Genomic DNA, 57,671 nt, shown 5'->3' with positions numbered 1-57,671 from the left:
AGAAATTTAGATCATCTTCCAAAACTTTCAGGTCATAATAATCAATCTCTGCATCGGTGGAGTAGAGGTCGATCACATCGATATTTCCGGCATCCAGCCCGCGGTAGGCAAGGTCGTGATCGAGTCCTCTGACCCGCTGTGGAGTGAGTTGATACACCTGCTGAACGCCAATCCAGCCATCTTCGCGATCCATGAATTCATTGCTAAAGCCAAAGATCAATTCGGGATGATCCCGCAGATCAGAAATGGTTTCAATACCTAATTCTTCAGCCCGTTCACGGTTCATACCAAGAGCATAGGTGTTGTTGAATCCGAGCGGTTCGGTCATCTCAATTCCAAACTGATCCAAAACGTCAATGAGTTGGTCCCGGTTTTCAATTTCCCGTCCGGATAATATCTCTTCGATGATGGTTCCTGTATAATCCGGATAGAGATCGATTTCGGCATCTACAAGTGCATTCCATAAGATCCGGGTGCCGCCCAGTTGTTTGTAGAGAGCGGTTTGATGTCCGTCAGATTCAATTGACTGTTTTAAAATCTCTCCAAGGATGACGGATTCAGTAAACGTTTTAGTGCCGATAGTTACAGCTTCATCTGATTGACTTTGTGCTGAAACTGAATCGGTCATCAGAAAAAAGGAAAAGAGAAAAAGCATCAAGAATCTCATCTTACAACTCCTCCAGCGGACTGCGTTGTGCCTGCACAAACTCCTTTACGAAGTTATTCGCGGGCTGATCGATAATCTCTTTGATAGTTCCTTTTTGAATGATTTTCCCGGAGTGCATCAAGGCAATTTCATCACCCAAAAACGCGGCTTCGCCCAAATCGTGCGTAACCAGCAAGACGGATTTTTTAAGCTCACGAAAGATTGAACGAAGATCATTTTGCAATTCATACCTCACAAGCGGGTCGATGGAACCCAACGGCTCGTCCATTAGTAAAATCGGAGGATCAAGCATGAGCGCGCGCATCAGGCTGATTCGTTGTGCCTGTCCGCCGGAAAGATTTTCAGGTTTACGATCCAGCATCGATGAATCGATATTTGTAAGTGCTGAAAGTTCATCAATTCGCTCCTCTTCTTTTTCAGTATTCCAACCGAGATAATTTGTGACCAGCGTTAGATTTTCTCTGGCCGTGAGATGAGGAAACAGTCCGCCGCTTTGAATCACATAGCCCATTTTTCTTCGAAGGGAGAGAGCGTTTTTCCCGGTCATCGGTTCATCCTCAATCAGAATTTCACCGGAATCGGCCTCAATCAGTCCCATAATAATCCGAAGAAAGGTAGATTTTCCACATCCGCTTGGCCCAATCAGCGATACCGTTTTTCCCTTATCAATCGAAAGCGAAACATCGTCCAATACTTTTTGATCGTATGTTTTGGTTATGTGGCGTGCCTGTATCATGGAGGCAATGTACAAGATCCGCGAAGTTTTGGAAACTTCGCGGATCTAAATAAGGCTATAAACTTTACCAAAACTGTAAGGATTGATTAAAAAGATGGAATCAATTTTAAATCCGAACTATTGTATACCATTTGAATAATAATTAAAGTGAAGGAAACCAAACCTTAACGAATCTGCTATTTTATGAGTTTAATTCAGGATTTTAAAAAGTTTGCCATTCGCGGGAATGTGCTGGACCTGGCTGTTGCCGTAGTCATTGGAGCTGCATTTGGACGGATTGTTACCTCTTTTGTGAATGATGTGTTAATGCCGCCGATTGGCATATTACTTGGAGGGGTCGATTTTAGTGATTTTGTTCTCACGCTTAAAGAAGCTTCCGGTGAGGTTGCCGCGGTAACGATAAACTACGGGGTTTTTCTACAGCACCTGGTTGATTTTACAATTATCGCTTTTGCAATATTCATGGTGATACGGTCTTTTGAAAAGATGAAAAAGAAAGAGGAGACCATACCTTCACCTCCGCCGGAGCCAAATGCGGAAGAGAAATTGCTGACAGAAATAAGAGATCTTCTGAAAGAGCAGGGAGCCTGATGGGTGAGATCCGCGAAGTTTCCAAAACTTCGCGGATCTCTTCAGGGCTATAAACTTTACCAATGCTGTAAGGGTTTTCTTGATTCGGGTTCATACAAGTAAAGCAGTTAAAACTGTATCAAGAAATAAATATAAAATGGCACAGAAAGTCATTCCTTTCGAACCCGGTCATATCTATCATGTGTATCATCATGCTAATGGAGATGATCTGATTTTCAGGGAAACTGAAAACTATTTTTTCTTTCTAAGTAAGATTGAAAAATATATTCATCCAATATCAAAAATATACGCCTATTGTTTGATGCCGAATCATTTTCATTTTTTGTTAAGGGTAAAAAAAGAGAGTGTATTAGAGAATTTTTTTGACTTAGATGATAAAAATCCGCGAAGTACAGGAAGATTTCGCGGATTAGAAGGACAAATCGATTTTAGTTTGAATATTTCAAAGCAGTTCAAGAATTGTCTGATTTCTTATGCGAAGGCATACAATAAAGTTTATGAACGTAAAGGCAGCCTGTTTTCGGAGAATTTGAAACGAATAAAAATATCTCAAGATGATTATTTCGCCAATATGATTCGATATATCCATTTTAATCCAGTAATCCATGGTTTTACAAAAAATGCGAGGAACTGGAGTTTTTCATCATATCGCGCATATCTTTCCAACAAGAATAGTTTATTAGAGAGAGATGAAGTTTTTGAGTGGTTTGGGGGAGAAGATGAATTAAAAAGGTTTCACCTTTCAGTACAGAAGGACGAATTTGAAGAGATAAGTCATTTAATATTTGAGTAGGAAGCCTTATTAGATCCGCGAAGTTTCCAAAACTTCGCGGATCTCCTTACTTCGCGAATCTTCCTACTAATAGTCAAAAGCAGACCGAAAAGTCAGAAATTCGTTGATGTTATTCATATCCATCACACCGATAATCTCTCCATTTTCCAGCACAGGAAAGAAATTGCGGTTTTTCCGGTTCAGTTTTTGATAGGCGCTTGACAGTTCATTATTGGCTTCGAGTGTAACTACGGAGGTGTCCATTACTTCACGCACGGGAGTTTCTTCACCTGAACTTTGAAGGGCTTTGGAGAGATCATTCATATACAGAATACCGGCAATCTCACCGTTTTCAACAACAACGAAATCCTGTTGTGTACTTGCCAGGATTTTATCAACTGCGGTTTTAAGTATATCATCAGGATTCAGAGTTGAGTATTCGGTAATCATGGCATCACGAATTTTATAGCCTCTCATCAATTCAATTTGCTGAATCATGATGTTTTCTGAATGGGCACCAAACCAGATAAATACGGCAATCACCGATAGCAAAATCCCATAAAAAAGTCCGTAAAGGAAAAACAAAAGAGCCAGGAATTTTCCAACCGAAGCGGCTATTTGAGTAGCTTTAATTCGTCCCATTTTCATGGTGAGGATGGCACGAAATATTCGTCCGCCATCCATGGGGAAAGCGGGAATGAGATTAAAGAGAACCAGTGCGATGTTGGCAGTGAGAAGATAGAAAAGAAAATTGTCGGGAGTAATCATCGAGAGTTCTTCCTGCAACGTTTCCGGATCCATCGAAGTATAGGTCTCAGTGGGTACAAAAATTACCAGAATAATTGCTATAACAACATTTACAGCAGGCCCGGCTATTGCAACAAGAAACTCCTCTTTTGGATTGTCCGGAATTTTTTTGAGGCTTGCCAGCCCGCCGATAGGAAGAAGGGTTATGCTTCGAGTTGGAATACCATAATTTTTAGCAGTCAGTGCATGACCAAATTCATGGAGAACAACACAAATGAACAATCCCATGATAAATAGAGAATGCCAGATTAGATCTGCAAATGTACCATCTTTTGTAAAGACCAGGAATCCGATAAACAGGAAAAGAAGCCAGAACGTCCAGTGAATTTGAACTTTAATCCCCGCAAACCGGCCAATTTTTAGTGAAGAGCTCATAGGTGTTTAACTAATGTTGAAATAATAGAACCTTCTTAAGTATAAAAATTTATAGTGAACTTCTTTTTACGAATCACCTGGAATAAAAAATTTGAATTCGTTTATGATTTGGTTTCACCTGAACACCTAATTTCATATCTTTATTTAGATTGAGTTAAAATAGTATAACTGATATAGATATGTTACCACTGACCATTGTAAAACCCGGTGAAAACGTTGATATCTCCACGCTTTCGTGCAGTTCAGATGAGGCGAAGCGTCTTAGGGAGTTGGGTTGTGTTGAGGGAAATCATGCAGTAATCATCTCAAACCAAAAAAATGTCGTATTACAAGTGGGAGGGACCAAGCTTGCAATTAATGGCAAACTGGCTCGATCCATTTTGGTTACACCAAGATAGAGAATGAAAAAACTTTCCGATCTAAAAGAATCAGGCGTCAGAACCATAAAAAATGTCAAAGGGCCTGAAATGTTGAGACTGCTTGAAATGGGATTGACTCCCGGCTCAAAAGTAGAAGTGGTTCGTGCGGCACCTCTTGGTTATCCCATCGAAGTAAAAATACGGGGATATTTATTGTCGCTTCGGGAATCAGAGGCGAAATGTATTGAAATTGAATAGGGTGAATAGAAGTGCAGAGAGAAACAACAATTGCGTTAGTCGGAAATCCTAACACGGGAAAATCTACACTTTTCAACGCTTTAACAGGGTTAAAGCAAAAGATTGCCAATTACCCCGGAGTTACGGTTGAAAAGAAGGTTGGTTATGCAACCATTGGTGGTAAACAGTTTAGAATTGTTGATCTGCCCGGAACATACAGCCTGAATCCAAAACAGATCGACGAAAGAATTACCTACCAGGTTTTGGCGGGAAAATATGAGCATGAACCAGAGCCCGATCTTGTGATTGTAATGGCAGATGCCAGCAACCTCGACAGGAATCTTTACCTGGTTTCGCAAATAATGGATCTGGGAATTCCGGTAATTGTTGTGTTGAGTATGGTTGATGTAGCCGAGGAACGGGGGATTGAGATCAATGCAGATAAAATATCCAAAGGTTTTGGAGTTCCCGTTCTCCCCATGGTAACGAAAAACGAGAAAGAGGTTCAGAAACTTCGTGATTATCTCTCCTCTCATACGTTAAATGCCTCAAAGCCCCTGCAGTGGAACCCTGGAGAATCGTTACGAAAGGCGATCAATATAATTATTGAAGAGTGGATTAAACCGCATACCGGGCTGCCTGAACGAACGTGGACTGTTGAGGCTCTTCGGTTTATTGGAGATGACCAGGCGATTAATCTCATTCCGGAGATCGAGAAACAGCATCAATTAAGGCAGATCGTACAAAAAGCCCGAAAAATTCTCGATGATGCCGGGAAGAATTATGCAGCTGAAGAAGTACTGAAGAGGTATGATTACATTGAAAAATGTACAGCCGGATCGGTCGTGAAATCCGGTGAAGATAAAGCCACGCTTTCAGATAAAATTGATGAATATGTAACCCATAAAGTATTTGGGCCTGTTATTTTCGGGTTGGTATTGCTCTTAATGTTTCAATCTATTTTTTCGTGGGCTGAACCATTTATGGATCTGATAGATCTGCTTTTTATTGAGATGGGAAGTTGGGTTGCAGCCAATTTACCACCCGGTATATTAAACGACTTGTTGGTTGAAGGGGTGATTGCAGGTTTGGGGGGTGTGGTGATTTTCCTGCCGCAAATTACATTTCTTTTCTTCTTTATATCGGTTCTTGAAGGAACCGGGTATATGGCCCGCGCAGCGTTTGTAATGGATGGATTTATGACCCGAATCGGTTTACATGGGCGATCTGTGGTTCCGTTAATGTCTGGCTTTGCCTGTGCAATTCCCGGAATTATGGCTGCACGGACAATTGAGAACTGGAGTGATCGAATTATCACAATCATGGTGCTGCCATTTATGGCATGCTCGGCAAGATTACCGGTTTACGCACTGATGATTGCAGCTTTTATACCCAGTACAACTTTCCTGGGAATTTTTACACTCCAGGGTATTACCTTCTTTGGACTCTATATTTTTGGAATTGTGATGGCAATTCTCGCTGCATTTGTGATGAAACAGTTTATAAAAACGGACCAGCCATCCCCGTTTATTATGGAATTGCCAAGTTATAAAATGCCAAAATGGTCGGGCGTGTTCCAAAATGTATTCGACCGCGGTAAAGTATTTGTAACAGAGGCAGGAAAGATTATCCTGGGCATTTCAATTGTGCTGTGGTTCCTGGCTTCCTTCCCGAAAACGGATCAGCCTGAAACGCTTGCCACAGATAATATTACAACCGAGAATGTTGAGACAAGATCCAGTGAAGATGAACAAGTTGCTGCATCATTAAAACTGCAGCAGAGTTATGCGGGTCAATTTGGCCAGTTCATTGAACCGGTAATTGAACCCCTCGGTTTTGACTGGAAAATTGGTATCGGTTTGATTACATCCTTTGCAGCCCGGGAAGTGATGGTGGGCACGCTCAATACAATTTATAGTGTACAAGACCAGGATGATGCAGTTTCCCTGCAAAAGAAACTTCAGCGCGATGTTGATAGTAATGGCGAGCCTATTTACAGTGTTTGGACTGCTTTATCACTAATGGTTTTCTTTGCACTTGCAATGCAATGTATGAGTACGATAGCCATCGTAAAAAGAGAAACCAATTCCTGGAAGTGGCCCGCCGTTATGTTTATTTATATGACCTCACTGGCATATATTTGCTCGTTTCTTGTATACCAGGTTGGAACAAACTTTAGTTGAATTTGCTCCGGACTTTAGAAAATGTTTCTTTCAATTCACCGGTAGCTTTTTCGAGACCTGCTTTGATATCATCCCAGGCTTCTTCTCCTGAATCTTCAAGTTGCTCCAGCTTAGCTCTTGCGGTCTTCTGTTTCTCCTTCAGTTCATCAAGATATTTTTGAGAATCAATTTTTCCGTCAGCCTGCTTCTGTTTGATCTTAGCTTTCAGCTTGTCGGCATCTGCTCTCCATTCATCCAGTTGAGCTCTGATTTTCTCTTTATACGCTTCTTTGTTATCCATATCTGGTCATTTTTTTAATTCCTAATTCTATTATAAAAACAGGGATTACCTGGAATGCGTTCATCTGCCTGTCACGTATAGCTTTACAAAAGATCATCAGTCAGCAGTTTCATCGTAGTGCAATCATAAAAAAAGAGAGTATGAAAATGAATTCATACCCTCCCTAAAAAAGCGGAAAAGATTCTATTCCGGGATAGTAATGTTGGTTTGAACATCCTCAATGATTGTAGTCATTGTCATGGCTCCTTCTGCTAACATTTTTTGCAGTCGTTCCATCTGCGGCTTAACGGCGCGTTCAAGAATTCGCTTTTGTAAGCCTGATGCGTTTTCCATCTGCTCTTCGAGATCTTTCATACTTTGCTGCGCTTCGGCCATATCTTCAGCAGACATAGAACCTGAAATACCCTCGATCCTCATCTCCATCATGAAAGGTATCAGCATACCGTCAATATTTCGAATATCTGACATTACCATATCAGCTGACCCCGTATACTCTCCATCGTAATTGATGTCAAAGTTCATACGGATCGGAATATAATCTTCGGCATCAATATACATCCGGCCGCTTTGCGGTTCGGCCTGTTGTTGTTGCTGTTGTGCCTCGGGGGTGGTTACCATATCATCATATAGAGCTGTTACATCTTCAATGAAAAGAACATGAGCCCGACGCCCATTAACTGTTTCCGTTCCCTCGTAAGTAGAATTAGCAACCAGTGCATCATAGTTCTCCTGGAAATTGTAGTAGTTTGTTGCCGGTGTATTTGATCCTGAATTCACAACCTGCATCGTTGGAAAGCCATCGGTTTCAACTTTTCTGTAGTAGGTTGTATCCGGATCTGTTTCCACGAAACCCTCCATGCGTGTAATCATCATCATGGTTTCAACATCTTCGATAGAATTGGTGTACTGCTCAATCATTTGATCAAGAATCTCCTGGGATGATTGTGCAAAAAGTGAGGTTGAACAGATGACAAGTAGTGTCGCTAAAATGAATGAAAACTTAATCTTTTTCATATTCCTGAATGTTTAATTAGTTGTATATGGATAAAATGTTATTTCTTTTGATTGGAAACAACAAGGGCCTCATTAATTAGGCGTAAATTAGGGTATAATTCTTTCAATATTTGATTTTGTGAAAGAATACACCGGTTCAAGTGAAGTCATACTTTCTTAAAAATCACAATTCCGTTATGCCCTCCAAAACCAAAATTATTACTCATTGCAGTATTTACTTCCTGTTTTTGGGCCGAACCAAGTACAATCTCAATATCTTTTGGAATTTCATCGTCAATTGACTCCGTATTAATGGTTGGCGGAATAATATTTTCCTGAACAGATTTCACAGAAAATACTGCTTCTATAGCACCTGCGGCACCCAAAAGATGGCCGGTCATGGATTTGGTTGCACTGACTGTTGGTTTCTTATTACTGTTCTCAAAGAGTTTAGACACAGCAAGCATCTCGCTGATGTCTCCCACCGGTGTAGATGTGGAATGTGTGTTGATATAATCTATATCATCCGGATTGCAGTTTGCTTCTTTCATAGCCAGTTTCATGCCCCGGAGTGCTCCAAGACCTTCCGGATGTGTAGCTGTCAAGTGGTAGGCATCGGCCGTCATTGCAGCACCGGTTACTTCTGCATATATCGTTGCTCCCCGGTTTTTGGCATGTTCATACTCCTCAAGAATCAGGGCACAGGATCCTTCACCCATTACAAAACCGTCTCGTTCGGGATCGAATGGCCGGGAAGCTGTTTCAGGTGAATCATTTCGGGTGCTCATGGCACGCATGGCTGTAAATCCACCGATTGTTGCTTCGGTAACGGGCGCTTCAGAACCACCGGTAATAAACGCTTTTGCTTTACCCATTTTTATGTAATTATAGGCATCCATGATAGCTGTGTTAGAACTGGCACAGGCAGATATTGTGGTATAGTTAATGCCCATCAACCCAAACTTCATGGAGATCATACCCGAAGCCATATTGGGGATGAGTTTGGGTACAAAAAACGGGCTGAATCTGGGAGTCATATCATTAGCGATATAGCCTTTCAATTCCTCTTCAAATGTACCCATACCACCCTGTCCGGTTCCCCAGATCACTCCAACATCAAACGGAGATACTTTTTCAAGGTCCAGGCCTGAATCGTTCATCGCTTCGGCAGCTGCATAAAGGCCATATTGGGTAAAGAGATCAGACCGCTTAATCTCATTGCGGTCGAGATACTTCTTTGGGTTGAAATTTTTAACTTCGCATGCAAACTGAGCTTTAAATTTCTCTGGATTGAAGCGTGTAATATCTGCTGCTCCGCTTACTCCTTCCACAGCATTTTTCCAGGTTTCAGGCATATTTTCGCCGAGGGGGGTGATGGCACCCATTCCGGTAACCACAACTCTTGTATCATTCATATTTATAATTGGCAGACATCAATTCTAATTTTTGTGAATAGTATAGATATGGGTAAACAGACTCTTTATCAATGGTAAAGCGAAAGAGAAGTTACCCCGAAATTTTTACTTAATAATCCATAAGCTAAATAATATTAGCATAATGTAGAATTTTATAAGTGGAAACCGGAAAAAAGAGAACGAATTTGCTTTGATACAACATTAACAGTCCTATAGCATTTTTTCCTATTACTTTTGTACCGCCAAAAGTAAGCAAAACCTCCCGGCTGTGATGGCTTCCGGGTATGGGTTGCCCGCACGTGTACACTCTGCGAATGCTCACAGGGTGAGCGCGCAGAGCGATTTCTCCCGTGCTGTGCTGCACCCCATGCCAATCCTCCACCCATCAAGGCCGAATATATTGGCGACCTATCATCGATCAATCAGGGTATGCGGGAATAGCGGGAAAACCGATGGAAACGGCAAGAAAGAACTGAAAGTAAATCATAGTTTAATATTATAGAATGTGAACATCTCTATTCCCGATGCGTTTTTCGTCACCTGGCCTTCAAAGCTTTAGCGTAGTAGTCCTTTTTTCGCATTAAAAAAGGGACTACCACAAAACGTAATTTATAGATCAATGTCATCCTGAAGAATTCCGTCAGCGCTTTTCTAACGGGATGAAGTCCCTATGGGATCCGACTACCGGCTGAAGGGATCTCTTTTTTCAGTTCCTAAACTTGTGTCCACACAATGGAGCTCTCTGGAGTGTATCAAATCAAATGAATATAGAGCATCAAACAAATAGTTCACACAAAAAATGGGGTAAGTCCTCTAAAGAGAAATAGGAGTTGCCCCATTTTTTTAATTTTAAACTTATAAATAGTTCTTTATTCTCGTCTCGGTGCTCTGCTCCGAGATGGTAGTCAGGGCTGCTCTGCTGCCCGTATGTAGCCAATATACGGCGGGGCAGAGCATCGCCTGTATTCTGTTTCACGGGAGAGCGGTGAAACAAGGGAATTAGATTTTCCACTTCATAAAACTGTTATCAATAATATTTTTAATTACTTATGGTACAAAAAAATATCTTCGGGTTAACTTCTCTAAAGCGAAAGATGCTGTATAGATGTTAATTCTGAGAAGAAAGGGTTGTTTTATTGTTCTTCAGAGCGACTAATTTTGCTCAAAAACGGGGCAACACAATTTTTAAAGTGAATTGGTATGAATCTGAATCAGTAAATTTTTAACGCTGCAGAAACTTCTTATAAAGTTCAAGTAATTCACTCATCATCATAGCTGTAGCCCCCCATAGTGGAACTTCGTGTATAGTCCAGTAAGGTACGTGAAAACTGGTAGGGGTCAGATCCCACTTTTCTTCTTTATAGTTTTCATTTTCGATTAAATTTTCCAGGGGAATTGAAAAAGCTTCTTTCACTTCTGCCGGGTTTGGCTGTAGTTTTGGCTCCTGTTCTAAAAAACCCACAAAAGGGGTGATTTGATTATCCGTTCTGTGCAGGTAGAGAGGAGTAATACAGCAAGCAATCTCTATCTGATTTCGGGTAACACCAATCTCCTCTTCTGTTTCCCTTAGAGCTGTTTCTTCTGGTAATTCGCTACCCTCACGGCGTCCGCCCGGGAAGCTTATCTGACCGGCGTGGCGAATACCTTCCGTTCGGAGAGTTAGAATAACATTCAGTTGGTGGTTTTTATCAGGGAAGAGAGGAATTAAAACACTGCTGGGGTAGGCAGTGTCGGATTCTTTCTGCGGCAGCACAAAATTTGGATCAAGCGGTTCGGGCGACATTTTCATCTGAGCCTCTCGTCCCGGTAAATCTTTTTCAGACTGCTCTATTAGAAATTTATAAAAAGGATGGAGCGCCATTTAGTAGTCAATTTTATCTTCTTTTTTCTTCCACTTTTCAAAAACCTGAACTGCCCTTTTTCGTTCAGTGGCGATCATTGGAATGGTTCGTTGTTCCGGTGATATGTCCAACTCTTTATAGATAAATTCATCATCAAAACCGGCACCGGCTGCATCTTCGCGTGTTGCGGCATAATAGATTCGTTTTGGCCGGGCCCAGTAAATTGCACCGAGACACATCGGACAGGGTTCGCAGGAGGTGTAAATCACACAATCGGTGAGCTGAAAATCGTTTAGTTCTTCGCAGGCATTTCGAATGGCAATAATTTCGGCATGGGCTGTGGGATCGTTGTCTGTTGTTACACGATTGTGTCCCTCGGCAATAATGGTGTTGTCTTTCACAATCACACAACCGAAAGGCCCGCCGTGGTTTTGATCCATGCCCTTTTGGGCCAATTCAATGGCTCGCTCCATAAACTTCGTTTCCATAACTCACTTTTATTTGCAATCTGATTGACCTGTTTTCAACCTAAACAAAATAAGATTAATTGAGCAGGAACTGAACCAGAAAAGATAGTGAGATATGGAACATTATAACTTTGGATGGTGAATCAGGTTCTTGTAGGCGGAAACCATAGTTTGCTGGCGGGCTCCGAAAAAATACATCATAAAAACCACGAAGTTTGCAAAATTGACTTTCAGGTACGGGTTCATATCATATTTTCTTGCCGATACGGTCACGTCTTTTGGAATGATTTTAAAAGAGGTTTTTCGTTGAATTTTTTGAATTAGATCATAATCCTCCATAATCATGAAGTCATCCCGAAATCCACCCAGTTTTTCAAATAGTTTACGTCTGATGAAAAGTGTTTGATCTCCACCCCGGCACATAATCCGGTCAAATCGGGTAAAGTAGGAGTTCACTTTTAAAAGCAAGCGGTCCGAATCAAACTGAAACCGATAGCATCCGGCAGGACAGCCGTTTTTTAAAGCAGTCTGAAGATCATCGAGATAGGTTTCAGGAGGGAACGAATCAGCGTGAACAAAATAGAGAAGATCACCGGATGAGTGTCGATATCCCATATTCATTTGTGCGGCCCGGCCTTTTTTCTTGCATACCAGGCAGCGAGCATCGCTTTTCCGGGCTATTTCAACGGTGCGGTCGTCACTTCCTCCATCTATTACGATGAGTTCATGGAGCCGTTCGTCGCCATATTTTTTTAAATGATTGAGAAGTTTCCCAATCGATTCTTCTTCATTATATGTGGGTATTATTACACTAACTTGCATAGGCATAAATGTTTCACCAAGTAACGAATAACTAAATCGAGTTAAAAACGGAGATCCTTATTGTTATCAATTTGTTAGGTTTTTAGATACGCAGGTTCTTATCTATTGGATTGAATTTACGTTTAATAAAATGTTTAAATATGAAAAGAAAGTTCGGTAGTCTTTCAATAATTTTATTGTGTTTTGCTATGATTTCGTGTTCAGGAGAGTATAATCAGGTGGAAACAGTAGGTTGTGATTTAAGTCAGTTTGAAGGTGAGATGAATCAACAGCCGACCCTGGCACAATTGTCAATGCTGTTGGTACAACGAATTCGCGATGAGGTGCCTGCAGATGATATTACGAAATGTCTCGCAAATATCAGTCCCGGTAAACTACAGTCAGAACTTGATACGGAAGCAAAGAAAAAAGCTTTTTGGTTAAATGTGTATAACGCCTATGTGCAGATCATTCTGCAGGACTCGCCGGAACTTTTTAAAGATCGAAACTCGTGGTTTGGTTACAATTTTTTCTCATCACCACAGGTAACGATTGCAGGGTATCGGATGAGTTTTGATGATATGGAACATGGAATTATGAGACGCTCAACCATCAAGTTGTCACTCGGATATATGCGCAATTGGTTTATTGATGAGGTCGAAAAAGAGTTAATGTGGGAAGAGATCGATCCAAGAATTCATTTCGCGCTGAACTGCGGAGCGGCAAGCTGTCCCTATGTGGCCGTGTATGATCCACAGCATGTTGATGAACAGTTAGATCGTACAACCAGCAACTATTTATCGAGAACAACAGACTACAACGAATCGGAAAATACAGCAAGAGTAACCCGGTTAATGAGCTGGTTCAGGGGAGATTTTGGCGGGCTTGACGGGGCTAAACAATTTTTAAAGAAGTACAATGCTATTCCACAAAATGCCGATCCGTCGCTGGAGTTCAGAGAGTACGACTGGACACTGGATCTGGGTAATTTCCAGGATTTGTAGGTGTTATTAGCTACGAAAGCACACAATCACAAAAATATAGTTAGTGTTAAGTCAAATATGAAATGTCGGAAGCAACCTGTCAGCACCCACTGGATCTGACAGCGTTGATTTTTGACGCTGACAGAAACCCGGAAAAACACCGGGAATGCTGTCAGGTCTATATCCGACAAATGATAATTGACATGACATTAGTGTTTTCGTAGCAAAAAAAGAGAGCCGATCTGTCAAAATTGAATGCTACAAAACAGTTTTAAAAGCTGTATTTTTTGCTCTTTAACAGAATTAAATAAATTGATTTACTGTATATGTCATTATTAGTTGTTGGGTCTGTCGCGTATGATGGAATTGAAACGCCGTTTGGTAAAGTTGATAAGATACTGGGCGGTTCTGCTACCTATATTTCACTCACCTCTTCCTACTTTCAAAAAAATGTGAACCTTGTTGGTGTTGTAGGTAAAGATTTCAGCCAGGATGATATCGACTTGTTCAAAAGCAAAGATATCGATCTGCAGGGTTTGCAGATAGATGACAGCGGCAACACGTTTTTCTGGAAAGGTAAATATCATTACGATCTGAACAACCGGGATACACTCGATACGCAGCTGAATGTGTTTGAACATTTTGATCCTGTGATTCCCGAATCCTACCGCGATTCTACATTTGTTGCACTCGGAAATATAGAACCGAGTTTGCAGGGCAAGGTCTTAGATCAGATAGACAATCCCGATTTGGTAGTGATGGATACCATGAATTTCTGGATTGAGGGAAACCCGGATGCTTTGAAAGAGACTTTAAAGGAAGTGGATCTATTGGTGATCAATGATTCGGAAGCCCGGGAACTGGCTGATGAACCAAACCTGATTAAGGCGGCTGATATAATTCGTGATATGGGACCTGATTTTCTGATCATAAAAAAAGGAGAACATGGCGCGCTTCTTTTTACGGATGATGAAATTTTTTCAGCTCCTGCATATCCTGTGATCGATATATTTGATCCGACGGGGGCGGGTGATTCATTTATGGGCGGTCTGCTGGGCTGGCTCTCCTACACGAACGAACTCTCTCCTCAGAACTTTCGCCGGGCAGTAATTTTTGGTTCCGTTATGGCGAGTTTTTGTGTAGAAGAATTTGGTCCCGAACGGCTTAAAAATTTGACTGAAAAAGAGATTTACGACCGGTACAGAGAGTTTCGCGCACTCAGTGAGATTCCGGAAGTAAATTAATAGAGATGTCAAAACCCAATATACTTTTTCTTGCCTCTGGTAATCCTCATAAAATTGAGGAGCTTCAGCAGATTTTAAAACCGCTGGGCATTCAATTGAAGTCAACACTGGATTATCCAAATGCTCCCGAAGTAGAGGAGGATCAACCCGATCTGAAAGGAAATGCGCTGAAAAAAGCCAGATTCTGGTATCAAAAAACAGGATTACCTTCCATTGCAGACGATACCGGCTTAGAGGTGGAAGCACTTGACGGTGCTCCGGGAGTGTACTCAGCCAGATATGCAGGCGAAGATGTAACTTATCAGGATAACGTTGATAAACTGTTGAAAGAGATGGACAATGAGAAAAATCGGGCGGCCCAATTTCGAACGGTGATTGCGTATATCACAGATGAGGCGGAGCATTTTTTCGAGGGAGTTTGTAAAGGAAACATCTTAGCCGAAGAAAAAGGAGCAAAAGGTTTTGGGTACGATCCGGTTTTTCAGCCCGATGGTTATAGACAAACATTCGCCGAACTTGATGCCAAAGAAAAAAATAAAATCAGCCACAGGGGAAAGGCTTTAGAGAAGTTTTTAAACTTTCTTAAGTAAAGTGGCAAAATTTTGATTCCGGGGATTTGTAGAGACTCTGATTGAGAAGCTTCACCCAATATCTAAACCGTAAAATCGTAATCTTTTAAAAAATCATATTTTTGGCTCCTTTCCGCTACCTGGTCGATCATCTCTTTTGGCCATTCAATTTTATTACGGCTGTTTGACGGAGAACTGAACACCTTATCTGCTGCCGCTTTGATGTAATCTTCATACGGTTCAACTTCAAGAAACTCTATCAGTGTTGTGAGAGACTTCTCGGGGTCCTCAATAAACTGTTCATGGGTTAGTTCGCACCATTCCTCATCGGCTACTTCAGTTTTCAATTTAGCATTTGCTTCAACTCTCTTAAAGTAATCATCAATTGCCTCCTGAAGGGTGGGTTTGATGGAATACTTGCGTTTATGAGTGGCGATGTTATCAAGGGGATGCCGAACGATGTGAATCAGTTTGATGGGTACCTGCATTTTTTTTCGCAGTTTTTCAATAATGTCTGGTTTTGCCTGGAGGTGACGGGAAGAGCCTCCGCCTTTCTTATCGCCAATAACTCTCAATCGCCGATAACGCCCCTGCCACAATCCTTCTACTGCGTAATCGTAACCGGTCCATTCGCGTCCCTTTCCCGTAAAAACTTTGTCTTTATGTAGAATCATCGCGAAGATCTGCTCGCGGCTAAATCCGGCCCTGAGGTATCGAAGGGCATCCAGTTCGTGTGAGATAACGACCTCGGGATGTGCATCCAGCAGCGACCCTACCAGCGTGTGTCCGCTTCGGGGATACCCGATAAACATGCAGTATCGCTCAATTTCATTATAATCCCATTTAAAATGAGAATTCAAAATTTTGCTTTTTACAAAATGCCAGGGAACTCCAAAATCAGCCTGGAGATCTCTGCGTTCAAAACCCATAGCATCGGATAATGCTGTTATTTGGTCACCAATTTTTTTTAGTACACCCACGTTTTCTGCTTTGTTCTACTGTTTCTTTAGTTTCTGTTCAATGTAAATTTATTAGGATCACTATACCCTTCACCTCTTGATCCGCTGAGAGTTGCCAGCACGGATCTGCTAAAATCGATGGCCTGCCAATACATTTTTTTTGGGAAAGAAAAAGAGGCTTCCGACCATTTTTGATAGTTCATATATTTTAAATATTTGCCGGTATGCTTTTCAATCAATACAATTTGCCAGTCTGTTAAGGCCGATTTCCACTCCTTATTTTTGTTCTTTTGAATTGGTTTGAGAGTCTGTTTTTTCCAGGAGTTTTCTCCGTCTGCAAATCCTTTTTCGTCACGGTTGTAATAGTTTAGCATCTGTTCCTGAAAAGATACGCCTAAAAAGGCACAAATTTTTTGGAGGACTCCTTCTACATCCGAAATTAAATCGGTATATCTGAGCATCATGTATTGTTCATCAGAAAGCTCCTTCTCAAACCGTTGATGAACCTGTACATATTTACGCCATCGTTTGGCAGAAACAAAGACGGAGGGGGAACCGAACTTCGTTTTTATTTCGGAATAGGCCTTGGCCCGGGGATCTCTAAATAGAGATATAATTTTTGCATCGGGAAAAGCTGCTAAAATTTCCGGAATATGCAGCATATGCCGAGGCGTTTTTTCACCAAGAATTGGCTTATCCCGCTGTATTCTGTACATGGTAAGTTGAAGTATAAACAGATCAAGGGGAGCTGTGAGATTTAAATTATTTGCCAGTTGTAAAACATCTTCTTTTTGAAGATCCAGATCCCGTATTCTTGTTTTATGGTCATACCAGAAATCAACCAGGCCGTCTCTGAATGAGCTCTTTTCAGTTGTACGATTGTATTCGTCTCTCAGATGTTGATATGAATGAAAGAAATGGGTTTCGGGAGGTACAATCAGTTCACTATGGCTGCTGAGCATACTTTGCAGCAGCGTAGAACCAGACCGGCTTGTACCCATAATAAAGAATATCCGGTTTTTGGTATCGTCTAAATCTTTCGATGTTATTGTCTGGCTCAAACTAAAAGCTATAATTCAAATTTTTACTGAAGATTATCAGTTTTCTACAAGTTCTTTAACAGTGTTCCAGATACGTTCACAACTTTTTCCATCAGCAGATAGCATATGTTTGTCAAGATATTTACGAGCTGCTTCCTCACAGCAATCGGGTTGTTCCAGCCCGGTAATAATTTGATCCATCATTGTATCGAAATTTCGGGCCAGTAAACCGCCGTTGTCTTCGGGGGGATATTTCCAGATAAATTTCACTGAATCTACTTTTTTCTTGCGGATGCCTAAGATTGTTTTATTGAGCCACATAAACGATTCGTCTTTACTTTTTACCGGGTAAATATGTACGGTTGGGCGTTTTGTAGCATAAAACAGGTTGGCAATACTGCTAAAATTGGTTACTAACAGATCGGCAACCTGAAGGTCCAGGAAGTTGTCTGGATGATGATCTTTATATTTTAGCAATACATTACTGTAAGAAGTTTCAAGTTGTTGCAGAAACTCAAGGTAGTGATGCTCAAATCGGAAAGAGTCGTGCAGCCGAAGAATTACATTTACATTTCGTTCCTGGAGATCAGTTAATAATTTATTGAAAAGAGTATCGTCATCTCCCCAGTGCGAAAAAACTTCTCCATAGTGCCAGGTAGGAGCAATAAGTACTGTTTTTCGATTCACTACATCAAAAGGATAATAGGGCTGAAGGTCTTCTTTGGGAACATCTTTTTTTAGATAATCGTGACTGGCTGAACCGAGTGTACGGCAATTTTCGGGATGAAATCCGCTGACTTTGGTTCTATGTTCAAAATCAACAGGGCCAAAACATTGCCATTTTATATCAGGATTGGGTTCTTTCATGCTTCCCCAGGTGAGTCCAATATTTCGATGAATCCATTTCCATTCTACTTCATCATTGGGACCTTTCCAGCCATACCCGTGCCAAAGTATCAATGCTTTCGGGCTGATTTTACGCAATGGGATATTATTATCCATAATTGTAATATCTGGCTCAAAGCCTTTAATACCTCTCAGGGGGCTCATTTTATTGGTGCTTTGCAAATCAATATTAAGGTCCCAAAAATCAACGATACCTTCTTTTTGAAATTTATCAGCATCGTTTGATACAACCTTTACATCAGAATTGGTGTTGTCAGACAGATATTTGGTAAAGCTGAGCAGGTCTGCTCCAAAGGTTGTCGCATAGATCAGTATCTTCATTAAATCTATTTAAAAGTGATAATTCACGGCATTCAAAGCTAAGAAATAAAGATATCACCTAAAACAGTTCAAGCCTCCTGAGAACCGCTATATTTTTAGAAAATTTTGAGATTAAGCTGTTTCAGCATCGTAAATCTGTTCCACTTCATGAACCATTCTGGTTATGCCGTACTCCTTCTCCACAAGAGAACGGGCATCTCTTCGGATGGTGTTTAAGTCATATTCCCCGACCATTATTTTTCTGAGAGTTTCGGTCATCCCATCCACATCTTTCTCATCAAACAGGAAGCCTGTTTCCTTGTCTTTAACAGCTTCAGGAATTGCCGCATGCCGGGATGCAACCACCAGGGTTCCTTTGGCCATCCCTTCCAAAACCGTATTTGGCAAACCCTCCATATCACCATCGGCTGCGGTGGTGCTTGGAGCAAGAATGAGAGTATGCTGATCGTGAGCATCTATAATCGTTTCAATAGGCTGATATCCATGAAAGTGGATGCAATCATCTACTTGTAGATCGGCCGCATATTTTTGCAGCCTTTTTTTAAGAGGGCCGTATCCATAGATGTTCAACTCTGGTTTTAACCCCATTTTAAATAGGTTTGATACGGCCTCAATAGCGTATTTATATCCTTTTTTTTCGACCATTCGCCCCACCATCATCATTTTTTTTGGGTTGAGTGAATTTTCCCGGTATTCAAATTTTTTCAAATTTAACCCAAATCGCACCACAGAAATTTTCGTTTCCGGAAATCCGAGATCCGTCAGTTGAGATTTCATGTAATCTGTTGCCGCTATAAAATGACTTCCGTTTGATGCAAGTATTCTGTATCGTCTTTTCCAGCCAAATTCAGAAGGTAAACGGGAAACATCGCTCCCGTAAAAGCTAACAACCAGTGGAATTTCGTGTTTTTGTGCAAGGCTGATAAGTTTGTAGGCGTCATAGCCAAAGTGTGCGTGAATCAGATCCGGCTGTAGATTTTGAATGGTTTTGTCGTAAAAAGGAAGAGAGAGATTGGCATGAAAAGCGGCAATATTTATCCATGCCTGAATACCTGATGAGGGCACCTGGTGAACTTCAATATTTTCTGTAAACGATTTTTTCCGATAACAAAGTACAGATGGCTTATATCGAAGATGATTTTGCACGAGCCGGTCGATGAACGTTTCGGAGGGATTTAGAAAGTTTGTTTTGTAGTGTAATACTTTTTGCAAAATAATTTCAGGCAAGAGAAATATTTGATATGTTTTCAAGAAAATAGCTAATAATAGTTGGTTATAAAATCACAGTTCGTTCTGTGGGCGGAGGTATGAATGGAATCCAAAACCGTTAAGCGAATTTTCCTGTTTTTTATTTTCTATTTGCCATTCCAATATATATTGGTTGGGGTTGTAGGATTACACTACAGTGAGCCCTGGCCTGCTTTCGTTTTTCCGGGATTTAAAACCATTTATTCAACGGAAGGCAATGTTGAGATTGACGAGGCACGTTTTTTTGCCGTTCCGGGGAGCAAACCTGGAGAGAGAATTGAAATAGCTCCTTCCGCCCTGTTTGAAGGACTACCAGCATCTCAGTTGCAGGGTTTTTTGAGGAGTAATTTCAGCGATCAGCGAAAGTTCAGCGATGAGGCTAAAGAATGGTTTCGTAACAGGCTCGACCGGCTTTATCCCGATGAAAATTTTTCATCATTGCAGTTAGAGTGGTCGGTTGTCAGCTATCGCCATGATGAAAATTCAGTGAGTATTACAGGCCGGGAGACGTCTCAAACAATTACCATTCCACTTGGTTTTGAGTGATGAATTCAAACGAAAAAAACAGGTTCTCGAACTGGATTTTCAGATCGTTTTCAGTAACGCCGGAAGGTCTGGCACTTTACCGGATTTTCACTTCGCTGTTTTTGTTGGCTTTTCTGCTTCCTTCAACCGGCATTTATAGTTTTTTAGGTTCTCTTCCGCAAGATTTCTATAATCCTCCGCCCGGACCGATGGCGATATTTCAAGATTTTCCGCCGGAAATTGTATTCTATATTCTGCATTTTTTCCTGGTTGCTTCTCTAATATCCCTGTTAATAGGCTTCAAAACGAAGTTTGTATCCCTATCAACGGGTGTTATCATTCTTGTGCTGAAAGGACTTTTTTACAGTGTTGGTAAAATTAATCACGACCTGTTGATAGCAGTCGTACCGATGGTGATGGCCTTTAGCGGATGGGGTAAAACTTATTCGGTTGATGCGTTTTTGAACTCAAAAAAAATAGTTGATAACAAAGTACAAAGCTGGCCTGTAGTTCTGTTAGCATTCATGATTGGATTCATGATGTTTACAGCCGGCTTTCCAAAAATTTTAGGGGGCTGGCTGGATGTTGGAACACAGGCTACGTATGGCCACTACTTTAAACAGTTTTTTCTGAACGGCCGCCAGGATCTGCTGGCAGAATATGCGATCTATGTTGAAAATAAAATTGCATGGGAACTGCTTGATTACGGAACAGTATTGTTTGAGGCGGGTTTTCTGCTGGCTATTTTGCATCCTAAAACAACCCGAATATTTGTTTGCTTTGCGGTCATTTTTCACTTTTCAACGATGATGCTTCTAAACATCGCTTTTCTTCCCAATTTTTTGGCTTATGCGGCTTTTTTAAACTGGTCAGCCATTCATAATAAAATCAAAGAGAAATTTCCGTCCCAACGATATGCATCTATAGTACTTCTTGTAATATTTTTTGTAATGGTTTTGGGGATAGTATTTGTTGCGGATTACCTAAGCATTCCTGCTCTGAGTTCTGATTTGAGGACCTCTGAATTTTATATCTTACTCATAGCCTTGCCGATAGCTCTCTATTATTTGAGCTCTCAAATTTATCAGTCTGTTCAAAAACTTGGTGCCAAGTGAGACAAACTCGTTGCTGAACCTATCGAAACCTCAAACAGTTTTACTGATCCATTGCGGCGCAGAGGTTACGATTCGGTCAATCAAAATGTACCAGGGGTATCCAATCAAAATCAGTTGAAAAACAAATGCATCAAACCGAATGCTCATTGTTAATGTAATACCGATATGCATCAGGATAAGGAGAGATGTAGTATAGGGGCGCAGTTTTTTCCACCACATTGTAAAACCGATTAACTCTGTAAGCCATCCAAAAAGCAAAATTACGGAAGCCACTGTTGTACTGCTTAACGCCAGTTGCTGTAAAAAATTCAGCTGGAAACTGCCTTCACGAGAAATAATATCTACACTTTTTTCACCAATCCAGAGCCAGAGATGTCGTCCATCAAACCAGTGGATACCGGATGCAACCAGTTTTGAGAAGAATGCAGAAGTATATCCCAGCCCCACAAAAAATATGACAGCCCCTAAAACAAAACGGGGCATTTTTTCCTTCCCCGGGAAGAATACAGAACCAACAGCCAGGCAAAATACAGATAAACCGATCATGTTTTGGCTATGGGGTATTTCACCCTGCGAGAACCGAATAACATATTGCAGATGGAGCAATATAAGGACAACTGTATAAAACCATTTTGAACCTATCCGGAAATAACTAAAAATCGCAAAGATTGAAACCAGGACTGCTATGATAATTGGAATGTTCGTATCAAAGAAAAGGGACACATCGATATAATTTGCAAGGCCAAGCGGCAGTACTACTTCAGAGTTGTGGTATGTTGCATAAAGCCCCCATTTCCATGAATATTGAATGGTGTAGAAAAGGATAAACAGCTCAAAGAATTTGAAGAAAATGAGCTCTCCCGGAGAAACATCTCTTTTGGGTTCAAATAGCTGATGGGCAATTTTTTCATACCACCGCATCTATTCCTCCCCGCTTATATATTCAGATTCGTCTAAGGTCGGATTCATGCGAACAGTATCGGCTGTGACTAATAAGTATGGTTTTATCTCTACGACTACAGAATCATTTTCAATAAGTTTTCCCTCTACTTTTGAGGCCATCCAGCGCTGAGACTTAAGATTATTCTGCCCAAACATAAATTGCAGAGCATCCCTGCGCTCCGGTGTCCAGTTTTGGGTTTTTGATATAAAATTTGAAAAATCTATCTGATCAATGCCATGTTCTTTGAGCGGAACCGGTTCGGCTACTCGTTCGCTAAACAGATGTTTTTCCCATATTTGATCATCGGGAAGATCGGTTACATTTAAAACGATGGCACGTGTCCAGGGATTTCCAGCCTGAGAAAACATAGGATAGATACTAAACGGCCAAAATTCCCCCTCGTGTGTGGCAACGAGACCGACATAGATAACAAAAATTACACCAATAATTTTTATTCCCTTTTTAGCAAATGAATGATCCATTTGATCTCTTTTTACATTTTGACAGTTAATGTTTCCTCATCAAATAAAGCATGTTCTACAGTGATTTCGCTCTGATAGTAAACAGATACGAATATATTGCTTCGAACCTATATCTTACAATATTTAAGATGGTTTTTGGAATTTTTTACCTTGAATTTTCGCATAGGTTAAGAACAGAGTCATTTGCTAATGTAATTTGTCTCTCTTATTGTAACTGAGTTTAAATGCGTAAGTGTAAAATTATTTACAGAGGGTATTGCAGAATTTTACAAATGTTTTTCCGGGTAGTTGGCATTATATCTTTTTCAATGCTTCAAACCTCCGGGGGAAGACAACATATATGGTAAGTTACAGCCCTCTTATCTTTATTTAGCCAATAATTGAGTTTGTGTTGATAGTGTTTTGCAAAATAAGAGCGTATTTTTGAATTAATTTGTATTGATAAGCAACTGCCGGTAAAAAATTGATGAAGCAAATAAATATTTTGTGATTAAACAGGGCTATGAAAAAACTCGGATTATCTATTCTAAAATCGAACCTTTACTTCGTTTCTTTCTTAAATACATGTAGGGTTTTTTGTAGATGAAAATAATTGACGTTGCTGAATTTTATACTGACCAGGGCGGAGGAGTAAAAACCTATATCAATCAAAAATTAAGAGCAGCGAACCGATTGGGGCATGAAATGGTGATTATTGCTCCAGGCAGAAAACCTGGCGAGGAAGAACGAAACGGAGGACGTGTAATTTGGGTGAAGGGACCGCGCTTACCGTTAGATCCGAGATATACCATTTTGTGGCGTAAAAAAGAGGTTCAAAGGATTATTGACCGCGAAAAACCCGATGTTGTAGAAGGATCATCAGCCTGGACAGGCGGATGGTTTGCCGGGCAGTGGAACGGGGATGCAGCAAAAACACTTATTTTTCATCAAGATCCTGTAGCCGTATACCCGCAAACATTTTTAGGCCAATTTCTGTCACTTGAAAGGATAGACCGTTTATTTGGATTCTATTGGCGGTTTTTAAAGAGACTGAGCCACAAGTACGATGCAACGATTGTAAGTGGTGATTGGTTAAAAACCAGGCTTAAAAAATTTAATATCCATAACCCTGTTTCTGTACCTTTTGGGATCGATAAAAACTTTTTCTCACCAGACCGGAGAGATCCTGAATTGAGAGCAAAGATTTTAAGTGACCTGGGTCTCCCCAAAGATGCGCACTTATTAATTTCTGTGAGTCGTCATCATCCCGAAAAACGGTTGAGTACAATTATTGATGGTTTCAAAATAGCTTCGAAAAAGAAAGCGATGGGATTGATCATATTTGGTGGCGGGCCAATTAAAAAGTGGATTGAATTTAAGTCTAAAGATGTTGAGCATTTGAAATTGATGGGTTTTACATCAAATCGATCGGAACTTGCTGATATTATGGCAAGCAGCGACTATTTCGTACATGGATCAGCGGCTGAAACTTTTGGACTGGTTGTTGCTGAAGCTATCTGCAGCGGACTCCCCATTGTTGTGCCAGACAGAGGCGGTGGTATTGATCTGGCTGAACCCGATTATGCTGAGATTTATAAAACCGGAAATAAAGAAAAGCTGGCTGAGGCATTGTTAAAAATTACCGACCGCAATCGTAACGATTTGACTAAATCTTGTGTTGATGCAGCCAGGAATTCAATCCGAACGGTAAATGAACATTTTGATCATCTTTTTTCTTTCTATGAAGAACTGGTCAGCAGGAGTAATAAAACTTAATTTTTCTGCGAAATTCCCGCACAAGTTATTTCTTACATCATATTAAAGTTCCAGGGGATACGTTTAACAGCATTACGCAGTACCTCAATACGTAGTTGTAATCTGATCTTCTTTCTATTGAATTTATTTGTAAAAAAAAGATGATTTTAAGGATATGTAATTCATTCATCCGGAATCGTTAAGGCAATCATGCTGATCGATAAGCTTTGTAAATTTCTTTATCTTTGCCAATTATATTTTTACCACAAAGAGTGATTCCGGCGCAGGTTTGTATCGTTTGTAATCTATATGAAAAAATTAATTCAGTTTTTTGAGCCTCTCGTAAAATTTAATATTCACCATCCCTTTTGGGTTTTGGGCATATCGATCGGTTTAGCGATTTTGGCTTCTATATTTGCAATTCGTTTGCAGGTTGATACAGATCTTGCCAATCTGCTTCCCGAGTCCAATCCAAATGTACAAGCCCTTGAAAAGCTGAAAGATGTAGCCGGGGGAGAAACAGAAATGAAAGTGGGTATCAAATCTCCCGATTTCCAGGCAAATATTGAGTTTGCCAGGCAATTAGCAGACAGCAGTCTGAATCTCTACTATCCGCGGCAGGATATTTATTTCTTCAACAGGGCGGAGTTAAGACGGGAAACCGGGGTTCTGAAAGATAACGCATTATATCTTGCAACTACTTCAGAGCTTCAGGATATCATCGATTTTTTGCAAGCAGAGATTGATGAGGCGCGAGAAGAAGCCAATCCTTTTTTCGTGGATTTTGGTGCTGATTTTGAAGATGAAGAATCGGAAGATGGAGATGAAGATTCGAGCCAAATTGACCAATTCCAGCAGAGTTACGACAACCTGATTCCATCGGAATACCAGGTGAATGAAGATAGTACACTGGTAATTTTAACTCTTTATCCAACAGGTTCGCAGAATAATATTCGATACCTGGAAGATATGTTCGACCGGTACCAGGAACTGATCGATAAAATGAACCCAAAGTCATTTCATCCGGAGATGGAGGTAAAGTTTGGCGGCCGGTTAAAACGGCATCTGACTGAGTTCGAATCCATTATGAATGATGTATTCAACAGCTTTGCACTTGGAATTTCGAGCGTTATTCTTTTGGTGATGATCTACTTTGGCGGAAAGAAATATATCAACTATCGAAGGGGGACGGCATCAGATAAAGATCATGGTATTTTTCAGCATATTATTCGAATGCCCGTTCCTGTGATTATTATCGGTCTGCCATTGCTGATCAGTCTCATGTGGACGTTTGGCATTACATATATGGTTCTGGGAGTGTTAAATACAATGACCTCCGTACTTTTTGTGATTCTGTTTGGCCTGGGAATTGATTACGGTATTCATTTCTATGCACGATATATTGAGATTCGTTCATCCGGGTTATCCGTTGAGGATAGTGTATTTGCATCTTATCGAAAAACAGGAACCGCCATACTTGTAAGTGCCATTACCACCGCATCTGCACTTTTTATACTTCTTGTAGCCGATTTCAGAGGTTTCTCAGAATTTGGTTTCATAGCGGGTTTGGGTATTGTTTTGGCTCTCCTCTGCATGTTATATGTATTACCGGCACTGCTTGTAATTTTCGACCGATGGAACTGGATTCTGCTGGTTGAACGAGCAAAAGATAAAGTCCAAAAGCCTGTGATTCGACGTTTTCCGTTTTCGAGAACAATTGTTGTTTTTGGACTGTTGATCTCTGTGGTTGTTTTGTCTTTTTCCGGCAACCTTCGGTTTGAATACGATTTTGGAGTACTGGAACCTGACTACGAGGAGTACGATGAGTTTAGAAGTTTTGTAAAAGCAGCAGATGAAGACACCCGAAGAAATTCAGCCTACATCATTACAGACAATACAGAAGATGTTTTTAAGGTTCTTGAGAAAATCAGAACCAAAAAGGAGGAAAATCCTGAAACTCTTATTGATGAAGTAGAAGCCTTGCAGGAGCGATTCCCGCCAACACAGGAATTAGCGGAGGAGAAACTCAAATATATTTCCAGGATCAGGCAGTTGCTCCAGAATGATTTTATTGTAAATCAAGAGAGCGAAACGCTCGATATTCTGCGAAGAGGTTCACAAACAAGAGAGCCGCTGGACGAAGACCGGATTCCCGATTACCTGAAAAACAGGTTCATGACCAAAGACGGGGAAATTGGACGGTTTGTCATTGTTTATCCAAAACCGGGTTTATCAGATGGCTTGAAGTCGATCGCTTTTAAAAATGAGATTTCAGATATTACTCTCGATGATGGTACGGTTTATCATGCCGCAAGTACATCTATCGTGGCAGCAACGATGCTCGACCTTATGCGTAAGGAGAGTCCCTATATGGTATTGGCTACATTTATAGTTGTATTTATCATCATATTGGTTTCATTCAGAAGTTTTCGCTGGACGTTCATTGCACTGATACCCCTTATCATAGGATTGCTTTGGCTGTTCGGGATACTTTTGATTTTCGGCCTGAAATTCAATTTTTACAATCTTGTAGTGTTGCCCGCTATTCTTGGAATTGGTTGTGATAATGGTGTGCACCTGGCTCACCGATTTCGGGATGAAGGCGAGAAAAATATGTGGGAGGTTCTTTCCAGTACCGGTCAGCATATTACTATTGGTTCAATAACAACAATGATGGGATTTGCCGGTCTGCTCTTCACCAATCATCCCGGATTGAACTCTATCGGAACGATGGCGGTAATTGGTATTGGAATGACGCTGATTACGGCCCTGACATTTTTACCGTCTATTGTACAGGTATTGGAAGACAGAAATAAGATTCACGATTAATACTTCTGCAATTATTTTTCGTAAATCACGGTAAGTTTTGATATGATGCATAGTGCATTGTATGTAACGAATTAAGTAACTTTTTTTATGGTTACAAAAACAGAGGCTGTTGTTTTACGAACGGTTGACTACAGCGAATCGAGTTTAATTGTGACTCTTTTTACCCGCAAGCATGGGGTTATTGCTGTGATCGCAAAAGGAGCCAAACGGCCGAAGAGCAAATTTTCGGCGCTGATGGTTCCGGGACAGGTTTTAGAGGTGGTCGTGTACATCAAACCAACCAGAAATGTTCAAACTCTTTCTGAAGCTTCCTACCTTCTAAAACTCGATCAGCTCCGGATTGATCTTGAAAAATTAGCTCTCGCCACAACCACCCTCGAACTGATCAACCAGGTACTGCACGAGAATGAGGTAAATGAGATACTTTTTGCATTCCTGGTTAAATTTCTCAGGTGGATCAATTCCTGCGATAATCCCGGCCGAATTATTTTCCCGTATGTTCAACTGCGGGTGATGTCACATATCGGTATTGGAATACAACCTGAAGAAAATATAGATGATGAAACCTCATCCGGTTATATGAATATAGAGTTGGGTACGTTATCACAAAATACAGAGGGGGCCGAATCGGTTCAGCTTACATCTGGGCAGTTTCAGTTTATCAGAGATACAATATTTTCAAAGAAAAAGTCTATTTTTAGGATTGATTTGGAAAAAAGTGAACTAAGTGAGTTAATTGAATATTTAGACAGGTATATTCGTTACCACATAGAAGGAGTAAAACCCAGGAAATCCGATGGAATTTTTGATAAGATTTTAGATCATTGATATGAAATTTCGAGATAAATTACTTTCCGGAATACTGTTGATACTCATTGGAATTATGCTGGGAATGATTTTAATGCTTTTCCGCGAAGGTTCCTTCTCTTTCGATTTAGCGGAAGTGCAGGTTACGGAAGTTAAAAAAAGCTCCGAACCAATCTGGAGCGACGAAGATCTTGAAAAAATCGACGATCGGTTCCTGTTTCAAACAGCCGCCAAACGAATAACACCAACTGTAGTTTATATTGAAACGGTTGTCTCAAACCGCAACCGAACTCGAGGAGGTAGTGATGAAGAGGAGGAAGAAGATGGATTCTGGGAACGGTTTCTGCCGCCAAGGGCCCGTACTGTTGGATCGGGTGTACTTATTACCAGGGATGGTTATATACTGACCAATAACCATGTAATTGAAGATGCTGTTCGGGATGGAATTTCTGTAACACTGAACGACAAGCGAACCTTCGATGCACGTATTGTAGGACGAGATTCCAGTACAGATCTGGCCGTCCTGAAAATAGACGCTGCCAATTTGCCTGCTGCTGTGATTGGAAATTCTGATGAAGTTGAAGTGGGGGAGTGGGTATTGGCCATCGGGAATCCATTTCGATTGCGTTCTACAGTTACAGCCGGAATTGTAGGCGCTCTCAGCCGTGATGTACAGATAATAAATGATGATTATCGCATTGAGAGCTTCATTCAGACAGATGCTGCCATTAACAGGGGCAATAGCGGCGGAGCACTGGTAAATACAAGCGGTGAGCTGATTGGAATCAACACAGCTATTGCCACCCAAAGCGGCTCCTACCAGGGGTATGGTTTTGCCGTTCCAAGCAACCTGGCGTTGAAAATTGCACGGGATATTATTGAATATGGAGAACCCAGGCGGGGATTGTTAGGTATTCAAATAATTACGGTGGACGCTCAAACCGCTGAACGAATTGGAATGGATGAAATTCGTGGGGTTATGATCAGCGGAATTCCCGGTAACCCCGCCGAGGAAGCCGGTCTCCAACCCGATGATGTGATTCTTGCCGTTAATGGCGAAAAAGTGGACGAATCGAATCTCTTGCAGGAGCGGGTGGCAATGTACCGTCCGAATGATGAAGTAACACTGACAATCTGGAGAGACGGCAAAACATTTGATCGGGTTTTAACACTCGAAGAGCGGCCTGAACAAGAACCGTTGACATCTCAAATGGATGTTGAGGGTGAGGAAGAATTGGAACAGTGGGAGGAGATTCCTGAGAATGGTTACGAACGAGGTATTGAACATAAACGGTTCGACAGCTTTGGATTTACATTGCGTGCATTATCCACACCGGAAGACCCTGAAATTTTCAACGTTTATTTTTACCGGGTTCAGCCAAACTCAGAAGCATGGAACAAGGGAATTAGCGAAGGAGACGAGCTTTTAGAGGTGAATGGTGCAGGCGTTAAAAATATGAGCGATGTGGAAAATGAAATTTCAAATTCTCTGAAAAACAACAGATCTTTAGAGCTTAAATTACAAACTGCAGACGGAGCCATCGGCTTCTATAAGTTAAATTAGTTTTGATGAGATATTTTTTCGGGTGTTTAGCATTTCTACTTGTACTCGCCGGGTGTTCAGGTACAGAATCCGTTCAGGAAGAAGTTGAAAGAGAACGGCCGGTTGAAGAGGAATCGGCAATCCCCGCCTGGTACAATGACGGAGTTCACTCTGCAACCGACTCTCTTGAAATTCATGGTTTTTCGCTTTCATCTGCAATGGATTCTGTGAGAGCAGCGGAACTATCAACCCAAACAGCACTGGAAAATTTACGGTTTGAGATCGACCGAACTGCAGAAATGGTACGAACTGAGTTAGCCGATTCCGAAGGGGCAGGACAGAAGTACAGCTCTCCTGAATTTATTATCCGCTTACGAAATACTGTTTCTGATCTTCCATTAGACGCTGCGAGAATTACACTTCAGCATGAATCATCAAGTCGTGGGGTGCATTATTTCTATGCCAAAGCATCAATTTTCAGAACAGAATTACCCGAACTATTTAGAAAATATTTGAGAGATGAGACATTTATTCAAACAATCGGACCTGTTTCTGAATAAAGGTTTCAATTAAATATTTGTAAAATAGTTGATTCTGTTATAACAAGGGCTTTTTGGATTCCTTGTTTTCAACTTTGCTCAACCGATGGATTGAAAAAAAAATAAATAATTTGTTTAGATTTGTGTATTCCAATAATCCTTTGAAACTCATATTATTAAGATAGGAATAACTGTTTATTTGTATCTATTTAAAATGAAATGTTTTGATACAAATAAAGGTTAATTAAATTGAGAGCAATAATGGGAACTTAAGTGCTGAATTATTATATAAATAGTTACTTAGGCGATTGTTAAATACAAATCAGAACTAAAATAATTATGAAAACACATTACAACTTGCTACTTGCAGTGCTGTTGATACCACTCTTGATAACATCAACGGCTAACGCACAGGATGAAGATCAGGTACCGGACAAATTAAGTATTGGTCTGTTGGGAGGTATAACACAGGGACATATGAATTTAGGTACAGAATACAACCCAACATTTGGATTTAATTTGCGATATGCTGCGAATCCTGCCATTGCAGTTCAGACAAACTTTTCATTCGGAAAAATGACTACCCATCCGGATGATGATAACTACTTCGAACGTGAGTTCGAAAATAGCTATATCACTACTTCGATGTCTTCGCAGATTGATATACTCAGGCTGTTAGGGTCTACATCAGAAAATGTGAAATTATATACCAGTGTGGGACTTGGTCTTATTTTTAGTGATGTAACCACTTCTGTAAATAATCAGATTGGCAACTGGGAAAATTTCAAGGGAGAGGATCATTCGGAACCGTCAATGTTTGCTTCATTTGGACCGGGTGTTCGTTTTAATTTAGGACGCCGAGTTGACCTTTTCGCTCAGTACGACTATTTCATCTCTAATTCAGAACTTATTGATGGATTTAGAACTCGACCCGAAATGGATATTGACTTGCACAGACGTACGCCAGATAACTGGAGTGCAGTAACGGCAGGTATCCAGATTAAGTTTGGCAGCAGCGATAAGGATGCAGACTGGCATACATACACACCTGGGCTCGATCCAAGTGCACTTGATGGTGTTAATAGACGCCTTGATAATCTCGATGAGCGTGTAGCGGATAACACATCCAGAATCGACGATAACCAAGAGTATCTCAGAATGCTTGAAGACCGCATGGATGAATTTGAAGAACGACTCAACAATCTCGAACAAATGCTTGAAGATATGGATCGTGTAGAGATGACGATCTCCAACGATGTTCTGTTTGCCTTCGATTCATCCGTAATTCGGGAAAGTGCAAAACCAACACTGGCAAAAATTGCACGGGCATTGAACAACCATCCCGACAGAACACTGAATGTTGCCGGCCACACTTGCGACATTGGTACAGAAGAGTATAACGAGGGACTTTCTGATCGACGAGCAAATGCTGTGAAAGAGTATCTCGTGAAATCAGGAATATCCGCTAACCGAATTATGACAGAAGCGTATGGCGAGAGTGATCCTCTTGTACCAAACGAGAATGAAGCTGCACGTAAATTGAATCGCCGTGTAGAGCTTACGATCGAATAACAGATTAAAACTCTGAACTTATAAGGGTTGTCATTTAACAATGGCAACCCTTTTTTTATGAGGACTTACCCCATTTTTATGATGTAAACATGTTACATGTAGTTTGTTCTTTTGTCTTGATACAAAAGAACGAAAAAATCAAGGCTGTGAATACTTGGCGGCGGACCCGAGTTCACCGTGGAATCCTTTCAATGGTCCATCACGCTTTTAGCCCTTAAATTTCGCTTCTCACCGGTATGAAAGGATTCATCTCACGGTTCACTCGTTGTCCTTTTTCCCGCCAACTATTCAAGGCCCATTACACTCCCATGTTTACCATTTCCACTTTATAAAAATTATAAAACACTGATTATATTTGTCTTAGATATTTAAATTTGAAAATATCGGGGTAACTTCTCTTTTTTTATATGGAGAAGAATATAAAAAAGAGGTCATGGTAAATAAGTGGCAATCTTTACGCATATATATTTATAATGTGTTTACCGGTTAAAAGACGCTTAAAGGTCACTTTTTTCGTCAACCGGTAAACAGGTGTTTATAAGATTGTCCATCAAATCATGATCCAATGAAAAAGCCATTTTTATTATTCGCCTTTCTTCTGGTATCAATTACGCTGGTTCAAACTTCTTCTGCACAAATTGGAATACGAGGCGGTTTTAATTTATCGCGATTTGTGGGAGAGGATGTTTCCGAGACAGAGGATTTAATGGGTCTCAATGCAGGCCTTTCTTTCTCTATTATTAATCTTGGACCGCTTTCTATAGTACCAGAGGTATATTATGCCGAAAAGGGAACCCGGCTAACAGAACAGTTACAGCAATTCCAGCAGCAAGATCCTGAAAATCCCATAAATCCGGGTGATGTAGAGTTGGAATTCAACCTTGCGTATGTGGAAATTCCAATTTTGGCAAAAATTCGACTTCCTTTTTTGAGTACCGAGGTTATACATCCATATATAGCTGGTGGGCCGGTGTTCGGGTTTCGGCTGGATTGCAGTATCTCCTTCACAAACGAAACTGCAGAGCAAAGGATACAGGATTGTGTGGATGACAACTTTTCTGATCTGGAAGCTACATTTAACGACGCAGATCGCGGATATGTTCTTGTATCCGGAATAGATTTTCAAATCCCGATTTTAGGCACACTCACATTGGATGGCAGATACTATCGCGGGCTTTCCAGATTGATCGAAAACCAGGAAAATGATGATATCTATAACCAAAATATTACACTGATGCTTGGTTACACTATTGGGTTTTAGAGTCAACAGAATCAATGTCAACTTTACTTTAGAATCAAATTCTTATTATATTTTTGCCGCTTTTTTTCTAATCATCAATGAGAACTTTAAATATTTCCTACCTTATGGTTCAGAATGAACTACTTCGGGGCAGAGCCCACGAGGTATCAACTTATGGTCCAATTTTTTTAACATTGGTTGCACTTTTTGTGAAGTGTCCCCCTCCGACCTGTGCAACGAAACCTTGGCGTAGTTGTAAGGGATCAATGGGGGATGATCAATCTCCCCTTGAGGGGAGTACGGCTTTAGCCGGGAGGGGTGTAATGCCTCAAAACCAAGGGGTGGTAAAACACAAAATTTAGAAAGTCATCCCCCAGCTCACTCCGTTCGCTTCCCCCTTCAAAAGGGGGACTTTTATCTTTTTTCCTACCTAAAGGATCAGGGATATTAAACAACTTATGATTAAAAACCCGTTACATGTGTTCCATTTCAGAACTAAAATAACATTGAAATACGATCTTAAATTTTAATTGATAGATTAAAAATCAACTAAATGAAAAAATACATACCTCTACTACTTCTCCTTTTTATTTGGAGCTGTTCCCCTAAATCTGGCTCTCAACTTCAAGAGGATGAGACCTCGATCCAGGCAGTCCCAATCGAAACATCAATTGACCTAACGGCTATGGAAAACGATCAGCTGACGGTTCGGATAGATCCGGGAGATTTTGATCAGGATACGGTTTTATATCGTTTGCCAAGAGTTATACCGGGAACATATATGGAGAGCAATTTCGGATCTTTTGTGGAAAATATGACGGCGTTCTACATGGATGGCAGTTCTGCACCTGTAAGCTCTACCGATACAAATACGTGGACGTTAAGCAATGCTCCAAGTGTTGATTACCTGGAATACAAAGTCAATGATACGTTTGACATTGAGAATACTGACAAAGCCACTCCCTACTCAATGGCAGGCACAAATATTTCTGAAGAGATCTACGTACTGAATCTCCATGGATTTGTTGGATATTTTGAAGGATGGCAGGAAAACAAATATGAATTAAACATCACGTCCCCAACAGATTTTAAAAGTTCTTCGGCTTTAAACATTGCCTCATCGGATACTACTACAGATCAAATAACCACCACCTATTTTGCCGACCGATATTTTGAGGTGATTGACAATCCAATGATGTACGGGCATTTCACCAAGGAGGAGTTTGAGGTAGATGGGATAGATATTGTATTCAGTCTCTATTCGCCATCTGGTAACCACACAGCTGCAGGACAAAAAGATGTAATCTATGATATCATGTCTGCTCAAAAACAGTACCTGGGAGACCTGGAAACAACAGATCGCTATAGCATTTTTCTCTACATGGCCGGTCAATCTCAGGATGCGACGAACTTCGGAGCTCTTGAGCATCATACCTCAACCGTTATGGTCTATCCGGATTACATAAATAACAATCAATTGGAAGAGGGGTTGGTGGATGTTATTTCGCATGAATTTTTCCATATCGTTACCCCGCTAAATCTACACTCTGAGGATATTCGATATTTTGACTATTACACCCCCACATTCTCAAAACACCTGTGGATGTATGAAGGACTCACAGAATATTTCGCCAGTCATTTCCAGATTTATGAGGGCCTGGATACGAAAGAGGAGTTTTACGAAAAAATCTCACAGAAAATACAATACGCAAAGACCTTCAATGATACTCTGAGCTTTACAGAGATGAGTGAAAATGTGCTGGATGAACCTTATGCATCAAATTATCTGAATGTGTATATGAAGGGGGCACTTATCAACATGTGTCTTGATATTATCATGCGTGAAGAGAGTGATAATACACGAAGTATGATAACACTCATGAAAGAACTCACAGAGAGATACGGAACTGAAAGGCCTTTCGAGGATGATGCTTTAATTGAAGAGATCGCAACGATGACGTACCCGGAAATCGGTGAATTCTTAGAAACACATGTAATCGGATCCACACCTGTCAATTATGATACATATCTAAGAAAAGTAGGGTTGGAGCAAGCCGAAGCAGAACGTCCAACATCATTTTTCTTTGCGGATCAGTCAACTCCATTTTTTAATGTTGACCAGGAGGAAGGAACAATTTTTCTGCGGGAGGATATTGAACTTCACAGCACACTTAAAGAATTAGGTGCACAGGGAGGCGATGTGATTGTTTCAGTAAATGGTGAACCTCTCAATCTTCAAACAGCGCAACAGATCATAGGCGGTTCCATGAGTTGGAATCCGGAAACTGAAATTGAGTTGGTAGTAGAGCGTGATGGCGAAGAAGTGACTCTGAGCGGAGTGTACGGGAACCCGGTATATATCAAACGAATCATCCGGGAAGTTGAAAAGCCAACCGATGATCAGTTAACTCTTAGGAACTGGTGGCTGGGAGCGGAATAACATTACTCTTTTACTAAACTTGACGGCAAATTAAGTGTAAATGTGGCTCCCTTGTCTTTACCATTTTGGTGAACTTTAATGGAGCCTCCCATCTCATTCAGATAATTAGCACTGCTGTGCAATCCGAAGCCGTGCCCGTTTTTCTTCGTTGTAAATCCCTGGGTAAAGATTTTTCCGAGATGCTCATTCTTAATTCCCGGTCCGGTATCGCTGATGGAAAGATATACCCGGTCGTCTTCCTGCCAGGTTTTGATCACAATTTTCTTCTCTTCCGGGTCCATACCAGCCATTGCTTCTTTGGCATTTTTTAGAATATTAATAAGTACATGGATCAGTTTTGAACGTTGTATAAATACAGGATTTGATGCCTGAAGATCTTTTACAATATCAAGGTTATGGCGTTCGATTGACCCCGCCTGAAGAGAGATGGCATTGTCTATAATTTCATCCAATAGAACCTGTTCGGCATGAATACCGGTACTCGCATAATTTTGCTGAGCAGCAATTATTTCATTAATTAATTCAATCTTTTCGTTCAGCCGTTCAGATTGACGAATCATTTTTTGCCGTTCCTTTTTTAAAGGATCTTCAAGTTTTAGATAATACCTGAGTAGATTTTTCCCTTTCGGATTATTTGCAATAAACTCATCAATATTGTCGATATTTTTGCGAAGCAGAAGGTTGGCCTGGATCAATCCCTCCAGTTTCGATTGCCGTGCCGTTTCTTCAATCAAAGAAGCGGAAGTGTTTACACTTGTTAAGACGTTTCCAACATTATGTAAAACCCCGGTAGCGATATCAGCCATACCGGCTTTATGAGCTTTTTCAATAAGTTCATCTTTAGTAGTTTCTAACTCCTCAAGCGTTGTTTCGAGGTCTTGATTTTTCTCCTTCAATTCTTCTGTTCGTTCTGCAACCAGTTGTGCCAGTTGTCGGTTTCTTTCCCGTATAGACCGAACCCGTAACCGGTAGATTGCAAAAATGGAAGCACCAATAAAAAGAGCTGTTAACAAGTAAAACCAGGTGGTTTGCCAAAATGGTGGTGTAATGAATAATGTGATAGATGTTCCCTCCTCATTCCAAATACCATCGTTATTGGATGCTTTAACCCGGAATATGTATTCGCCGGGATCGAGGTTTGTGTATGTTGCATTTCTTTGTGAACCAACGTAATTCCACTCATCCTCGAACCCCTCCATCAAGTAAGCATATTGATTGTATTCGGGACGTGTATAGTTCAGAGCTACAAAATCAAACGTTATTACATTTTCCCGGTAAGAAAGCACCAGTGTATCAGCCAGGGATATATTTTTCTGCAGGGGCGATTCGGGATCGGTTATATCGACCGGTTGATTGGATAACTTCAAATTCGTTAAGTAAACAGGCGGTTCATAGGGATTATTTTCAATTTTATCCGGGTGGAAAAGGATGAAGCCAGCCAAGCCTCCAAAAAGTAATTCTCCCTCGCTGGTTTTGTGCGCAGAATATCTCGAAAATTCGTTAATCTGCAATCCGTCACTTTTATCGAAATTTGTAAAGGTCTCTTCCAACGGATCAAATTTTGAGATTCCATCAATGGTACCGAGCCAGATATTTCCGCTGTCATCTTCAACAATCGACCTGATTTCATTGACGGGTAACCCGTCCGACTCGTAGTAGTTTATAAAGTGATCTTTTTCAGTTACATATTTGGATAATCCATTATTCGTAGCAAACCAAATATTGTGATTACTGTCTTCAATAATATGCCGAATGGAGTTACTTGCTATACTTAAAGAATCTTCCTCAGAGGAATACAGACGTTCAAAAACAGGATTCCGGGCATCTTTCTCTTCCGAACGCAGCAGGCTTAAACCTTCCAGTGAGCCGATCCAGATATTCCCGAAGCTGTCCTCGTAAATTTGAATGATCAGATTTGATGAAAGGGTAGTTGTATCAGTCGGTATAGATGCAAACTGTTGAACATTTCCGGTATCACGATTGTATCGAACCAAGCCATCTTGAAAGGCTGCAACCCAGATATACTCTTCGCCAAAATGAAAATCGAAGACACTCTGGATTGGATAGTTGTCACTGTCAACATCAAACATCTCATTGAAGGTGGTAAAAACACCGGCCTCTTTATTACTGAGGATATTAAGGCCGCCGGCCCACGTTCCCACCCAAAGATTTCCGTTTTCATCTTCATTCAGCGAAATTACGGCATTTGATCCTATCGAATTCGGATCATCCGGGTCATTCATATAATGGGTAAAAGTACCCTCCCCTTTGTTAAAATAGTTCAATCCGCCGCCATCTGTAGCGATCCATAGGTTGTCTTCATCATCTCCCCAAATATCCCTGATAATATCATTGTTGAGGCTGTACCGGCTGAGGGAGTTGTTGTAATAGTGAGTGAATTTGGAGTTGTACTTGTCTGATATGTTAATGCCTGATTGTGCCATTCCAATCCAGTAGCGCATCTGGCGGTCCTGGAAAATGGTCCAGATTGAATTATGAGTGAGGCTGCCGGGGGTATTGGGATCGCTGTTGTAGCGATAAAAGTTATCTTCAGTCTCATTGTAGAGATGTAATCCGCCGTTTTCGTTCCCAACCCAAAGTTGGTCCAGCCGGTCTACATACATCGCAAAAATATTATTATTCCCAAGGCTGTTTGGATTGCCCGGTTCGTGCAGGTAGTGTTTGAATGAAATATTTTCATCTTCTGTGATGACACGCTCCAGGCCCGATCGCTGTGTCCCCACCCAGAGATTGCCGTGAGCATCGAGGATAACTTCTGTCAATGAAGCTGATGCGATGGAGGTTGGGTCTGAGGGATCGGGTGTAAAAAATTCTACCTGGCGTGTTTCAATATCTACTCTTGCCAAACCGTTTTCTGCTGTTGCAAGCCAGATAACGTCATTTTCATCAATAACCATGGCTGTAATTCCCAACTGGTTTGTTATTCCGAGAGGCAGGAATTTTTTCTGATCTTTATTAAAATAGTACAGGCCATCGCCCCCTCCGGCTACCCAAAGTGTTCCTTCACTGTCTTGAGTGATCGTATTTACCACATTGCCTTCACCGCTGCTTGTTTGTGATTCTGTGGGCAGTTGGAACCGTATAAAGTTATCTTTTTCTTTGTTGTACCGGGCAATGCCATTTCCTGTCCCGATCCACAATCGGTTTTTGTCGTCTTCATAAATTTCACCTACAAAATTGTCACTGATACTTTTGGAGTTTGTTGTAGACGTATAGATCTTAAATTCCAGTCCATTATATCTGTGCAAGCCGCTATAGGTGCCCACCCAGATATAGCCCATCTGATCCTGGAAGATGTCTGCAACCCGGTTACTGTTCAACCCTTCATAAATCCGCTGGAATTGCATTTCGGGTTTTCCGGAATTGGATTGAGCAGAAGAAACATCATAATTATCAGCCAGACACCAGCTAAAAATTATGAACAGAGCCAGAATATTTTGGAGGTAGCGGTTCATAAACAGATCTATTCTTTGATTTTTCAGCGATCTCCATTTCATTTGTAACGGCAGATGATCATAAATTAAGCTTCAGATTTGCTGTAGAGCATCCGTGCGGTTTTTTTAAGAACCCGAAGAAGCTCCTCTTTTTCTATGGGTTTTGGCAGATACTCATCCATGCCAACGTTTAAACACTTTTCCCGGTCTTTTTCCATCGCGGACGCTGTAAGAGCAATGATTGGGATATGTTCCCCCGATTCCTCTTCCATTTTCCGTATTGTTCGGGTGGCTTCGTACCCATCCATTTCCGGCATCTGAATATCCATGAATACAAAAGAATAGTCTCCTGTTTGAGCCGCCTCAACGGCCTCTTTTCCAGTTTCTGCGATATCCACTTCAAACCCTTCTTTCTCAAGGATTTTTCGGGCAACGATCTGGTTGATTTGATTGTCTTCTGCTATAAGAATTTTTTGTTTTTTATCTGAATTGAAATAGCTAATATTTGAATCAGTTTGCTCGATGGATTCTTCGGAAGTTTGATTGCCGGCTTTTTTCAATGAAACTGTAAACCAAAACGTTGATCCTTCTCCGGGTTCACTCTCAAGGCTAAGTTCTCCGCCCATAAGGTCCACCAACTGTTTACTTATAGAGAGGCCGAGGCCCGTTCCTCCATATTTTCGTGTTGTGGAGGTGTCCCCCTGGGTAAAGGTTTTAAAAATATCTTCTTGCTGTTGTTTAGAGATGCCGGGGCCTGTGTCCGTTACAGAAAATTTCAGTTTGAAAGAGTCACCGGTAGATTCCAGTATTTCCAACTGAAAGGAAACGGATCCCTCTTCGGTAAATTTTACGGCATTTCCTCCAAAATTCATCAACACCTGCCGGATACGAACAGGATCTCCTACTAAATGCGTGGGGATAGATTCGTCAATCGACTTATTGATTTTCAGTCCTTTATCATTTGAGGTAAAGGAGAGGATTTGAACAACTTCATGAACTGTTTCACGGATATTGAAAGGAACCTTCTCGAGCTTCATTTTACCCGCCTCAATTTTTGAGAGATCCAGAATATCATTTATGACGCGCAAAAGTGATTTTGCACTTCTTTTTACCATTTTAGAAAGTTCACGCTGCTCATCCGTGAGATTGGTTTCAAGCAGAAGATCATTCATCCCCATTACACCATTCATAGGGGTGCGAATTTCGTGACTCATATTTGCAAGAAAAGCACTTTTGGCACTGGAGGCCTTTTCGGCTTTCTCCTTCATCTTTTTATAATCTTCTACCAGTTTGTTTAACTCTTTGGTTTGCTCTTCCACCTCACGTTCAAGTTTATCTGTATATTCAATGGCTTGCTGTTGCAGGTTCCATTTGGTAGTGAGCGTGAGTGCTGCCTGCTTGAGTGCCGTTGCATCGAATGGTTTTTTCATAAATAGAAGCTTGTCCGAACTTCCAACATTCTGCACAATCTGATCCCAGGAGTAATCTGAATAAGCAGTGCATATAATTATCTCTATATAGGGATGGGATTCCCAGATTTTTTGAATCGCTTGAATTCCATCGATTCCGGGAGGCATTCTTACATCCATAAAAATGAGTGAATATGGATTTCCACTTTCAGCGGCCTCCTGTACCATACGAACCGCTTCTTCTCCCTGGTAGGCGTGATCAATCTGATAACGTAAATTCTCCAGTACTTCTGTATTGGATGATACAGATTCTCCAAAAAGCGCACCTTCTAACATCTGAAGTTCATCGTCATCGTCAGACTGGTGACTCGACAAAATGGCTTCGATATCTTCGTGGATCGCTTCGTTATCGTCAACTAATAAAATGCGACTTGTATTCACCATAGCACCTATGGATTTTTTTCTCTTATAACTCCAATAAGTTCATAGCAGAAAATCCCATCTTATACCCGGAGGGCTGAAATATGGCAGGATCAAAACAATTATTAAAATATCTTATAAAATACCTTTTTTTTAAACAAGTGCGAGATATATTTTTTTCAAAGTTGTCTATGGCATTTTAAAAAAAGAGAAGATATCTGTCTTTTACATCTTTGGGAGAAGGTCTGTACTTGTTTAGCGTTTAAAAAAGTGATCGTCCACAATAAGTCAGAGCGACTTTTAGCTTAAGTCAGATTAACAGGTTTTTAATATTTGTTTCTATATCTATTACCGTCTGCTTTAGCTGACGGGCAAGCGAACGGTCAGAAATCGAGTGGCTTTAGCCACATCTCTTGGTGAAGAATCCGAGTGAAGCCAAATTTGGCTAAAGCCACGTAATCCTTGCTCTTATATTTTCCGTCAGCTAAAGCAGACGGTAATAGAGACCTCTTTCTCTTGTCTCTGATTTTCTTGCAACCTCCCTTCCCTACATGTGTAGACGGCGGTCTACCGTTCCACAAATCGTTAAACACGTACGAAGACTTGTGCCAGTGTTTGATGCGCCAGCTATAAAGATACCCGTCTGACCGCTTTCGTATCTGTTTAGCGAATGATTGTCAATATAAGCGTTGAGAGAAGTTACCCCGAAATTCACATTTCATAGTCTATATATTAAATATTATCAATACTTTATATATTTTTATAAATGGAAACTGAAAAAATAGGTGTAGGTCGGCCTTGAATAGTTGGCGGAAAAAAGGACAACGATTGAACCGTGAGGAGAATCCTTTCATACCGGCGAGAAACGCAATGCAAGGGCTATAAGCGAGATGGACCATTGAAAGGATTCCACGGTGAACTCGTGTCCGCCGTCAACTATTCACAGCCTTGATTTTTTCGTTCTTTTGTATCAAGACAAAAGGACATAGAACATATAATAAGTTTATATCATAAAAATGGGGTAACTCCACAACCGTTGAATAGAGAACCTTGTAGAGTATGGAATACCGATATGCGATTGGAGATATACGATCTCAGAGATACGATCTGACCTCTTTTTTTAGATCTGCGATCGAATATCGCATCAGCCAGCAGTCGGACAGGTATCTCCAATCTGAGATCAAAAAAATTCTGCATTCAGCCGCTAAACAGATACGAAGGTTTTTATAAGTAGTTAACTCAAACTTTTTAAAAGAGGGCTTTGCATTACTGCCCGTCTGCACGCTGTATGTGCGGGCTGACGGGTTGGGGACACCCATCAGCCGGTAAAAACAACCGACAGATGGGTATTTCAAAGCCTCCTAAAAATGGTTTTATATAATCAAGAGGTTGTCTAAAAAGGATGTGAGAAAAAATAATATTCTCATTTTTGTCATACCGGGCGCCGACTCTCTACCTTTTATGACGGGGTGATCTTAAATTGAAAGCTGTACCGGTTCCCGGGATTCAGGTTGACAGGTAAAAAATTGCAAATCATATTTGTGTTGTGTCAATCCATATCTGTAAGCAGTGTGAAGACCTGACAGCATTCCCGGTGCTTTTCCGGGTTTCTGTCAGCGTCAAAGTCCTTAGAGAAGGATAATCATCTGGCGAATTTCTAAACACACTCAACGCTGTCAGATCCCCCATAGGGATCCCGTCGGGGCAGTTGGTGCTGACAGGTTTCGGCCGACACTGCATCCTTGACATGACATTTGATAGCTTATCTCAACCAACAACAAAGGAAATCAGTAGCATCATCAGAATCCCTTCTTCACTCAATTTTGTATATTTATTCAGATAAATCACCAACAATATTAAAATATGATTATGATCATGAATAGTTATCAAACACGAATCCTTTCGATCTCCTTTTTGCTTGTCAGTCTTTTGGCAACAGTAGTAACTGCACAGGACGATTCTGATGTAACTGACGAGGTGCTGCTCAAACTGTATGATGGCGCAAGGGTAACCGATGTAGTTGATGGAATGGTAACAGTCGGTTATATGGATGTTGGAGTGATGGACCCTGAAATTGCTCCGCTTTGGCGAGATGTAAAAGAGATGAGCCACAGGATAGCCGGCATAGCAGTAACCGTTCGTTATGGGCCGACAAACCGTCCCATGAATCCCGGCGCGGATCTTACAAAACCTGAAAATTACGATGAATACAGGGAGTGGCGGGGCATGTGGTATTCCGAACTTTCGCCGGAACCGTTTATGGAATTCATCAAAGAGGGTTCGGTAGTTGTGATTGATAATGAAGACGATAACGACACAGGATCGGTGGGTTCATTCAATATTATGCAGTGGCAAAATGCAGGAGCTGCCGGGGTGGTTTCAGCCGGTGGAATCCGGGATATCGATGAGATCATTCTACAGGAAAATCCGGTTTATACAAACTATTACGATCGCGGGAGAGGAGAGCGTATTGGAAGAAATGAAATTATTGATGTTCAGCGACCGGTTGTGGTTGGTGGTGCTCTTGTGCATCCGGGAGATGTAATTGTAGCCGATTCTGACGGAGTTGTTGTTGTGCCCCGAAGAGTTGCAGTTCGGGTTGGTCAGATCGCTTACCAGGAGTTGGTGGCGGATATGGCGAATCGCAGAGCTCTGTACAGAGAACGGGGACTGGAGCTGGATGACACTGTTCGTGAGAGAGAATCTCCTGAAGAGTTTTTCAGACAGCTCGGGCTTCCGGAAGACCCGAACCGTTCGTCGGATAATGATTAAAAGTTTCTGACAGGCTTTGGCTGGCGCAAGTCTCCAGACTTGTGCCCTTCGAAATAGCGTGCAAATGAAGTAAGCAAAATGTGAAGCAGAGCTTCAGAATGTGCGTTGCGAAGGAGATCTTCGTACCTGTTTAGCGGCATGTCAGCGTCGAATGGAATTATCATTAGTTCGAAACGCTGACAGATCCAGTTGGTGCTGTCAGGTTATTTAATTCGAACCGCTAAACACATACAAGTCTCCAGAATTGCGCCCAATGGGTGAGGCACAAGCGAGTCTACTACGCCAAAGGCTTCGTTGACCATGGACGCTTGCGCCATGCAATGAAAGATATTTTTAGAAGGCTTTGCAAAACCGTGGTTATTGGTCAATCTGAACTCGATTCAGATTCTCCATTCGTCTTTATAGCCAGTATCTGGAGATCCTGAATCAAGTTCAGGATGACGGTCAGAGTTTTGCAAAGCCTTCTTTCAAATGACTGAAATATTTCAGCTAAAAAAATGAATTTCATCTTTTAAAAAAGTCACAGAGATCCATTCGTTATTGAAGGGGAATTCTTTCTATATTCAATCCCTAATTGAATATCGCTTCATCTATGACAATCCTCTCTACAGACAATCTTACAAAAAGTTTTGGCGAAAATGTTCTCTTCGAAAATCTCACATTTGGAGTTTCTGAAGGGGATAAGACAGCACTTGTTGCACCCAACGGGACGGGAAAATCAACCCTTCTGAAAATTCTTGCCGGAAAAGAAGTGGCAGATTCCGGGGATGTGATGATTCGAAACGGAATTCGTACAGGTTTCCTGGCACAGGAACCAGAACTGGATGATTCTAAAACTATTCGGGAATATATTGCATCCGGCGATTCTACACTGGTACAGATTATACAGGAGTATGAACGAGCAGCACAGGCTCAGGCAGAAGATTACAATCCTCAAACACAGAAAGCATTTGAAAAAGCAACGGCTGCAATGGAGGCCGCAAACGCGTGGGATTATGAACAGCGAATGGAGCAGATCCTTGCAATTCTGGATATCAACGATCTTGAGCAATCCATTTCTACACTTTCCGGCGGGGAGCGAAAACGTGTTGCTTTGGCATTTGTATTGATCGAAAATCCAGATTTTGTAATTCTCGACGAGCCCACCAACCACCTGGACCTGGAGATGATTGAGTGGCTGGAATCGTACCTGATACAGGCAGGGATTACACTGCTGATGGTAACCCACGATCGCTACTTCCTGGACAGAGTGTGCGATCATATCCTTGAGATCAATCGCGGCAAGCTCTATCACCACAATGGGAATTACCAGTATTACCTGGAAAAACGAGCCGAAAGAGAAGCGATTCGTCAAACCGAAATGCACAAAGCAGAACAGCTCTATAAAAAAGAGCTGGATTGGATGCGGCGCGGACCCAAAGCCCGGACTTCTAAATCCAAATCTCGAATACAGTCATTTCACGATGTAAAAGATAAGGTTAAAAACCAGGAACAGGATAGTGAAATGCAACTGGAAGCCGGGATGGAGAGGATGGGTAAAAAAATCCTGGAACTCAGCGATATCTCCAAACGGTTTGATGAAACAGTGATTTTAGATGATTTCAGCTACTCATTTAAACGCGGTGAACGAATCGGGATAATCGGGAAAAACGGAGTTGGGAAAAGCACTTTTTTGAAAATACTTACGGGCGAAATTGAGCCCGATTCCGGTGAAGTGGATACCGGTGAAACGATTGTTTTTGGCCACTATCAGCAAAAAGGTATTGAAGTAGACGAGCAGATGCGGGTGATAGAAGTGTTGAAAGAGATTGCTTTGGTCATTGAACTGGCCGACGGAACCCGGATCTCGGCATCGCAATTCCTGGAACACTTCATGTTTACCGATGATATGAAATATACGCCGGTGGAGAAACTAAGTGGCGGGGAAAAACGCCGGCTTGGGTTGATGATGACCCTCATCAAAAATCCGAACTTTCTGATTTTGGATGAGCCGACAAATGATCTTGATCTTGATACACTTCAGGTACTGGAAGATTTTTTATTGAGTTTTGGCGGCTGTCTGATCGTGGTATCACACGACCGTTTTTTCATGGACAAACTGGTGGAACACTATTTTGTTTTTGAAGGAGATGGTGTGATTCGGGACCATCACGGCACGTACAGTGAATATCGTGAAATGAAGGCAAAAGAGGAGGCTGAAAAGAGGAGAGAGTTACAAGCTCGAAAAAGAGAAAAGAAAAAAGCTGTCAAAAAACCACAGAAAAAACCTGTGTCCAACAAACTAACGTATTCCGAAAAGAAAGAGATTAAAAAACTGGAGAAACAAGTAGCCAACCTGGAGAAAGAGATCGACCAGTTGGAGGAGGAGATGAATCAGCCCGAATTAGACTATAAAGAGAGAGAGGAGATGTCTGCCAAATACATGAAATTGAAAGATGAAGTCGATGAGAAAACACTGCGATGGATGGAGCTGGCGGAGAAGGAGGGGTGAAACTCTCCCTTTTGAAGGGAGACCGAATTTCTCAATAGTTCTTGAGAAATTCAGAGGAATGTTAACGTCAGTCTTACGATTTACTGACTAATGGATATTTTTCCGGATGTTTAATGGAATCAAGATGAAGGTCTACATCCAGATCCGGCCAGTAAAAATGAGTTGGAGAAAGAGTTTCTACATTTAAAACCTCTTCAATTGCGGCTTTTTTAAACCATGGAAATGATTCATATGGCAAAAAATATTCCTCGCCTTTATGAAAAAGCCAAATTCCATGGGGAGAAATATTCGTAATCTCTGTATCACTGTGCAAAGTGGTCGTACCAGCTTTTTTTGATTTCATCTTTACGCTCTGTTACAATTTCAATGATTTCTTTCACCTGTTTACTACTAAGTCGATATGATGATTCAAGTTCGATATCTGGCTCAATCCAAACTTTGGCTTCACCTTCTGCATGAACAACGTGAATATGCATTCTTTCTTCTTCTCGTGAAAAAAAGAAAAAACGATACCCCTTATACCTGAATACTGTAGGACTCATATCATAAAGTTAATATTCTATACAAAAAAACCAATTCTAACAGGGAAAACTACGCCTGAAGCAAGTGTTAAGCGGAGCGTCACTTGTGCCCCCTTTCCCTTTGCAAAAAGCTTGGCACAAGTGACATCCTTGACCTGCTGATTGTAGAAAGATTTTTTTCAAGCAAGACATTATCTGACTTTATTCCAATGGATGCCTTGACATACCGGATTTAACACCTTGCTGCCGAGTTCGGTTATCCGACGGCTATATGAACGTTCTTAAACCTTTTCTGGTATTAAGCGAAGATTAGCTCTGAAGAATTAAACCGCATTGAAAAATTGTTCAGAGCTCGAATTCCGGAACCGTGATCGGATTCATACGAGAATACCGGTCGTTCACTACCACGATAAAAAGCCTCATAGCACATAGTTGCATTTCCCTATTCCTTTTGGACCGCCAAAAGGAATCAAAAACTCCCGGCTGTGATTGCTTCCGGGGCATGGTTTACCCGCACGGGTACACTCTGCGAATGCTCACAAGGTGAGCGCGCAGAGCGATTTCTCCCGTGCTGTGGTGCAAACCATGCAATCCCTCCACCAATCAAGGCCGAAGGATGAGAGATCTTTCTTATAATTGAAAGTTGGAACTATGGGCAAATTATCTGTCACTTTTTCAATGGTGTTGCCGCTCAACTACGTTAAAACTTCGTAGAGCAGGCCTTTTGGGCAAAATTAGGAGCTCGCAATGACTATACAATCACCATTCACCAATCAACATTCATTAAATCATTTCATATCTTAATCCAAAATCAGAAAGACAAAAACAGTAAAACTTATGGATCTCAAAATAAGCGGTCGTGTAGAAAAAATACTTGAAGAACAATCAGGAGAAAGTAAAAACGGTCCCTGGCGGAAGCGTGATTTTATCCTTGAAACAAAAGGCAAATATCCCAAAAAAGTGTGCATTACCCAATGGGGGGATAACATCGACAAACAGCCGGTGGAAGAGGATGCCGAGATTACGGTTTACATTGATATCCAGAGCCGCGAATACAAAGGAAACTGGTACACCGATGTAAAAGCGTGGAAAGTAGAGCAGGGCTCCGGCGATCGCGAAGCCCCGCCCAGTGCCCCCGGCCTCACGATGGAAGGCAACCAGGAGGTCGATTTTGATGAGGACGATGTGCCGTTTTGACTTTACTTGTTCCGAAGGTCTCCTTCGGAACACCGGGTTTTGAAGCTCTGCTTCAGTTGAATCTCAGTATAAATTGATGATTGTGGGCCTGCCGGGATAAAGGAAGCAGAGCTTCCGAATGTGCGTACCGAAGGAGGACCTTCGGTACGAGTATACAATGATGAGTATTGAGTGCCGGAAAAGACTCCATCACTTATCAAATATTCCTCACTCATTCCTCTTGTTTATATCCCTGTCCTTTTTATTTTTAGCAGTCGACTTTTTATAATCTCAATCTCATCAAAAAAAATTACGGAGCTATGAACAGAAAAATTACACTGAATGAATCAGATATCCCTACGCACTGGTATAACATTGTGGCTGATATGCCGAATAAACCGCTGCCGCCGCTGAATCCCAAAACACGGCAGCCGGCCGGACCGGATGATCTGAGCCCGATTTTTCCGATGGGATTGATTGAACAGGAAGTTTCGGCAGAGCAATACATTGAAATTCCTGATGAGGTTCGCGAGATCTACAAAATCTGGCGCCCCACCCCGATGTACCGCGCTACCGGTTTGGAGAAGATGCTCGATACACCCGCAAAAATTTACTACAAATATGAAGGTGTGAGCCCCAGCGGATCACATAAACCGAATACGGCCGTGCCCCAGGCGTATTACAATATGAAAGAAGGTGTAAAAAGTATCACGACGGAGACCGGCGCGGGTCAGTGGGGAACGGCCCTGGCGTTTGCGTGCTCCCAGTTTGATATGAGCTGTGAGGTGTATATGGTACGGATCAGCTACGATCAAAAACCCTATCGGAAAGTGATGATGAATACGTTTGGGGCAGATGTGTATCCATCACCAAGTGACAGAACGGAGGCGGGCCGAAAAATTCTCGCCGAAACACCGGATACAAGCGGAAGCCTGGGTATTGCCATCTCTGAAGCGATTGAACGGGCGGTGAGTGACGATCAAACGAAATATTCACTCGGTTCAGTGTTGAACCATGTTCTGCTGCACCAAACCATCATTGGCCAGGAGTCGATTCAGCAACTGGAGTATGCCGGAGACTATCCCGATATAGTTGTTGCACCTCTCGGCGGCGGATCCAACTTTGCGGGGATCTCGTTTCCATTCCTGAAGAATAATCTGATCGACGGCAAGAACACCCGGTTTGTAGCGGTTGAGCCCGCATCCTGTCCGAAACTGACCCGCGGCAAATTTATGTATGATCACGGTGATTCTGCCGGATATACACCGCTCCTGCCGATGTACACGCTGGGGCACAATTTTACGCCGGCAGCGATCCATGCGGGTGGACTCCGATATCATGGAGCGAGTGTACTGTGCAGTCAGTTGTTGAAAGATGAACTGATTGAAGCCGTAGCTCTCCAGCAGCTTGAGTGTTTTGAGGCGGGTGTGATGTTCGCCAAAGCAGAAGGAATTATCTCCGCCCCTGAAGCGACGCATGCTGTTGCCCAGGTGATTCGCGAAGCCAACAAAGCCAAAGAGGAGGGAACGGAGAAAACGATTCTGTTCAATCTCTGCGGCCACGGATTTGTGGATATGTCGGCCTACGAAGACTACTTTGCCGGAAAACTGAGCGATCACGAGATTGCCGAGGAACGGCTGACCGAGAACATTCGTGAGATCGAGGAATTACAGCCGGGTGAATAACTGAGTTGTCGCGATGATATGAGATAGCGCAAGCGTCCCGCTTGTGCTCGTAAAATAGAAGCGGAGCTTCGGGGTGTGCGTTACGAAGGAGACCTTCGTAACGAGTTGGAAAGTGGAGCTTCAGGGTAGTCGTTTCTCGTCAAAGCGCGATAGCGAAGTCGAGACTTCGAATATTGCTATTGAGGACTTCTCGACATTACTTGTTCCGAAGGTCTCCTTCGGAACACCCAGTTGAAGCTCTGCTTCTACAAAATTATGTAAGGTTTCCGCTCAATTGAGTTCATACTATAAAGAACTCTTTTTAAAATGAGCAGAAGCCGCTACAAAATATATGAAACAGAATACCCCTACTTTCTTACCAGTAGTATAGTTGATGGCATTCCACTTTTTGCAAATCCAAAAATCACGGAAATAATATTCGAAGCACTCCAATTTCTTCAAAATTCAAGAGATGTTGATCTGTATGCCTATGTGATTATGGAAAACCACATCCATTTCATTGCTTGCCATGATGATCTATCTAAAATTCTGCAAAATTTTAAATCTTATACTGCCCGTCAAATGATTGACTTTCTTAAAAGAGGAAATTATCATCGATTGTTGAATCAGATCAAACTGGCGAAGTTAGAATTTAAAAGACAAAGTAAATATCAGGTTTGGCAGGAAGGTTCTCATCCGAAACAGATAACCACCCATAAAATGATGATTCAGAAGATTGAGTATATTCACAATAATCCGGTAGAGCGTGGTTATGTGAATCTTCCTGAACATTGGAGGTATTCATCAGCAATGAATTATTTAGAAATGGAGGGCTTGATTCCCGTTACAGTATATGAGGTTTAAAAGGAAGCGGAGCTTCGTATTTGGCATTCCGAAGGAGACCTTTGGAACGAGTAGAAAGGAGGTCAACTACGCCGAGGCTTCGTAGACCAGGGATCTTCGCAACGAGTAAAAACCAACGCTCTGAAAGAGCTGAAATCAAACAGCCCGGGGTGAGTGAGCACAGCGATCGTAACCCTGGGACAACGAAGTTCCCAAAAAGAAACCCCGAGTTGATGAGCGTGGTAGAGATACAATCGGAATCGAGGGGTTGCGGGAACGGCGTATTTGAATATGTTTTTGTATTCGTCTGTTTTAAGAAAAGCAGAGCTTCCTTCCAACCGGTGTTCCGCAGCAGAGCTACGGAACAAGTAAAGGGAAGCGGAGCTTCCGAATGTGCGTTACGAAGGAGGACCTTCGTAACGAGTTGACAATCAAATTCACAAAATTCACTTATTATGCGCCAAATCGTAAACACAACCAACGGCAGCTACGACGTACTTCAAATCAAAGAAGTCCCCGATCTAATCCCTGCCGATGACGAACTCCTCATCCAAGTCAAAGCCAGCGGGACTCAACTTCGCCGACATCCTCGCGCGGAAAGGCCAGTACCAGGATGGTCCCGATAAACCCTGCGTGATGGGATATGAAGTCTCGGGCGTGGTTACGGAAGTAGGTTCTGAAATTGATAATGACTGGATCGGAAAAGAGGTGGTTGCCATCACACGTTTTGGCGGTCAGGCTGAACAGGTTCTCGTGAAAGAAAACCAGGTTCACGAAAAACCGGAACGGCTCTCGTTTGAGGAGGCAGCCACGCTTCCCGTCAACTATCTGACCGCATGGGTACTGATTGTGGTGATGGGCGGACTTCGCGAAAATGAATCCGTTCTCATACACAATGTGGGCGGTGGCATGGGACTCGCCCAGCTCGATATCGCCCAACATATCGGGGCGAGAACATTTGGAACGGCGAGCCCTCGTAAGCACGAATTCTTAAATGGCCGCGGACTGAACCACGCTATCGACTACCGCAATAACGATTGGTATTCCGAACTGATGAAACTGACCGATAACCGCGGCGTGGAGCTGATCACCGACCCGCTGGGCGGCAAGCACTGGAAAAAAAGTTACAAAGCCCTGCGCTCAACAGGCCGGCTGGGAATGTTCGGGATCTCAACGGCAAGTTCCGGTTCCGGCGGCGGACTCAAAGCCACTTTCAATCTTTTAAAAACGGTGATCGGCATGCCGTTTTATCATCCTGTTCCGCTTATCAGCAAAAACAGAGGCGTATATGGCGTCAATCTCGGCCACCTCTGGCATGAAGGAGAAAAAGCACAAGGCTGGATGAAGGAGATTCTGAATGGTGTGGAGGAAGGCTGGATCAACCCGCATGTGGATACGACGTTTTCGTTTGAGGATGCCGGAGAGGCGCATCGATATATCGAAGAGAGGAAGAATATCGGGAAGGTTATTTTGGTTCCGTGATTTATTAAACCGCAGGGAACACAGGGAAACGCAGAGATTCCTTGTACTTGTTCCGAAGGTCTCCTTCGGAACACCCCTCCCCTGAAGCTCTGCTTCTAACAAAATGTGTGTTGAATTTGATGTTTGTGGGGCTGTCGCAGAAGGGAAGCGGAGCTTCCGAATGTGCGTTACGAAGGAGGACCTTCGTAACGAGTAAAAACTCAGCGTCCCTCCGCGCGCACCGCGGTTAAATCTCTCCTGCGATTCATCGTTTTCTAACACTTATTCGGATCGGGGACAGGCTTGGGGGAGTCTTGAAGAATGCTCTTATTCCACATTAAACAACATTATTTTAATTTACTCAATGTATTGAGTAAATTTACTCAATTAAATGAGTAATTATATTATGGCATTTCAAAGATCACAATACAACCTTCTCAAAAAAAGAACGGAAGGGGAGCAGAGGAAATTTATCCAGGTTTTATATGGCCCCAGGCAGGTGGGAAAAACCACGCTGGTTCAGCAGTTATTAAATCAGACAAAAATGCCGAATCACTATGCATCGGCAGACGGTATTGCGGGTACCGGAGCCTCCTGGCTTTCTCAGCAGTGGGAGACGATCAGGATTAAATCGCGTACAAATGAATCCCGAAAATCCATATTGATTCTTGATGAAGTTCAAAAAATTGATAACTGGAGCGAACAGGTTAAAAAGGAGTGGGATAAAGACAGTACTGAAAATCTCCCGATTCATGTCATTCTTCTGGGATCATCACGGTTATTACTCCAGCAAGGTTTAACAGAATCACTTGCCGGCCGGTATGAGGCGATCTATCTGCCGCACTGGTCGTTTTCAGAGATGAAAAAGGCATTTGGAATTTCTGTTGAGCAATTTATTTGGTTCGGCGGATATCCGGGAGCAGCGCAGCTTATTAAGGATGAAGAACGGTGGAAACAGTACATCCGCGATGCCCTGATTGAAACAACGGTATCAAAAGATATTTTAATGCTGACCCGCGTGGATAAACCGGCGCTTTTAAAGCAGCTATTTGAGCTTGGCTGTGATTATTCCGGACAGATTCTATCCTACAATAAAATGCTTGGACAATTGCACGATGCCGGTAACACAACGACTCTTTCCCACTATTTGCATCTGTTGGATACGGCCGGCCTGTTAGCCGGTCTCGAAAAATTCTCTCCCAATAAAATCCGGAAACGTGCTTCCAGCCCAAAACTTCAGGTACACAACAGCGCGTTGATGTCTGCGCAACAGGCCAACTCGTTTGAGGAGATCCATACACAGCCGAAAAAATGGGGGCGATGGGTTGAAACAGCCGTTGGCGTACATCTTCTCAACCAGAGTTTAGTTACTGATTTTGAACTTTCGTATTGGCGCCACAGTAATAATGAGGTGGATTTCGTCATGCAAAAGGGGGAGAAGGTGATCGGGCTTGAAGTAAAAAGCAGTACTTCGAATCTAACAAGCGGAATGCAGGCATTCTCCGACAAATTTAATCCGGACAAAGTTCTTATGGTTGGAGATTCGGGATTGCCAATTGAGGATTTTTTAGCAGTTGATCCTATCCATCTGTTCTGAGTATTGAACCTGCCTGTTTCTCTGGAATCCCTGATATATTGAACCGTAGGGGAATGAAAAGTTGTAATCTCCGCGTTTCCCAGCGCCCTCCGCGGTTAATAAAAAATGTAAGGAACCCTGAATTTTTGGTTCATACAGCTGAACTCTAACAAATTAAAACTGTATGACTGAAAATCAGATTGGAAATAAAATAGTACGTGCTGCCATTCAGGTCCATAGAAATACAGGGCCAGGATTGCTGGAATCAACCTATCAAGCTTGCCTGGAATACGAATTAAAGAGATTCGGACTTTGTACGGAGAAGGAAGTAGCCCTCCCGGTTATTTATGAAGATGTAAAACTGGATTGTGGGTATAGAATTGACTTGCTGATTGAGCAGAAGGTAATTATTGAAATAAAGTCAGTGGACAGCTTGAATGATATCCACATGGCCCAGATTTTGACCTATCTTAAATTATCAGATAATAAATTGGGATACTTGCTCAATTTTAATGTCCCTTTGATGAAAGACGGAATCAGGCGGATAGCCAATAATCTTTAAACTTTTTAAACCGCAGAGGACGCTGGGCAACGCAGAGATGAAAAAACTCTGCGTTCCTCCGCGCTCTCCGCGGTTAATTTATTTTTCCAAAATGCACCTTCACCGAAAACGAATCTACGCCGGGATTGATCTCATTCAACAACCCAAAGCCGTTGCTGATATGCCGGTAGCTGATGGTAAACCTGTGGATGGGAATGCTGGCTTCCAGCAGAAAATGCACCCTGGATGCCACTGTAACCGGAAACCGGCGCTGAAATACCATCATGCCCGCCCGGAAATAGTCCAGATCAAGGGGGGTGAACGAGAGGGCCAGTGAGGAGGTTTGGTTTATGATTTTATCCGACCCGTTGAGTGAATAGAGAGTCTTATCCCAGTTATGAAAGTAGTGAGCACCCAAAAATTTGTATTCCACATAAAACTCAGTCAACCCCACCGTTTCCCCCCAAAGCTTGTGAGAAGCGGGAGAGATCCCGATGGATTGAGACCGGGCATCTGTCCACAAAAAAACCAGTACTGCTATGAGAATAAATCGAGCCACGGCTCAATATATTGATTTCGAAGAAAGATTAAATGTAGAATAGTAAGAGGACTTACCCCATTTTTGTAAGTGTAAACTTATTGCATGTTGTATGTCCTTTTGTCTTGATACAAAAGAACGAAAAAATCAAGACTGTGAATACTTGGCGGCGGACACGAGTTCACCGTGGAATCCTTTCAATGGTCCATCAGGCTTTCAGCCCTTAAATTTCGCTCCTCGCCGGTATGAAAGGATTCTTCTCACGGTTCACTCGTTGTCCTTTTTCCCGCCAACTATTCAAGGTCGGTTATTTTCCCAAAATCCCATTTCCACTTGTTAAATGTATTAAACTACTGTTATTTAATACTTTAGCATACTTAAACTTATAATTTCGGGGTAACTTCTCAGAATAGCGAATATTGGGAATGTCAGTGTAAGCCCACTCTGCGTCCCTCCGCGCCCTCTGCGGTTCTTTTTTAACCGCCGAGAACGCGGTGATTTTTTGCTCAATCTATTTCGATTCTCACATCTGTTGATCCCAAATCGCGAAATCATATTTAAGCATTGAGAAAGATTAGTTTTTATTATTTTGTACGAATGACAGAAGAGTTTACGTTTTCAAAACACGCAAAAGAGCGGATGAGAAGCCGTGGAATTTCTGATTGTTTGGTTGAAAATGCAGTATTCAATCCCGATACGATCATGTAAGCGAATCTATCATAAAATTCTGATTGAAAATCAGTCAAAAGTTTTACTTCGTGTTTTTATGAATATTTGTAAAGAACCCAAACTGATTATCACCGCCTATAAAACATCCAAGATCGATAAATATGAACATTAAGTTTGATAAAGAAGCTGATGCCATTTATCTGAAATTATCAGATGGCGAAATTGCTGAAAGTGATGAGGAAAAGCCGGGTATTATCATTGACTATGATAAGGATGGTAATATTGTGGGGATTGAACTTCTCGATGCCTCCCAAAAAACCGGCAATCCGGCAAGTGTAAGTTATGAAGTTGGGTAGAGATTTCCACTGAGTTCTCTGCCTGTCCTGAATCGTCTGGGCGGTTTTTTCTTTATTAAACCGAGGAGATCGCAGGAGATCGCAGTGGAACGCAGAGATTTGCAGCTCACTCCATCTCTATTCTCGTTTCCCATCCGTCGAACGTAACTTCCATTTGTTGGGCGAGATCTTCAAAATGATAAAAGAGACGTTCAATGTTTTCAGGACTTGGAGAGATCTCTTTTTCTGCAATCAGCAGCCAATCATTCGAGATGTCTGACCTGTCACAATGGACAATTTCATACCCATCTTTCTGTAATTGATGAGCCGTCCTGTACAGGTTCTCTTCAAAATCGGAGTAGAACCAGAATGTGACGGGCCGTTTTTTGTTAAGATCGGCATCGAGGTTTTGGAGAATATCGACGGCGCCGTTACTGGCTTGTTTCTTTGGTGAAGTCATAGGCCATACATTTGGGTTGTTTATTGTATGAACCGGGATTGCAGGAATACTTACAAAATAAAATGATTGATAGAGGTCCATTCTTGGTGATCCCTCCCCAACTCCGGCCTGCTCTCCGAATCGTTCCCGGCGGTTCATTTTCTTATTTACCGCTGGGTACTGCAGAGAACGCGGAGGTTGATAAAACCATTAGGCGCGATTCGCACTCTCGAAGCAGATGCATCTGAGAGAATCCATCAAAAAATCCTTGGCCTCTCTCTACTCGGATACCTCTCACAACTGGCCGGAGGAGACCACATGGGCGGCGGGTTCCGTATAAGCCGTTTTTGTTGTTGAGTGTGATCAATTTAATCACGCTTCTTTTGAAAACTTTTTGCTTTCTCATCCAGAATTACAAAAAGCACACCATCTATTTTTAGAGAATTTATTTCATTTCCTTTGATGAGACGGTAGACATGCTGCCTGGTGATGTTTTTCTCATCCGCGAAATTTGAAATTGTCTGTAATTTATTTGAATCAATCTGCATGGTTAGATATATTATGTTACAACTGTAACATTAAATGATATCAATAAATTACCCGATTCTGAACACAAAGGATTTAGATATGAAATATGGAGATGATATCAAGATAAGAAAATGGAGTAGAAGATTAAAAGTAAACCTTTCGGATTCATTTGGGATGAATACGGACAACTTTTTTGCTTCTGGATATTTACGAGTTTAAAAACTTTGAGAAACTTAGCGAGAAATTTCCTGAAATTTTAAAATCCATTAAAGGAGAAGGAGAGTGGGCTTTTGAATTGTATCAAGTGCCGAAAGAATACCGGATTTGGCATTCTATGGGGTCATTGCAAGATAGATTCGAATAGAGGAAAAAAGTTTCTCAGACATCTTGATATGAATATTGCTATAAATGCAGTAGTAATGGATGAAGAGTGTATTCTTTTATCGGGTGACCAGCTTTTTTATGAAGACAGTATCACCAAGCCTCACAAATTAATTGAGGTTAGAAAAATCGAAATAAACTGGAAATCTTTAGCTAATTGACTGTAATAAAACTAAGAAGGTTTTTAAAATCGAAATTTGGGTGATTCATAATGTCACTCAGTTCAACTGTTGAATTGGATTGATATTAAAATTATCCCTATTTTCTAATCATTATGTGGCTATTTCGGAATTGTGCGAATGCTTACAAAATTAAATGATTGGCACGTTCACATGGCGCTCTCCTTGCGACCTCCGAGGAAAAACGCAGATAGAGAATGCGGAGGTTGAATTTCATCACCCGCGATTGGATATTGAACAAATGCATCAGACAGAACCCATCATAAATTGTTTAACTTCTTGGGATCGTACACCTTCCTTAATTGGCCGGAGGAGACCAACGGGCGTGCTTCGCAAAAACCGTTTTTGTTGTTAAATGTGATGTTAGAGATACAAGACAGAGAATCTCGAAGCATGACAAGACGCTGGCAGTGAGACACTTCATTTTTTAGTATGAACAGTTGAGTAGAATTTTTGATTTGAATGGTTCATCAGTATATTCATCCAACTAAGGAGAACGTAAAGACTGCTATCAAAAAATGGGTACATTACGCTTTTCAGTGTCATGAATCCTTCCATGTTGAAATCTTTGGCTAAAAAAAGGTTCTATATTTCGTTGTTAATCAAGATGAAAACAAAAGAGATTTTTACTCATGATCTTGCTGTTGGATCTTGGAGTTGGAAAGAATATGGTTTCTTCCATCCTGTTTTTGGCTGAAAGCATTTGATAT

51 protein-coding genes (1 of these 51 cut by a window edge) are annotated in these 57,671 nt (G+C 41.6%); 29 read left to right on the top strand and 22 right to left on the bottom strand.

Features of this window, described 5'->3' with window-relative positions:
* Both U5K72_17980 and U5K72_17975 read right to left on the bottom strand, forming a co-directional pair.
* Nucleotides 1–628, bottom strand: partial view of a glycine betaine ABC transporter substrate-binding protein gene (locus U5K72_17980; GenBank protein MDZ7720712.1) — the 5' end (the start) only. The gene continues 803 nt to the left of window position 1, outside the view; the window shows 628 of its 1,431 coding nt (coding positions 1–628); the start codon lies at nt 626–628; the stop codon falls past the left edge of the window.
* Nucleotides 629–668: 40 nt separating this feature from the next.
* Nucleotides 669–1,418 carry an ATP-binding cassette domain-containing protein gene (locus U5K72_17975; protein ID MDZ7720711.1) on the bottom strand — a complete coding sequence of 250 codons (750 nt, stop codon included), beginning with the start codon at nt 1,416–1,418 and terminating at the stop codon, nt 669–671.
* Nucleotides 1,419–1,586: 168 nt separating this feature from the next.
* Between U5K72_17975 and mscL the strand changes: the two genes are divergently transcribed.
* Complete coding sequence (mscL, locus tag U5K72_17970) at nt 1,587–1,994, top strand: large-conductance mechanosensitive channel protein MscL (protein ID MDZ7720710.1); 408 nt, start codon at nt 1,587–1,589, stop codon at nt 1,992–1,994.
* A gap of 136 nt (nt 1,995–2,130) precedes the next feature.
* A complete protein-coding gene (locus U5K72_17965; GenBank protein MDZ7720709.1) occupies nt 2,131–2,787 on the top strand; it encodes a hypothetical protein in 657 nt (218 codons plus the stop codon).
* 66 nt (nt 2,788–2,853) lie between these two features.
* On the opposite strand, the gene U5K72_17960 is transcribed toward U5K72_17965, so the two are convergent.
* Nucleotides 2,854–3,948 (bottom strand): site-2 protease family protein, encoded by a 1,095-nt coding sequence (locus U5K72_17960; protein MDZ7720708.1) that lies wholly within the window; start codon nt 3,946–3,948, stop codon nt 2,854–2,856.
* Nucleotides 3,949–4,127: 179 nt separating this feature from the next.
* On the opposite strand from U5K72_17960, the gene U5K72_17955 reads away from it, so the two are divergent.
* Genes U5K72_17955 through feoB form a run of 3 tightly spaced genes read left to right on the top strand, consistent with a single transcriptional unit; the run spans nt 4,128 to nt 6,727 of the window.
* Nucleotides 4,128–4,346, top strand: coding sequence for a FeoA family protein (locus U5K72_17955; GenBank protein MDZ7720707.1), 219 nt, complete (start codon nt 4,128–4,130; stop codon nt 4,344–4,346).
* Nucleotides 4,347–4,349: 3 nt separating this feature from the next.
* Entirely contained in the window at nt 4,350–4,565 is a 216-nt protein-coding gene (locus tag U5K72_17950) for a FeoA family protein (GenBank protein ID MDZ7720706.1), read from the top strand.
* Nucleotides 4,566–4,576: 11 nt separating this feature from the next.
* Entirely contained in the window at nt 4,577–6,727 is a 2,151-nt protein-coding gene (feoB, locus tag U5K72_17945) for a ferrous iron transport protein B (GenBank protein MDZ7720705.1), read from the top strand.
* Here feoB and U5K72_17940 read toward each other — a convergent pair.
* From U5K72_17940 to U5K72_17915, 6 genes are all read right to left on the bottom strand, one after another.
* Nucleotides 6,720–7,007: a hypothetical protein gene (locus tag U5K72_17940; GenBank protein ID MDZ7720704.1), complete on the bottom strand. Its 288-nt coding sequence runs from the start codon at nt 7,005–7,007 to the stop codon at nt 6,720–6,722. The genes feoB and U5K72_17940 overlap by 8 nt on opposite strands.
* A gap of 183 nt (nt 7,008–7,190) precedes the next feature.
* Nucleotides 7,191–8,021: a hypothetical protein gene (locus U5K72_17935; protein MDZ7720703.1), complete on the bottom strand. Its 831-nt coding sequence runs from the start codon at nt 8,019–8,021 to the stop codon at nt 7,191–7,193.
* Nucleotides 8,022–8,167: 146 nt separating this feature from the next.
* Nucleotides 8,168–9,415 (bottom strand): beta-ketoacyl-ACP synthase II, encoded by a 1,248-nt coding sequence (gene fabF / locus U5K72_17930; protein MDZ7720702.1) that lies wholly within the window; start codon nt 9,413–9,415, stop codon nt 8,168–8,170.
* 1,222 nt (nt 9,416–10,637) lie between these two features.
* On the bottom strand, nt 10,638–11,276 hold the full coding sequence (locus U5K72_17925) for a CoA pyrophosphatase (GenBank protein ID MDZ7720701.1): 639 nt from the start codon (nt 11,274–11,276) through the stop codon (nt 10,638–10,640).
* Nucleotides 11,277–11,744: a nucleoside deaminase gene (locus U5K72_17920; protein MDZ7720700.1), complete on the bottom strand. Its 468-nt coding sequence runs from the start codon at nt 11,742–11,744 to the stop codon at nt 11,277–11,279.
* Nucleotides 11,745–11,846: 102 nt separating this feature from the next.
* Nucleotides 11,847–12,545: a TIGR04283 family arsenosugar biosynthesis glycosyltransferase gene (locus U5K72_17915; protein ID MDZ7720699.1), complete on the bottom strand. Its 699-nt coding sequence runs from the start codon at nt 12,543–12,545 to the stop codon at nt 11,847–11,849.
* 218 nt (nt 12,546–12,763) lie between these two features.
* On the opposite strand from U5K72_17915, the gene U5K72_17910 reads away from it, so the two are divergent.
* The 3 genes from U5K72_17910 to rdgB all read left to right on the top strand — a co-directional run bounded on the left by U5K72_17910 (nt 12,764) and on the right by rdgB (nt 15,341).
* Nucleotides 12,764–13,528, top strand: a complete 765-nt coding sequence (locus U5K72_17910; GenBank protein ID MDZ7720698.1) for a DUF547 domain-containing protein — start codon at nt 12,764–12,766, stop codon at nt 13,526–13,528.
* Nucleotides 13,529–13,833: 305 nt separating this feature from the next.
* Nucleotides 13,834–14,751, top strand: coding sequence for a PfkB family carbohydrate kinase (locus U5K72_17905; GenBank protein MDZ7720697.1), 918 nt, complete (start codon nt 13,834–13,836; stop codon nt 14,749–14,751).
* A 5-nt stretch (nt 14,752–14,756) separates the two neighbouring features.
* On the top strand, nt 14,757–15,341 hold the full coding sequence (gene rdgB, locus U5K72_17900; protein ID MDZ7720696.1) for an RdgB/HAM1 family non-canonical purine NTP pyrophosphatase: 585 nt from the start codon (nt 14,757–14,759) through the stop codon (nt 15,339–15,341).
* A gap of 62 nt (nt 15,342–15,403) precedes the next feature.
* Here rdgB and U5K72_17895 read toward each other — a convergent pair whose 3' ends face one another.
* From U5K72_17895 to U5K72_17880, 4 genes are all read right to left on the bottom strand, one after another.
* The gene (locus U5K72_17895) at nt 15,404–16,300 is read right to left on the bottom strand and encodes a sulfotransferase (GenBank protein MDZ7720695.1); all 897 of its coding nucleotides are present in this window, start codon (nt 16,298–16,300) and stop codon (nt 15,404–15,406) included.
* 26 nt (nt 16,301–16,326) lie between these two features.
* Nucleotides 16,327–17,340, bottom strand: coding sequence for a sulfotransferase (locus U5K72_17890; GenBank protein ID MDZ7720694.1), 1,014 nt, complete (start codon nt 17,338–17,340; stop codon nt 16,327–16,329).
* Between the two features lie 36 nt (nt 17,341–17,376).
* The gene (locus U5K72_17885) at nt 17,377–18,546 is read right to left on the bottom strand and encodes a CDP-glycerol glycerophosphotransferase family protein (protein MDZ7720693.1); all 1,170 of its coding nucleotides are present in this window, start codon (nt 18,544–18,546) and stop codon (nt 17,377–17,379) included.
* A 111-nt stretch (nt 18,547–18,657) separates the two neighbouring features.
* Nucleotides 18,658–19,773, bottom strand: a complete 1,116-nt coding sequence (locus tag U5K72_17880) for a glycosyltransferase (protein MDZ7720692.1) — start codon at nt 19,771–19,773, stop codon at nt 18,658–18,660.
* An 84-nt stretch (nt 19,774–19,857) separates the two neighbouring features.
* Here U5K72_17880 and U5K72_17875 point away from each other — a divergent pair, with 84 nt between their 5' ends.
* Both U5K72_17875 and U5K72_17870 read left to right on the top strand, forming a co-directional pair.
* Entirely contained in the window at nt 19,858–20,340 is a 483-nt protein-coding gene (locus U5K72_17875; GenBank protein MDZ7720691.1) for a hypothetical protein, read from the top strand.
* The gene (locus U5K72_17870) at nt 20,340–21,434 is read left to right on the top strand and encodes an HTTM domain-containing protein (protein MDZ7720690.1); all 1,095 of its coding nucleotides are present in this window, start codon (nt 20,340–20,342) and stop codon (nt 21,432–21,434) included. The genes U5K72_17875 and U5K72_17870 overlap by 1 nt, the downstream gene beginning before the upstream one ends.
* Nucleotides 21,435–21,464: 30 nt before the next feature.
* Here the strand turns inward: U5K72_17870 and U5K72_17865 are convergent, their stop codons facing one another.
* On the bottom strand, nt 21,465–22,355 hold the full coding sequence (locus U5K72_17865) for a hypothetical protein (GenBank protein MDZ7720689.1): 891 nt from the start codon (nt 22,353–22,355) through the stop codon (nt 21,465–21,467).
* Nucleotides 22,356–22,859 carry a hypothetical protein gene (locus U5K72_17860; GenBank protein ID MDZ7720688.1) on the bottom strand — a complete coding sequence of 168 codons (504 nt, stop codon included), beginning with the start codon at nt 22,857–22,859 and terminating at the stop codon, nt 22,356–22,358.
* Nucleotides 22,860–23,441: 582 nt separating this feature from the next.
* Here U5K72_17860 and U5K72_17855 point away from each other — a divergent pair.
* The 8 genes from U5K72_17855 to U5K72_17820 all read left to right on the top strand — a co-directional run bounded on the left by U5K72_17855 (nt 23,442) and on the right by U5K72_17820 (nt 35,563).
* Nucleotides 23,442–24,614 carry a glycosyltransferase gene (locus tag U5K72_17855; GenBank protein MDZ7720687.1) on the top strand — a complete coding sequence of 391 codons (1,173 nt, stop codon included), beginning with the start codon at nt 23,442–23,444 and terminating at the stop codon, nt 24,612–24,614.
* A gap of 288 nt (nt 24,615–24,902) precedes the next feature.
* Nucleotides 24,903–27,422, top strand: coding sequence for an MMPL family transporter (locus U5K72_17850; GenBank protein MDZ7720686.1), 2,520 nt, complete (start codon nt 24,903–24,905; stop codon nt 27,420–27,422).
* 87 nt (nt 27,423–27,509) lie between these two features.
* Nucleotides 27,510–28,250 (top strand): DNA repair protein RecO, encoded by a 741-nt coding sequence (gene recO / locus U5K72_17845; protein MDZ7720685.1) that lies wholly within the window; start codon nt 27,510–27,512, stop codon nt 28,248–28,250.
* Between the two features lies 1 nt (nt 28,251).
* Entirely contained in the window at nt 28,252–29,793 is a 1,542-nt protein-coding gene (locus U5K72_17840) for a trypsin-like peptidase domain-containing protein (protein ID MDZ7720684.1), read from the top strand.
* A 5-nt stretch (nt 29,794–29,798) separates the two neighbouring features.
* Nucleotides 29,799–30,332 (top strand): hypothetical protein, encoded by a 534-nt coding sequence (locus U5K72_17835; GenBank protein ID MDZ7720683.1) that lies wholly within the window; start codon nt 29,799–29,801, stop codon nt 30,330–30,332.
* 318 nt (nt 30,333–30,650) lie between these two features.
* Complete coding sequence (locus tag U5K72_17830) at nt 30,651–31,883, top strand: OmpA family protein (GenBank protein ID MDZ7720682.1); 1,233 nt, start codon at nt 30,651–30,653, stop codon at nt 31,881–31,883.
* A gap of 565 nt (nt 31,884–32,448) precedes the next feature.
* Nucleotides 32,449–33,144, top strand: coding sequence for a porin family protein (locus U5K72_17825; protein MDZ7720681.1), 696 nt, complete (start codon nt 32,449–32,451; stop codon nt 33,142–33,144).
* A 532-nt stretch (nt 33,145–33,676) separates the two neighbouring features.
* Nucleotides 33,677–35,563 carry a peptidase M61 gene (locus U5K72_17820; protein ID MDZ7720680.1) on the top strand — a complete coding sequence of 629 codons (1,887 nt, stop codon included), beginning with the start codon at nt 33,677–33,679 and terminating at the stop codon, nt 35,561–35,563.
* A gap of 2 nt (nt 35,564–35,565) precedes the next feature.
* Here U5K72_17820 and U5K72_17815 read toward each other — a convergent pair whose 3' ends face one another.
* Nucleotides 35,566–39,039: a two-component regulator propeller domain-containing protein gene (locus U5K72_17815; protein MDZ7720679.1), complete on the bottom strand. Its 3,474-nt coding sequence runs from the start codon at nt 39,037–39,039 to the stop codon at nt 35,566–35,568.
* A 65-nt stretch (nt 39,040–39,104) separates the two neighbouring features.
* The gene (locus U5K72_17810) at nt 39,105–40,871 is read right to left on the bottom strand and encodes a response regulator (protein MDZ7720678.1); all 1,767 of its coding nucleotides are present in this window, start codon (nt 40,869–40,871) and stop codon (nt 39,105–39,107) included.
* A 1,851-nt stretch (nt 40,872–42,722) separates the two neighbouring features.
* Between U5K72_17810 and U5K72_17805 the strand changes: the two genes are divergently transcribed.
* Both U5K72_17805 and U5K72_17800 read left to right on the top strand, forming a co-directional pair.
* On the top strand, nt 42,723–43,619 hold the full coding sequence (locus tag U5K72_17805; protein ID MDZ7720677.1) for an RraA family protein: 897 nt from the start codon (nt 42,723–42,725) through the stop codon (nt 43,617–43,619).
* Between the two features lie 592 nt (nt 43,620–44,211).
* On the top strand, nt 44,212–46,110 hold the full coding sequence (locus U5K72_17800; protein ID MDZ7720676.1) for an ABC-F family ATP-binding cassette domain-containing protein: 1,899 nt from the start codon (nt 44,212–44,214) through the stop codon (nt 46,108–46,110).
* Between the two features lie 73 nt (nt 46,111–46,183).
* Here the strand turns inward: U5K72_17800 and U5K72_17795 are convergent, their stop codons facing one another.
* Together U5K72_17795 and U5K72_17790 are read right to left on the bottom strand one after the other, a co-directional pair.
* Nucleotides 46,184–46,453, bottom strand: a complete 270-nt coding sequence (locus U5K72_17795; GenBank protein MDZ7720675.1) for a DUF2442 domain-containing protein — start codon at nt 46,451–46,453, stop codon at nt 46,184–46,186.
* A complete protein-coding gene (locus tag U5K72_17790) occupies nt 46,413–46,652 on the bottom strand; it encodes a DUF4160 domain-containing protein (GenBank protein ID MDZ7720674.1) in 240 nt (79 codons plus the stop codon). Before U5K72_17790 ends, U5K72_17795 begins: the two co-directional genes overlap by 41 nt.
* A gap of 816 nt (nt 46,653–47,468) precedes the next feature.
* Between U5K72_17790 and U5K72_17785 the strand changes: the two genes are divergently transcribed.
* From U5K72_17785 to U5K72_17760, 6 genes are all read left to right on the top strand, one after another.
* Nucleotides 47,469–47,828: a DUF3127 domain-containing protein gene (locus U5K72_17785; protein ID MDZ7720673.1), complete on the top strand. Its 360-nt coding sequence runs from the start codon at nt 47,469–47,471 to the stop codon at nt 47,826–47,828.
* Between the two features lie 299 nt (nt 47,829–48,127).
* Nucleotides 48,128–49,492 carry a TrpB-like pyridoxal phosphate-dependent enzyme gene (locus U5K72_17780; protein MDZ7720672.1) on the top strand — a complete coding sequence of 455 codons (1,365 nt, stop codon included), beginning with the start codon at nt 48,128–48,130 and terminating at the stop codon, nt 49,490–49,492.
* 306 nt (nt 49,493–49,798) lie between these two features.
* Complete coding sequence (locus U5K72_17775) at nt 49,799–50,335, top strand: transposase (protein ID MDZ7720671.1); 537 nt, start codon at nt 49,799–49,801, stop codon at nt 50,333–50,335.
* Between the two features lie 513 nt (nt 50,336–50,848).
* The gene (locus U5K72_17770) at nt 50,849–51,796 is read left to right on the top strand and encodes a zinc-binding dehydrogenase (protein ID MDZ7720670.1); all 948 of its coding nucleotides are present in this window, start codon (nt 50,849–50,851) and stop codon (nt 51,794–51,796) included.
* A gap of 385 nt (nt 51,797–52,181) precedes the next feature.
* Complete coding sequence (locus U5K72_17765) at nt 52,182–53,372, top strand: ATP-binding protein (GenBank protein ID MDZ7720669.1); 1,191 nt, start codon at nt 52,182–52,184, stop codon at nt 53,370–53,372.
* A 163-nt stretch (nt 53,373–53,535) separates the two neighbouring features.
* A complete protein-coding gene (locus tag U5K72_17760; GenBank protein ID MDZ7720668.1) occupies nt 53,536–53,913 on the top strand; it encodes a GxxExxY protein in 378 nt (125 codons plus the stop codon).
* Nucleotides 53,914–53,986: 73 nt separating this feature from the next.
* Here U5K72_17760 and U5K72_17755 read toward each other — a convergent pair whose 3' ends face one another.
* Complete coding sequence (locus U5K72_17755) at nt 53,987–54,451, bottom strand: hypothetical protein (GenBank protein ID MDZ7720667.1); 465 nt, start codon at nt 54,449–54,451, stop codon at nt 53,987–53,989.
* Nucleotides 54,452–54,994: 543 nt separating this feature from the next.
* Between U5K72_17755 and U5K72_17750 the strand changes: the two genes are divergently transcribed.
* Together U5K72_17750 and U5K72_17745 are read left to right on the top strand one after the other, a co-directional pair.
* Nucleotides 54,995–55,138: a DUF4258 domain-containing protein gene (locus tag U5K72_17750; protein ID MDZ7720666.1), complete on the top strand. Its 144-nt coding sequence runs from the start codon at nt 54,995–54,997 to the stop codon at nt 55,136–55,138.
* A 122-nt stretch (nt 55,139–55,260) separates the two neighbouring features.
* Entirely contained in the window at nt 55,261–55,455 is a 195-nt protein-coding gene (locus U5K72_17745) for a DUF2283 domain-containing protein (GenBank protein MDZ7720665.1), read from the top strand.
* 106 nt (nt 55,456–55,561) lie between these two features.
* Here the strand turns inward: U5K72_17745 and U5K72_17740 are convergent, their stop codons facing one another.
* Together U5K72_17740 and U5K72_17735 are read right to left on the bottom strand one after the other, a co-directional pair.
* Entirely contained in the window at nt 55,562–56,032 is a 471-nt protein-coding gene (locus tag U5K72_17740) for a ribonuclease E inhibitor RraB (protein ID MDZ7720664.1), read from the bottom strand.
* 209 nt (nt 56,033–56,241) lie between these two features.
* Complete coding sequence (locus tag U5K72_17735; protein ID MDZ7720663.1) at nt 56,242–56,421, bottom strand: hypothetical protein; 180 nt, start codon at nt 56,419–56,421, stop codon at nt 56,242–56,244.
* A gap of 372 nt (nt 56,422–56,793) precedes the next feature.
* Between U5K72_17735 and U5K72_17730 the strand changes: the two genes are divergently transcribed.
* Nucleotides 56,794–56,943 carry a hypothetical protein gene (locus U5K72_17730; GenBank protein ID MDZ7720662.1) on the top strand — a complete coding sequence of 50 codons (150 nt, stop codon included), beginning with the start codon at nt 56,794–56,796 and terminating at the stop codon, nt 56,941–56,943.
* Nucleotides 56,944–57,671 lie beyond the last annotated feature (728 nt).

It is taken from the genome of Balneolaceae bacterium (assembly GCA_034521495.1).
In the GTDB taxonomy this organism is placed as follows: domain Bacteria; phylum Bacteroidota; class Rhodothermia; order Balneolales; family Balneolaceae; genus Rhodohalobacter.
This window is presented reverse-complemented; position numbering and strand designations above follow the sequence as displayed.

Coding starts and splice junctions, on each gene's coding strand:
- mscL (MDZ7720710.1), top strand. CDS start 1,587: ATGAGTTTAATTCAGGATTTTAAAAAGTTTGCCATTCGCGGGAATGTG.
- U5K72_17965 (MDZ7720709.1), top strand. CDS start 2,131: ATGGCACAGAAAGTCATTCCTTTCGAACCCGGTCATATCTATCATGTG.
- U5K72_17960 (MDZ7720708.1), bottom strand. CDS start 3,948: ATGAGCTCTTCACTAAAAATTGGCCGGTTTGCGGGGATTAAAGTTCAA.
- U5K72_17955 (MDZ7720707.1), top strand. CDS start 4,128: ATGTTACCACTGACCATTGTAAAACCCGGTGAAAACGTTGATATCTCC.
- U5K72_17950 (MDZ7720706.1), top strand. CDS start 4,350: ATGAAAAAACTTTCCGATCTAAAAGAATCAGGCGTCAGAACCATAAAA.
- U5K72_17940 (MDZ7720704.1), bottom strand. CDS start 7,007: ATGGATAACAAAGAAGCGTATAAAGAGAAAATCAGAGCTCAACTGGAT.
- U5K72_17935 (MDZ7720703.1), bottom strand. CDS start 8,021: ATGAAAAAGATTAAGTTTTCATTCATTTTAGCGACACTACTTGTCATC.
- fabF (MDZ7720702.1), bottom strand. CDS start 9,415: ATGAATGATACAAGAGTTGTGGTTACCGGAATGGGTGCCATCACCCCC.
- U5K72_17925 (MDZ7720701.1), bottom strand. CDS start 11,276: ATGGCGCTCCATCCTTTTTATAAATTTCTAATAGAGCAGTCTGAAAAA.
- U5K72_17920 (MDZ7720700.1), bottom strand. CDS start 11,744: ATGGAAACGAAGTTTATGGAGCGAGCCATTGAATTGGCCCAAAAGGGC.
- U5K72_17915 (MDZ7720699.1), bottom strand. CDS start 12,545: ATGCAAGTTAGTGTAATAATACCCACATATAATGAAGAAGAATCGATT.
- U5K72_17905 (MDZ7720697.1), top strand. CDS start 13,834: ATGTCATTATTAGTTGTTGGGTCTGTCGCGTATGATGGAATTGAAACG.
- rdgB (MDZ7720696.1), top strand. CDS start 14,757: ATGTCAAAACCCAATATACTTTTTCTTGCCTCTGGTAATCCTCATAAA.
- U5K72_17885 (MDZ7720693.1), bottom strand. CDS start 18,546: ATGAAGATACTGATCTATGCGACAACCTTTGGAGCAGACCTGCTCAGC.
- U5K72_17875 (MDZ7720691.1), top strand. CDS start 19,858: ATGGAATCCAAAACCGTTAAGCGAATTTTCCTGTTTTTTATTTTCTAT.
- U5K72_17870 (MDZ7720690.1), top strand. CDS start 20,340: ATGAATTCAAACGAAAAAAACAGGTTCTCGAACTGGATTTTCAGATCG.
- U5K72_17865 (MDZ7720689.1), bottom strand. CDS start 22,355: ATGCGGTGGTATGAAAAAATTGCCCATCAGCTATTTGAACCCAAAAGA.
- U5K72_17860 (MDZ7720688.1), bottom strand. CDS start 22,859: ATGGATCATTCATTTGCTAAAAAGGGAATAAAAATTATTGGTGTAATT.
- U5K72_17855 (MDZ7720687.1), top strand. CDS start 23,442: ATGAAAATAATTGACGTTGCTGAATTTTATACTGACCAGGGCGGAGGA.
- U5K72_17850 (MDZ7720686.1), top strand. CDS start 24,903: ATGAAAAAATTAATTCAGTTTTTTGAGCCTCTCGTAAAATTTAATATT.
- recO (MDZ7720685.1), top strand. CDS start 27,510: ATGGTTACAAAAACAGAGGCTGTTGTTTTACGAACGGTTGACTACAGC.
- U5K72_17840 (MDZ7720684.1), top strand. CDS start 28,252: ATGAAATTTCGAGATAAATTACTTTCCGGAATACTGTTGATACTCATT.
- U5K72_17835 (MDZ7720683.1), top strand. CDS start 29,799: ATGAGATATTTTTTCGGGTGTTTAGCATTTCTACTTGTACTCGCCGGG.
- U5K72_17830 (MDZ7720682.1), top strand. CDS start 30,651: ATGAAAACACATTACAACTTGCTACTTGCAGTGCTGTTGATACCACTC.
- U5K72_17825 (MDZ7720681.1), top strand. CDS start 32,449: ATGAAAAAGCCATTTTTATTATTCGCCTTTCTTCTGGTATCAATTACG.
- U5K72_17820 (MDZ7720680.1), top strand. CDS start 33,677: ATGAAAAAATACATACCTCTACTACTTCTCCTTTTTATTTGGAGCTGT.
- U5K72_17815 (MDZ7720679.1), bottom strand. CDS start 39,039: ATGAACCGCTACCTCCAAAATATTCTGGCTCTGTTCATAATTTTTAGC.
- U5K72_17810 (MDZ7720678.1), bottom strand. CDS start 40,871: ATGGTGAATACAAGTCGCATTTTATTAGTTGACGATAACGAAGCGATC.
- U5K72_17805 (MDZ7720677.1), top strand. CDS start 42,723: ATGAATAGTTATCAAACACGAATCCTTTCGATCTCCTTTTTGCTTGTC.
- U5K72_17800 (MDZ7720676.1), top strand. CDS start 44,212: ATGACAATCCTCTCTACAGACAATCTTACAAAAAGTTTTGGCGAAAAT.
- U5K72_17795 (MDZ7720675.1), bottom strand. CDS start 46,453: ATGAAATCAAAAAAAGCTGGTACGACCACTTTGCACAGTGATACAGAG.
- U5K72_17790 (MDZ7720674.1), bottom strand. CDS start 46,652: ATGAGTCCTACAGTATTCAGGTATAAGGGGTATCGTTTTTTCTTTTTT.
- U5K72_17785 (MDZ7720673.1), top strand. CDS start 47,469: ATGGATCTCAAAATAAGCGGTCGTGTAGAAAAAATACTTGAAGAACAA.
- U5K72_17780 (MDZ7720672.1), top strand. CDS start 48,128: ATGAACAGAAAAATTACACTGAATGAATCAGATATCCCTACGCACTGG.
- U5K72_17775 (MDZ7720671.1), top strand. CDS start 49,799: ATGAGCAGAAGCCGCTACAAAATATATGAAACAGAATACCCCTACTTT.
- U5K72_17770 (MDZ7720670.1), top strand. CDS start 50,849: ATGACGAACTCCTCATCCAAGTCAAAGCCAGCGGGACTCAACTTCGCC.
- U5K72_17765 (MDZ7720669.1), top strand. CDS start 52,182: ATGGCATTTCAAAGATCACAATACAACCTTCTCAAAAAAAGAACGGAA.
- U5K72_17760 (MDZ7720668.1), top strand. CDS start 53,536: ATGACTGAAAATCAGATTGGAAATAAAATAGTACGTGCTGCCATTCAG.
- U5K72_17745 (MDZ7720665.1), top strand. CDS start 55,261: ATGAACATTAAGTTTGATAAAGAAGCTGATGCCATTTATCTGAAATTA.
- U5K72_17740 (MDZ7720664.1), bottom strand. CDS start 56,032: ATGAACCGCCGGGAACGATTCGGAGAGCAGGCCGGAGTTGGGGAGGGA.
- U5K72_17735 (MDZ7720663.1), bottom strand. CDS start 56,421: ATGCAGATTGATTCAAATAAATTACAGACAATTTCAAATTTCGCGGAT.
- U5K72_17730 (MDZ7720662.1), top strand. CDS start 56,794: ATGAATATTGCTATAAATGCAGTAGTAATGGATGAAGAGTGTATTCTT.